The organism is Proteus sp. G2626 (assembly GCF_009915985.1).
GTDB classification, from domain to species: Bacteria; Pseudomonadota; Gammaproteobacteria; order Enterobacterales; family Enterobacteriaceae; genus Proteus; species Proteus vulgaris.
In genome coordinates, this window is the sequence record NZ_JAABNH010000001.1 from 1 (window position 1) to 57,671 (window position 57,671).

The 57,671-nt window shown below is 38.5% G+C and carries 52 protein-coding genes (1 of these 52 running past the window's edge); 33 read left to right on the forward strand and 19 right to left on the reverse strand.

All coding sequences use genetic code 11. From position 1 onward, the window contains the following. Positions 1 to 143 precede the first annotated feature (143 nt). Complete coding sequence (locus tag GWJ05_RS00005) at positions 144 to 803, reverse strand: GntR family transcriptional regulator (protein ID WP_036933188.1); 660 nt, start codon at positions 801 to 803, stop codon at positions 144 to 146. Positions 804 to 1,270: 467 nt separating this feature from the next. On the opposite strand from GWJ05_RS00005, the gene GWJ05_RS00010 reads away from it, so the two are divergent. The 7 genes from GWJ05_RS00010 (at position 1,271) to GWJ05_RS00040 (ending at position 8,816) form a co-directional block, all read left to right on the forward strand. Then, entirely contained in the window at positions 1,271 to 2,521 is a 1,251-nt protein-coding gene (locus GWJ05_RS00010; RefSeq protein ID WP_036933187.1) for an NRAMP family divalent metal transporter, read from the forward strand. 13 nt (positions 2,522 to 2,534) lie between these two features. Continuing rightward, a complete protein-coding gene (locus GWJ05_RS00015; protein WP_161680865.1) occupies positions 2,535 to 3,320 on the forward strand; it encodes a LamB/YcsF family protein in 786 nt (261 codons plus the stop codon). Between the two features lie 2 nt (positions 3,321 to 3,322). Further along, positions 3,323 to 4,129 carry a putative hydro-lyase gene (locus tag GWJ05_RS00020; protein ID WP_161680867.1) on the forward strand — a complete coding sequence of 269 codons (807 nt, stop codon included), beginning with the start codon at positions 3,323 to 3,325 and terminating at the stop codon, positions 4,127 to 4,129. Between the two features lie 14 nt (positions 4,130 to 4,143). Further along, positions 4,144 to 5,721 (forward strand): urea amidolyase family protein, encoded by a 1,578-nt coding sequence (locus GWJ05_RS00025; RefSeq protein ID WP_103004983.1) that lies wholly within the window; start codon positions 4,144 to 4,146, stop codon positions 5,719 to 5,721. A gap of 16 nt (positions 5,722 to 5,737) precedes the next feature. Continuing rightward, the gene (locus tag GWJ05_RS00030) at positions 5,738 to 7,483 is read left to right on the forward strand and encodes an acetyl/propionyl/methylcrotonyl-CoA carboxylase subunit alpha (RefSeq protein ID WP_087802870.1); all 1,746 of its coding nucleotides are present in this window, start codon (positions 5,738 to 5,740) and stop codon (positions 7,481 to 7,483) included. Between the two features lie 202 nt (positions 7,484 to 7,685). Next, positions 7,686 to 8,483 carry a sulfite exporter TauE/SafE family protein gene (locus GWJ05_RS00035; RefSeq protein ID WP_103004985.1) on the forward strand — a complete coding sequence of 266 codons (798 nt, stop codon included), beginning with the start codon at positions 7,686 to 7,688 and terminating at the stop codon, positions 8,481 to 8,483. Positions 8,484 to 8,585: 102 nt separating this feature from the next. After that, entirely contained in the window at positions 8,586 to 8,816 is a 231-nt protein-coding gene (locus tag GWJ05_RS00040) for a hypothetical protein (protein WP_036933178.1), read from the forward strand. 37 nt (positions 8,817 to 8,853) lie between these two features. Here GWJ05_RS00040 and GWJ05_RS00045 read toward each other — a convergent pair whose 3' ends face one another. Next, a complete protein-coding gene (locus GWJ05_RS00045; RefSeq protein ID WP_036933177.1) occupies positions 8,854 to 9,294 on the reverse strand; it encodes a PACE efflux transporter in 441 nt (146 codons plus the stop codon). Positions 9,295 to 9,404: 110 nt separating this feature from the next. Here GWJ05_RS00045 and GWJ05_RS00050 point away from each other — a divergent pair, with 110 nt between their 5' ends. Then, positions 9,405 to 10,307 (forward strand): LysR family transcriptional regulator, encoded by a 903-nt coding sequence (locus GWJ05_RS00050; protein ID WP_036933176.1) that lies wholly within the window; start codon positions 9,405 to 9,407, stop codon positions 10,305 to 10,307. On the opposite strand, the gene narL is transcribed toward GWJ05_RS00050, so the two are convergent. Together narL and narX are read right to left on the reverse strand one after the other, a co-directional pair. Next, positions 10,304 to 10,957 (reverse strand): two-component system response regulator NarL, encoded by a 654-nt coding sequence (gene narL / locus GWJ05_RS00055; RefSeq protein WP_082239485.1) that lies wholly within the window; start codon positions 10,955 to 10,957, stop codon positions 10,304 to 10,306. The two genes, GWJ05_RS00050 and narL, sit on opposite strands and share 4 nt — an antisense overlap. Positions 10,958 to 10,982: 25 nt before the next feature. Next, a complete protein-coding gene (gene narX / locus GWJ05_RS00060; RefSeq protein ID WP_036933173.1) occupies positions 10,983 to 12,788 on the reverse strand; it encodes a nitrate/nitrite two-component system sensor histidine kinase NarX in 1,806 nt (601 codons plus the stop codon). 297 nt (positions 12,789 to 13,085) lie between these two features. Between narX and GWJ05_RS00065 the strand changes: the two genes are divergently transcribed. The 11 genes from GWJ05_RS00065 (at position 13,086) to GWJ05_RS00115 (ending at position 25,381) form a co-directional block, all read left to right on the forward strand. Beyond that, a complete protein-coding gene (locus tag GWJ05_RS00065; RefSeq protein ID WP_087802876.1) occupies positions 13,086 to 14,480 on the forward strand; it encodes a NarK family nitrate/nitrite MFS transporter in 1,395 nt (464 codons plus the stop codon). A gap of 52 nt (positions 14,481 to 14,532) precedes the next feature. After that, complete coding sequence (locus GWJ05_RS00070) at positions 14,533 to 18,294, forward strand: nitrate reductase subunit alpha (protein ID WP_036933171.1); 3,762 nt, start codon at positions 14,533 to 14,535, stop codon at positions 18,292 to 18,294. Continuing rightward, positions 18,294 to 19,847 (forward strand): nitrate reductase subunit beta, encoded by a 1,554-nt coding sequence (gene narH / locus GWJ05_RS00075; RefSeq protein ID WP_036933170.1) that lies wholly within the window; start codon positions 18,294 to 18,296, stop codon positions 19,845 to 19,847. Before GWJ05_RS00070 ends, narH begins: the two co-directional genes overlap by 1 nt. After that, entirely contained in the window at positions 19,847 to 20,572 is a 726-nt protein-coding gene (narJ, locus tag GWJ05_RS00080) for a nitrate reductase molybdenum cofactor assembly chaperone (RefSeq protein WP_036938705.1), read from the forward strand. Before narH ends, narJ begins: the two co-directional genes overlap by 1 nt. Next, a complete protein-coding gene (narI, locus tag GWJ05_RS00085; RefSeq protein WP_036933169.1) occupies positions 20,569 to 21,246 on the forward strand; it encodes a respiratory nitrate reductase subunit gamma in 678 nt (225 codons plus the stop codon). The genes narJ and narI overlap by 4 nt, the downstream gene beginning before the upstream one ends. A gap of 377 nt (positions 21,247 to 21,623) precedes the next feature. Next, positions 21,624 to 22,247, forward strand: coding sequence for an isochorismate family cysteine hydrolase YcaC (gene ycaC, locus GWJ05_RS00090; protein ID WP_036933168.1), 624 nt, complete (start codon positions 21,624 to 21,626; stop codon positions 22,245 to 22,247). 121 nt (positions 22,248 to 22,368) lie between these two features. Continuing rightward, entirely contained in the window at positions 22,369 to 23,565 is a 1,197-nt protein-coding gene (locus tag GWJ05_RS00095) for a lactate oxidase (protein WP_036933167.1), read from the forward strand. A gap of 132 nt (positions 23,566 to 23,697) precedes the next feature. Beyond that, complete coding sequence (locus GWJ05_RS00100) at positions 23,698 to 23,994, forward strand: hypothetical protein (RefSeq protein WP_036933165.1); 297 nt, start codon at positions 23,698 to 23,700, stop codon at positions 23,992 to 23,994. 114 nt (positions 23,995 to 24,108) lie between these two features. Then, entirely contained in the window at positions 24,109 to 24,270 is a 162-nt protein-coding gene (locus GWJ05_RS00105) for a hypothetical protein (protein ID WP_158482368.1), read from the forward strand. Beyond that, entirely contained in the window at positions 24,254 to 24,664 is a 411-nt protein-coding gene (locus tag GWJ05_RS00110) for a hypothetical protein (protein ID WP_052038413.1), read from the forward strand. The genes GWJ05_RS00105 and GWJ05_RS00110 overlap by 17 nt, the downstream gene beginning before the upstream one ends. Before the next feature lie 132 nt (positions 24,665 to 24,796). Beyond that, positions 24,797 to 25,381, forward strand: a complete 585-nt coding sequence (locus tag GWJ05_RS00115; RefSeq protein WP_161680869.1) for a tetratricopeptide repeat protein — start codon at positions 24,797 to 24,799, stop codon at positions 25,379 to 25,381. A gap of 81 nt (positions 25,382 to 25,462) precedes the next feature. On the opposite strand, the gene eptB is transcribed toward GWJ05_RS00115, so the two are convergent. Continuing rightward, positions 25,463 to 27,154 carry a kdo(2)-lipid A phosphoethanolamine 7''-transferase gene (gene eptB / locus GWJ05_RS00120; protein ID WP_036933164.1) on the reverse strand — a complete coding sequence of 564 codons (1,692 nt, stop codon included), beginning with the start codon at positions 27,152 to 27,154 and terminating at the stop codon, positions 25,463 to 25,465. 532 nt (positions 27,155 to 27,686) lie between these two features. Between eptB and fdhF the strand changes: the two genes are divergently transcribed. From fdhF to GWJ05_RS00140, 4 genes are all read left to right on the forward strand, one after another. Continuing rightward, positions 27,687 to 29,831 (forward strand): formate dehydrogenase subunit alpha, encoded by a 2,145-nt coding sequence (gene fdhF / locus GWJ05_RS00125; protein ID WP_082239423.1) that lies wholly within the window; start codon positions 27,687 to 27,689, stop codon positions 29,829 to 29,831. Positions 29,832 to 30,129: 298 nt separating this feature from the next. After that, entirely contained in the window at positions 30,130 to 31,707 is a 1,578-nt protein-coding gene (locus GWJ05_RS00130) for a PTS transporter subunit EIIC (protein WP_161680871.1), read from the forward strand. Between the two features lie 14 nt (positions 31,708 to 31,721). Then, complete coding sequence (locus tag GWJ05_RS00135) at positions 31,722 to 33,083, forward strand: 6-phospho-alpha-glucosidase (protein WP_036933161.1); 1,362 nt, start codon at positions 31,722 to 31,724, stop codon at positions 33,081 to 33,083. A gap of 109 nt (positions 33,084 to 33,192) precedes the next feature. Then, on the forward strand, positions 33,193 to 33,969 hold the full coding sequence (locus tag GWJ05_RS00140) for a MurR/RpiR family transcriptional regulator (protein WP_036933160.1): 777 nt from the start codon (positions 33,193 to 33,195) through the stop codon (positions 33,967 to 33,969). Positions 33,970 to 33,991: 22 nt separating this feature from the next. On the opposite strand, the gene GWJ05_RS00145 is transcribed toward GWJ05_RS00140, so the two are convergent. Beyond that, complete coding sequence (locus GWJ05_RS00145; protein WP_087802886.1) at positions 33,992 to 34,879, reverse strand: 2OG-Fe dioxygenase family protein; 888 nt, start codon at positions 34,877 to 34,879, stop codon at positions 33,992 to 33,994. Positions 34,880 to 35,058: 179 nt separating this feature from the next. Next, positions 35,059 to 36,672: a sigma 54-interacting transcriptional regulator gene (locus GWJ05_RS00150; protein ID WP_052038411.1), complete on the reverse strand. Its 1,614-nt coding sequence runs from the start codon at positions 36,670 to 36,672 to the stop codon at positions 35,059 to 35,061. Between the two features lie 403 nt (positions 36,673 to 37,075). On the opposite strand from GWJ05_RS00150, the gene hydN reads away from it, so the two are divergent. The 5 genes from hydN to GWJ05_RS00175 all read left to right on the forward strand — a co-directional run bounded on the left by hydN (position 37,076) and on the right by GWJ05_RS00175 (position 39,153). Then, positions 37,076 to 37,633 carry an electron transport protein HydN gene (hydN, locus tag GWJ05_RS00155; protein ID WP_036933158.1) on the forward strand — a complete coding sequence of 186 codons (558 nt, stop codon included), beginning with the start codon at positions 37,076 to 37,078 and terminating at the stop codon, positions 37,631 to 37,633. Between the two features lie 72 nt (positions 37,634 to 37,705). Then, complete coding sequence (gene hypA / locus GWJ05_RS00160) at positions 37,706 to 38,047, forward strand: hydrogenase maturation nickel metallochaperone HypA (protein ID WP_036933157.1); 342 nt, start codon at positions 37,706 to 37,708, stop codon at positions 38,045 to 38,047. Between the two features lie 8 nt (positions 38,048 to 38,055). Continuing rightward, positions 38,056 to 38,346 carry a hydrogenase maturation factor HybG gene (hybG, locus tag GWJ05_RS00165; protein ID WP_036933156.1) on the forward strand — a complete coding sequence of 97 codons (291 nt, stop codon included), beginning with the start codon at positions 38,056 to 38,058 and terminating at the stop codon, positions 38,344 to 38,346. Between the two features lie 131 nt (positions 38,347 to 38,477). Continuing rightward, on the forward strand, positions 38,478 to 38,792 hold the full coding sequence (gene sugE, locus GWJ05_RS00170) for a quaternary ammonium compound efflux SMR transporter SugE (RefSeq protein ID WP_036933155.1): 315 nt from the start codon (positions 38,478 to 38,480) through the stop codon (positions 38,790 to 38,792). Positions 38,793 to 39,015: 223 nt separating this feature from the next. Next, entirely contained in the window at positions 39,016 to 39,153 is a 138-nt protein-coding gene (locus GWJ05_RS00175; RefSeq protein WP_231135619.1) for a helix-turn-helix domain-containing protein, read from the forward strand. 175 nt (positions 39,154 to 39,328) lie between these two features. On the opposite strand, the gene frdD is transcribed toward GWJ05_RS00175, so the two are convergent. From frdD to frdA, 4 genes are read right to left on the reverse strand one after another with little or no spacing between them, the layout of a single operon-like run. Beyond that, positions 39,329 to 39,688 (reverse strand): fumarate reductase subunit FrdD, encoded by a 360-nt coding sequence (gene frdD, locus GWJ05_RS00180; RefSeq protein WP_023583699.1) that lies wholly within the window; start codon positions 39,686 to 39,688, stop codon positions 39,329 to 39,331. 14 nt (positions 39,689 to 39,702) lie between these two features. Further along, a complete protein-coding gene (gene frdC / locus GWJ05_RS00185; protein WP_036933153.1) occupies positions 39,703 to 40,095 on the reverse strand; it encodes a fumarate reductase subunit FrdC in 393 nt (130 codons plus the stop codon). 14 nt (positions 40,096 to 40,109) lie between these two features. Continuing rightward, positions 40,110 to 40,847, reverse strand: coding sequence for a succinate dehydrogenase/fumarate reductase iron-sulfur subunit (locus tag GWJ05_RS00190; protein ID WP_036933152.1), 738 nt, complete (start codon positions 40,845 to 40,847; stop codon positions 40,110 to 40,112). Then, complete coding sequence (gene frdA, locus GWJ05_RS00195; protein WP_036933150.1) at positions 40,840 to 42,636, reverse strand: fumarate reductase (quinol) flavoprotein subunit; 1,797 nt, start codon at positions 42,634 to 42,636, stop codon at positions 40,840 to 40,842. The genes GWJ05_RS00190 and frdA overlap by 8 nt, the downstream gene beginning before the upstream one ends. A 932-nt stretch (positions 42,637 to 43,568) precedes the next feature. Between frdA and epmA the strand changes: the two genes are divergently transcribed. Then, a complete protein-coding gene (gene epmA, locus GWJ05_RS00200) occupies positions 43,569 to 44,546 on the forward strand; it encodes an elongation factor P--(R)-beta-lysine ligase (protein WP_036933149.1) in 978 nt (325 codons plus the stop codon). Positions 44,547 to 44,589: 43 nt separating this feature from the next. Here the strand turns inward: epmA and GWJ05_RS00205 are convergent, their stop codons facing one another. From GWJ05_RS00205 to glpT, 6 genes are all read right to left on the reverse strand, one after another. Further along, entirely contained in the window at positions 44,590 to 45,003 is a 414-nt protein-coding gene (locus tag GWJ05_RS00205) for a hypothetical protein (RefSeq protein ID WP_036933148.1), read from the reverse strand. Further along, on the reverse strand, positions 45,000 to 45,542 hold the full coding sequence (locus GWJ05_RS00210) for a LemA family protein (RefSeq protein WP_036933147.1): 543 nt from the start codon (positions 45,540 to 45,542) through the stop codon (positions 45,000 to 45,002). Before GWJ05_RS00210 ends, GWJ05_RS00205 begins: the two co-directional genes overlap by 4 nt. A gap of 9 nt (positions 45,543 to 45,551) precedes the next feature. After that, positions 45,552 to 46,622 (reverse strand): hypothetical protein, encoded by a 1,071-nt coding sequence (locus GWJ05_RS00215; protein WP_087802892.1) that lies wholly within the window; start codon positions 46,620 to 46,622, stop codon positions 45,552 to 45,554. Between the two features lie 36 nt (positions 46,623 to 46,658). Then, positions 46,659 to 47,216: a LemA family protein gene (locus GWJ05_RS00220; protein ID WP_036933144.1), complete on the reverse strand. Its 558-nt coding sequence runs from the start codon at positions 47,214 to 47,216 to the stop codon at positions 46,659 to 46,661. A gap of 287 nt (positions 47,217 to 47,503) precedes the next feature. After that, positions 47,504 to 48,583, reverse strand: coding sequence for a glycerophosphodiester phosphodiesterase (gene glpQ, locus GWJ05_RS00225; protein WP_036933143.1), 1,080 nt, complete (start codon positions 48,581 to 48,583; stop codon positions 47,504 to 47,506). Between the two features lie 135 nt (positions 48,584 to 48,718). Then, on the reverse strand, positions 48,719 to 50,071 hold the full coding sequence (gene glpT, locus GWJ05_RS00230) for a glycerol-3-phosphate transporter (RefSeq protein ID WP_036933142.1): 1,353 nt from the start codon (positions 50,069 to 50,071) through the stop codon (positions 48,719 to 48,721). A gap of 380 nt (positions 50,072 to 50,451) precedes the next feature. On the opposite strand from glpT, the gene glpA reads away from it, so the two are divergent. Genes glpA through glpC form a run of 3 tightly spaced genes read left to right on the forward strand, consistent with a single transcriptional unit; the run spans position 50,452 to position 54,597 of the window. Further along, positions 50,452 to 52,110, forward strand: coding sequence for an anaerobic glycerol-3-phosphate dehydrogenase subunit A (gene glpA, locus GWJ05_RS00235; RefSeq protein WP_180978775.1), 1,659 nt, complete (start codon positions 50,452 to 50,454; stop codon positions 52,108 to 52,110). Next, positions 52,100 to 53,407: a glycerol-3-phosphate dehydrogenase subunit GlpB gene (glpB, locus tag GWJ05_RS00240; protein WP_036933141.1), complete on the forward strand. Its 1,308-nt coding sequence runs from the start codon at positions 52,100 to 52,102 to the stop codon at positions 53,405 to 53,407. Before glpA ends, glpB begins: the two co-directional genes overlap by 11 nt. Continuing rightward, a complete protein-coding gene (gene glpC / locus GWJ05_RS00245) occupies positions 53,404 to 54,597 on the forward strand; it encodes an anaerobic glycerol-3-phosphate dehydrogenase subunit GlpC (protein WP_036933140.1) in 1,194 nt (397 codons plus the stop codon). The genes glpB and glpC overlap by 4 nt, the downstream gene beginning before the upstream one ends. Positions 54,598 to 55,252: 655 nt before the next feature. Here the strand turns inward: glpC and GWJ05_RS00250 are convergent. Continuing rightward, positions 55,253 to 56,356, reverse strand: a complete 1,104-nt coding sequence (locus GWJ05_RS00250; RefSeq protein WP_036933139.1) for a glycerol dehydrogenase — start codon at positions 56,354 to 56,356, stop codon at positions 55,253 to 55,255. Between the two features lie 271 nt (positions 56,357 to 56,627). Here GWJ05_RS00250 and GWJ05_RS00255 point away from each other — a divergent pair, with 271 nt between their 5' ends. Continuing rightward, on the forward strand, positions 56,628 to 57,119 hold the full coding sequence (locus GWJ05_RS00255; protein WP_036933137.1) for a hypothetical protein: 492 nt from the start codon (positions 56,628 to 56,630) through the stop codon (positions 57,117 to 57,119). A gap of 51 nt (positions 57,120 to 57,170) precedes the next feature. On the opposite strand, the gene GWJ05_RS00260 is transcribed toward GWJ05_RS00255, so the two are convergent. Then, positions 57,171 to 57,671 carry the 3' portion of a 7-cyano-7-deazaguanine/7-aminomethyl-7-deazaguanine transporter gene (locus GWJ05_RS00260; RefSeq protein WP_036933136.1) on the reverse strand. 174 nt of this gene lie beyond the right edge of the window, so only the last 501 of its 675 coding nucleotides appear in the window; its start codon lies off the right edge, out of view; it ends in the stop codon at positions 57,171 to 57,173.

Consider the following 57,671-nt stretch of genomic DNA (forward strand, 5'->3'; position numbering starts at 1 on the left):
GGGAACTGCCAGGCATTAAATAAGACGAGAAAGCCAACCCACTGGGTTGGCTTTTTTGCGTTTGTACTTTTAAATAGAACAAATGATGAGAAAATTAAATGCCCCCGATATAGGGCATTTTTATTTCTATTATTAATGAATAATTAACAAAAATTATGACGAGAGAATGCTGCTAGTACCGTTCTTTCTGAAATTTCTAAATAGTCTTCCATTGCTATTGCTGCTTCTTGTGCTTTTCCATCCATTAAAAGCATTAAAATTTGTTCATTCTTCTCAATATAAGGTGCATGTAGCAATTGAGGATCATTTAATAAACCGAATGCTAAGCGCAATTCTGCTAAAATAAGTTGGTACTGTTTAAATAATCTGGGGCTATCAGAAAGCTCAACGATAGCGGTATGAAAATGCATATTACAGGTTCCTACACTGTTCCAATCTTGTTGTTTTTGAAACTTTTTTGCTTGATTAACATTATCTTGCATTTTAATAATGGCAGGGTGCATAGGATAAGAATGTCGTAACGCATCACACTCAATTAACCGTCTTACACGATAAATATCCATAATCGAGGCCATATCTGGCACTGAAACAAAAACACCACGATTAGGTTTATAAGTTAAAAGCCCTTCTTGAGTTAGAACACGAAAAACCTCTCTTAAAGTATTACGAGATATCTCTAGCGTTTCACTTAATGCGGTTTCTGAAAGCCTTTCGCCAGGAGGTAATTCTCCGATAGTGATCTTTTGCCGAATAATATTGGCGACTTTTTGAGAAAGAATTTGTGGTGATGTTTTTTTCTGCATTATCTTCTGCTATTAGCTTAATAGAAACATCTATTCTATCAGTGAGCTTTACAATATATAACCTCTATTGTCGCGGTATGTTGCCCTTATCACCCTCTACGTTGTTACTTTCTGTTTCTTTTTATTAACAAAATTGAATTTTTGTTCGTCAATTTTTAGTACTCAAATTTATTTTTCTTCATTTAAACGCACTATTTTTGTGCATCTTTTCTTTTTATGCCTCATTCTCGTGCATTTTTAATACGAATAAACTATCACCAATTGTCAAGAAAATGTTAAAAATGCGATCTTCTTTACACTTTTATCATCTCATATTTAAATCTATTTGCTTATTTATTCATCTATTATTATTAATTGTTCAACAATCTAATATCAGATGATTAACAATTACGTGTTCATGCTCAACAATGGCATGTAAATTGCCTTAGTAATAATAATTAAAATAATGATGATAAAGGGGGTAGCTTATGGCTACACAAGATTCTGCAAATACAGCTCCAACTTCGTTTATAAAAAATAGACGTTCTTCACTGATTGCCGCTATTTTTTTAATGGCAACCTCGGCAATAGGTCCCGGCTTTATTACACAAACTGCAACTTTTACAGCGACAATGGGGGCTGCATTTGCATTTGGGATCTTAGCGTCGATCGTGATTGATTTTATTGTGCAACAAAGCATTTGGCGAGTGATCACGGTAACCAATATGCGCGCTTCAGATATTGCCAACAAAGCTATTCCAGGTAGTGGTTATTTGTTAGCAATCTTAGTTATCTTCGGTGGCTTGGTTTTTAACGTCGGTAATATAGCAGGCGCAGGATTAGGGCTTAATGCTATGGTTGGGCTAGATCCTAAATGGGGAGGGATCTTAAGTGCATTACTTGCGATCTATATTTTCTCTTCGCGTAAAGCCAGTAATTTTATTGACCGTATGATTATTGTTCTTGGCCTTGTCATGATCTTACTGACTGTTTTTGTCATGTTTGCTTCTAATCCGCCTCTTGGTGAAGCATTAAAACAAACGGTTTTACCTGATTCTATTAACTTTGCCACAATTACCACTATTGTTGGCGGGACAGTAGGAGGGTATATCTGTTATGCCGGTGCTCATCGTCTTCTTGATAAAGGAACAACGGGGATTGAGAACATTGAAGCGGTATCGAGTGCCGCAACGAAAGGTATCTTAGTTGTTGGATTGATGCGCTACATTTTATTCCTTGCTATTTTGGGTGTTGTAGCTAGTGGCGTAACATTAGATATTTCTAGTCATGCTGCAAATCCTGCTTCTCAAGCATTTCAGCATGCTGCGGGTTTAACCGGATTACGTATCTTTGGTCTTATTTTATGGGCCGCGGCTCTTACTAGTGTTATTGGTGCTGCTTACACTTCTATGTCATTTATTACAGTGTTTAAAAAAGAGATCACAGAGCGCCAACGTAATATCGCAACTATTATCTTTATTGCTGTTTCATTAGCTATTTACATGATGATGGGAACAGCCCCTGCGGCTTTATTAGTCTTTGCAGGTGGTTTTAATGGTTTGATTTTACCTATTGGTATGACGCTGTTTATTTTTGTTGCATGGCGTCGTCAAGACTTAATGAATGGCTATAAATATCCAGCATGGCTGTTATGGTCAGGCATTTTAGTCTGTTTGCTGACTTGGTATATGGGCATCATGTCAGTAGGTGCGATTTTCAACTACCTCAAGATTGTTTAAAGGAATAATAACAATGATAAATGCCATCGATTTAAACAGTGATTTAGGTGAAAGCTTCGGTCAATGGAGCATGGGCAATGATGATTCGGTACTCGAAATAGTCAGTAGTGCCAATATTGCCTGTGGTTTTCATGCGGGATCCCCTGAGGGAATTCTGAAAACATTAAAAGCGGCAAAACTGCATAGTGTCGCGATTGGTGCACATGTTGCCTATCCTGATTTAGTAGGTTTTGGCCGTCGTAATATGGATATCGCTAGTGATGAATTAACCGCTGATGTGATTTATCAAATAGGCGCTTTGCAAGGATTAGCTAAAGCTGTTGGTATGAACGTGACTTATGTTAAACCGCATGGTGCGCTTTATAACACAATAGCTCATGATAAACGCCAAGCAATTGCGGTTATTGAGGCTATTCTTGCGATTGACCCTCAACTTACCTTAGTTGCTTTAGCGGGATCATCTTTGATTACCCTTGCAAAAGAAAAAGGGCTTCGTGTAATAGCGGAAGCATTTGCAGACAGAGCTTATCACGCTGATGGTACGCTGGTTTCTCGTAAAAAAGAGGGCGCTGTTTTACATGATCCGAAACGTGTTGCACAACGTATGTTGCAACTTGTACAAGAAGGGGGAATTGAGTCTATAGAAGGTATTTTTACTGCTATAGAAGCAGATTCTATTTGTGTTCATGGTGATAGTCCTGATGCAGTCAATTTAGCTAAAAGCGTAAAAGAAACTTTGCTAAATCATGGCGTTGCAATTAAACCATTTGCGCCTGATTTACTGAAAAGTGAGAGCTAAATATGACAAACTTAATGAAAGCAACGGCTGATGCAATCACCAAAGCACAAGAGGCTCGATTAGCCATTCGTCATGGCTTATCGATACCAACAGCAGGAATGGCGAGAGGAATGACACAAGCTAATATGATTAGTTTGCCTCGTGATTGGGCATTTGACTTCTTACTTTATGCTCAGCGTAATCCTAAAAGTTGTCCGATATTAGATGTTTGTGAATCAGGTAGTTATCGTACTGTTTTAGCGAAAGGTGCCGATCTGCGTACTGACATTCCTCTTTACCGTGTTTGGGAAAATGGCAAATTAGCGGATGAAATTACGGATGCTACTGAAATTTGGGCACAACATCCCGATCTTGTTACGTTTCTTATTGGTTGTAGTTTTACTTTCGAAACGCCCATGTTAGAAGCGGGGATTGAAATTCGTCATATCACAGATAACAGCAATGTCCCGATGTATAAAACGAATCGCTTGTGTCGTCCAGCAGGGCGATTAGAAGGTGAATTAGTGGTTTCAATGCGTCCTATTCCGGCTGATAGAGTTGCTGATGCGGTAATGATCAGTGGTCGATTTCCTTCGGTACATGGTGCACCGGTACATATAGGTTCACCTGAAATGCTTGGTATTAAAGATATCATGTCGCCAGATTTTGGTGCACCAGTGAGAATTGAACAAGGTGAGATCCCTGTATTTTGGGCTTGTGGTGTAACACCTCAAGCCACGGTAATGCGCTCGGGTGTTCCCTTTGCATTAAGTCATGCACCAGGACATATGTTTATTACTGATGTGCCTGATGTAGCTTATCACGTATAAGGGAGGAAGATGCTTTGCGCTTTTTACCTGTTAATTTATCGCATTTATTAGTTGAGCTATCTTCTTTAAAAGAGACTCTCGCATTGTATGAATCCGTTAAACAAGCGGATATTGCAGCTATTCAAGACATTGTACCCGCGGCGAAAACACTCTTAATTCACTTTACGCCATGGCTAATCACGGCTGAAGAACTTGTGTTTCAACTTCGACAATTAGAAGTCAAAGTGGTATCAGCACATCAAGCGCAATCATTAACTATCCCTGTTCATTATCAAGGTGAGGATCTTAATGAGGTCGCTGAATTATTAGGGATCGCTACCAGTGAAGTGATCCGTAGACATACAGAACAAACCTATCAAGTTGCATTCACTGGTTTTGCACCGGGGTTTGCCTATTTGATTGCAGATGAAACCCAACTTTATGTGCCTCGTCGTAAAACACCGCGTACGCGAATTCCTGCCGGATCAGTAGGATTAGCCGGTGAATTTAGTGGTGTATATCCACAACAAAGCCCCGGAGGTTGGCAGTTAATCGGAACTACGGAAATAAAAATGTGGGATCTTTCCCGCGAACAGCCTGCCTTTTTATTACCGGGAAATGAAGTGCATTTTGTTGATGCACAAAAATCACCGATAACCGTTTCACTACCGGAGAAAAAAGCCATAGTCGCTTCCCCGCTCTCATTAAATGATAAAGGGCTATATGTTATTTCAGCAGGGTTACAGACATTATTTCAAGATGAAGGGCGTATTGGTGCTGCATCAATGGGAGTATCTGCTTCAGGTGCACTTGATAAACCCGCTTTACATGCGGCTAATCGTTTAGTGGGTAATCCCACAACTTTTGTTGCACTCGAGATAACCCAAGGTGGACTGACACTTAAAGCACGACAAGATTGTGTTATTGCCTTAACTGGAGCGAATTGTTCTATTTTACTAAAATCTGAGTCAGGTGAGAGTGAATATCCATCGAACTATCAACCTATTGATGTTCGTCGTGGTGATGAAATTATTTTAGGTATACCAACAACTGGGGTGCGTAGCTATCTTGCTGTGAGAGGGGGATTTGAATTACCTAAAGTTTTAGGCAGTCAGTCTTTTGATACCTTAGCGCAAATTGGCCCTCATGCTCTACAAGAAGGAGATGTACTTCACCTTAATAATGAAAGTGCATCAAACAGTATTATTGTGGAGGAACAACCGACATTAACTCTACCAAAAGAAGGGGATATCGTTACACTCGATGTTGTTTTAGGGCCTCGTACGGACTGGTTTACCGCAGATGCAATAAAGACGCTGACCTCTCAATTATGGCAGGTCACACCACAATCTAATCGTATTGGCTTACGTTTATTGGGCGAAACACCTCTTGTGCGTGAGGAACAACAAGAATTATCGAGTGAAGGCACCTGCATTGGTGCAATACAAGTTCCGATTAATGGGCAACCTGTTTTGTTTCTTAACGATCACCCATTAACAGGAGGATATCCTGTTATTGGCGCTGTTGCTGAATATCACTTACCACTCGCAGGGCAGATCCCTGTTAACGCTAAAATTCGTTTTAATCCAATTACCGAATTTCAAGAATATTGATAGGAGAATGCCACTCATGACAACAATTAACCAAAAACAACGAGTGAAGCATAGAGTACTTATTGCAAACCGAGGTGAAATTGCAGTTCGTATTATTCGAGCTTGTCAGGACTATGGTGCGACTTCCATCGCTATTTACGCCAATGATGATATTGATGCACTACACGTTCGTCTTGCTGATGAAGCTTATGGACTTAATGGCAACTTACCGAAAGAAAGCTATTTAGATATCGATAAAATTATTGATATCGCACGTAAAAATAAAGTGACTATGATCCACCCAGGCTATGGTTTTCTTTCAGAGCGTGCGGATTTTGCAGCTGCGGTACAAGAAGCCGGATTTATTTGGGTTGGGCCAAATCCTGAAACGATTGAGGTACTTGGCGATAAAGTGAAAGCGCGTAAGATTGCGCAATCAGTTGGTGCTCCTCTTGTTAATGGTACTGCGGATCCCGTTAATGATGCTAAAGAAGTATTAGATTTTGCCAAGCAATATGGTTTACCTGTTGCCATCAAAGCCGCTTTTGGTGGTGGTGGGCGAGGCTTAAAAATTGCCCATAAAATGGAAGAAATTGAAGAACTTTACCATTCCGCAGTACGGGAAGCAGTGACCGCATTTGGCCGTGGCGAATGTTATGTTGAACAATTCTTAGATAAACCTCGTCATATTGAAGCGCAAATTATTGCCGATAAACTAGGCAATGTTGTGGTTGTCGGGACACGAGATTGTTCACTACAACGTCGTAATCAAAAGCTTATTGAAGAAGCGCCTGCACCTTATTTGACAGACGAACAACGTGAACGTATTCACCTGTCGGCTAAAGATATTTGTGCTAAAGCAGGTTATGTGGGTGCAGGTACAGTTGAGTTTTTATTAAGTGCAAATGGCACTATCTCATTTTTAGAAGTGAATACACGCTTACAAGTGGAGCATCCTGTTACAGAAGAAACGGCGGGTATCGATTTAGTGATCGAGCAGTTACGTATTGCTGAAGGTTTACCGCTAAGTATTGATAAAACGCCTGTTCCTCGGGGTCACTCTTTTGAATTTAGGATCAATGCAGAAGATCCCGCCAAAGGTTTTTTACCTACACCAGGCTTAATTACGCATTTTTCTCAGCCTTCAGGTCCAGGTGTGCGAGTTGATAGTGGTGTTACTGACAATAATCAGGTTTCACGCCAATTCGATTCTATGATGGCAAAATTGATAGTGACAGGTGCAACTCGCGAACAAGCTATTGCACGGGCTCGTCGAGCATTATCCGAATTTAAAATTGAAGGGGTAGCAAGTGTATTGCCTTTCCATTGTGAAATGATGGAGCATGCCGATTTTACTGAAGATTTCAAAGTGCATACCCGTTGGATTGAAACAGATTTTCAGGCAAAAAATACCCATTTCCCTCGTAGCACACCTGCAAAAAATGAAGAGCTTGTTCGTACTTTTATTGAAATTGATGGTCGTCGTCATGAACTGGCTTTACCTGCTCAATTACTTTCGCTCTCTGTGGCAATACCAACAGCTATTAAAGCTAGTCATGAAAAAGAAGAGAATGAAAAAGCTGTGATAGCGCCAATCTCTGGCGTATTACATAGCTGGATCTTATCTGATGGTGATAAAGTTAAAGAAGGCGATGTCATCGCTATTATGGAAGCAATGAAAATGGAAGTTCAGGTGGTTGCATCTCGTGGCGGGGTATTATTACAAAAAGCTAAAACAGGTGATTATTTTTCTGCTGAAACTATTTTAGCTGAAATAAATTAGATGTATTAAAAATTAATATATTGATTAATAAGGGTAATATTAATCTTTAGACGTCGCCCTTTAATATGAGTAAATTTCGTATTAAGGGGCTTTTTTATAATAATTTTATTTATATATCTATTTGTTATATCTAATTCCTTTTGGTTATAAGTTATTTTGCCTATAATCTAGGCTCGCTAAATTATCAGCAAAAGGAAATAAGATGTTACTCGTCTCACAACTGCTTATTGGCGCTGCAATAGGGTTAGTTATTACAACGACTGGTGTTGGAGGAGGTGTTATTTTATTGCCTGTCCTGATTTATCTTTTTGGCATGAATGCATTAGCGGCAGTGGCAACGGCTAATTTGCTATCGATGTTAATGAAACTTTCGTCTTCTTATATTCATTTTCGGTTAGGTAATATTCCATTAAAACCCGCACTATTAATCTTAGGGATAATGTTTCCAGCAACATTTTTAGCGAGTTATGGTGTGACATGGTTGGGATCACAACCTCAATATTACGATCGTGTTGAATCAGCGATTAATATTTTAATGATCGTTGCTATCGTATTTTCATTGATCTTATTTTTACAGCGAATGATAAGAAGGTCAGCAATTTCAGATCCTCTAATTGTTTTGCCACCACCTTCTACAGTGACTTTTTCTTCCTTATTTGTACCAGGAATGAGTGCGGGGTTTGTGCTTGGAGCAACGGGAGTGGGAGGGGGATTAGTGGTATTGCCTGTATTAATGCGGTTTGCACAAATGGGGATTAAAGAGGCGATAGGTACTTCTATTTTTATCACGACCATTCTTTCTGGTGGTTCAGCTATCGCTTATAGTGCTGGTGGTTATACCGACGTACATACCGCTCTTATCCTCTGTTTAGGTTCATTGCTTTCTATTCCGCTAGCACGCTATCTTTTAGTGTATTTATCAGAGCGTTTCTTTCAATACATAACACTATCATTTATTCTGATCAGCATCATTATGATGAGTTGGAAGTTAATAAATTAACTTAATGTAATATCGAGTGAGTCAATTTTTCTCTTATCACCTTTCGTTAGACTAAACTAGTCTATCATCATTAGATTAACGACTAAGAGTAAGTACAACGAGATGAACATTAAAATAGGTGATGAATTTTTAGTTTATATGGCGCTAGGTGAAGAGAGCTATATGAAAGAGTATTACCGTGTGATTGAAATTGACTCAACGCTTTCTCAAGTGACGGGTAAATTGTTAAGAAGAACAACGGCTGATGATAAAAATATTGGTTTAGGTCGCTGTGAGTTAGAAGGCGGTATTGAGCAATTTGCCTTAGAAGATATCTATCCTGTTAAAGAGTGAACCATCATAGGATCACTCTTCTCAATGCGTTTATCGCCTAGGCTGTGGGAACATTCTCAGGTAATGCTGATTTAGGTAAACCAAACACTTTGTCGAATACCCAGTTATAAGTGAAGGTATAACAAGGGATGATGAGGATGAGCGCAAAATCCATCGCTAACGCTTGCCATAACGAAACATTAAGCCACCAGGCAATTAATGGAATTAAATAGACCACCAGTGTTAGCTGAAATCCAATCGCATGGACAAGACGGCGCCTAAAAGTTCGAATTCTTGAAACTTGTCGACTCTCCCAAAATTCAAACATGCAGTTATAAATAAAATTCCAACTCACCGCGATTGTTGTTATCACAAGCGCTAATGGGCCTGTTACCGCTGTAGAGCTATCAGCTAAAAGGGCAAGTCCGACGGATGAAATAACCCACCCAAAAATCTCATAAGCTGTTACGTAGACAATTTTTCGTTTGATACCTTGCATTGCTCTCTCTTTTTCTGTGGATTAGAGTTGTTAAGCATCGTAAGATAAATCAGCAAGAATGACAGAAAAAGTCAGCTAGTATCAATTTAACTGAAATATCAGGAGTGAACATGCAGTTTTCAAGTGAACATATTGCGATATTTTTAGCCGTGATGGATAAAGGTTCTTTTTCTGCAGCTGCACGTTCATTAAAACGCGTTCCCTCTGCGGTTAGCATGGCGATAGCCAATATGGAAGCTGAATTAGGTTATGCACTTTTTGAGCGTTCATCACGAGAGCCTCAGCCGACCGAAAAAGCGAAGGCACTTGAGCCTCATGCCAGAATGATCGCAGAACAATTAAAATTATTACAAGTGCATGCACAAGAGCTTTCGATGGATCTCGAAAGTGTCTTAAATATTGGTGTTGCGGCTGATATTAATCCTGATTATCTATTACCTGCGTTATCAGAATTAACGCAACGTTATCCATTACTTAATGTGAATGTGATAACCGCGGCACAAGATGACATTATTGAGATGTTACATGCACATAAAATTCAATTGAGCCTAGTTTATGGTGGCTTGTATGTGAATGGTGATGAGCAGTTTCAATATCTTGGCTCTGAGTCATTAGTGGCAACGATATCCGCGAGCCATATTGCGCTAGCACATCCTTCAGGCGTATTTATTGAGGATTTAGTAAATGTTCGCCAAATAATGATAGCTAGCCATACCAAAGAGCTTAGAGATGAGCGCTCATTAGTCGCGACAAATTATTGGCAAACCGATAGTTTTCAAATGGCATTAGGTATGGTTGAAGCCGGAATGGGATGGGGTAATTTACCGTATTCGCTAATTTATACACAATTGCAGAAAGGTAAATTAAAACAGCTTCAGTTTAAAAACACGAAAAATGAATTGCGATTACCTATTCATGCCATGTGGTTAAAAGGAGAGTCACTACAAAAAGGGGCGAAAGAGTTAGTTGAGCTGATGAGTACTCATCAGCCCATTGTACCTAATTTTGATTAATCGACCCGTTGTTGATGAACCCAAACAGCAACTTCAACACGAGATTTTAGCTTCATCTTTTTCAGTAAATGTTTAACGTGTACTTTGACCGTGCTCTCCGTAATATCGAGTTTACGTGCGATCATTTTATTAGATAGCCCCTGCGCTATTAGTTTTAAAATATCGCGTTCGCGTGGGGTGAGTTGCTCAATATCACGCTCACCTTCAGAGCGATCTTCACGTAATGATTCCGCTAAAATAGGCGTTAATGCAGGGCTGACAACCATTTTTCCAGCTGCCGCCTGTTTTAGTGCTGCTAACAATTCTTCAGGCTCCATATCTTTTAAAAGATAGCCATCAGCACCACGTTTTAACGCAGTCACTAAATCATCGCTGTAGTTTGATACACTAAACACGACGATCCTTCCTGATAATGACTTTAATCGCAATTGATCAAGGGTTTCAAAACCATTCATTCCTGGCATATTCAGATCTAATAATATTAAGTCAGGATCTAATTCTTCAGCTAACTTTACACCTTGAATACCATCACCCGCTTCCCCAACGACAGTTAATGTTGTATCAAGACTTAAGAGTTGCTTTACGCCATTGCGTAGCATTGGGTGATCATCAATGAGTAAAATTGTCGCTTTTTCTGTGGGTGAGCCCATGTTATTCATTACGACTTGCTCCATGTTAGACAGGGTCTTTATGAGTAGTGATTAATGGAAATTTAACAAACACTTGAGTACCGCCCTGTTCACGTACTTTTATAGTATAAGAACCATTTAGGCTATTTGCGCGTTCGCGCATAATAATAAGGCCATAATGATTTAATTTTTCAGGGTTAGGACTAATTCCTTCACCATTATCGTTAATTTTTAGTTCAATAATGCCATTATCAAGAGACAATGAGACTTCAGCCCAGTTGGCATTGGCATGTTGTAATATATTATTCAATGCTTCACGCACAATTTGAACTACATGAATACTTTGATGTGAATTTACGCACTTTGCGGGTAATTGATAGTCAAAATTAATAGTAAATCCAAGTCGCTGATTAAATTCATTCAACGTACTTTCTAATGCGGCCAATAATCCAGGTTCAGTGAGTTTTAAACGAAATGTAGTTAACAATTCTCTTAGTTGGCGATAAGCAACATTAAGCTCTTCTCGCATCTCTTTAAGTAATTTTTGGCAATTATCTGGTAAGGTTTCTGACTGCATTTGCAAATAGCTGACTTGCATTTTTAAACATGAAAGTGATTGTGCGATGGAGTCATGCAATTCACGGGCAATTGCAGAGCGCTCATCCATGAGTAAAAGCTGTTGCTGTTGCTCATTTTGTTGTTCCATTGCCAACATGGCGGAGATTTGTTTTGTCAGCAATAACATTAAATTATTCTGTTCATCTGTCAGGGCGGTATGTTCTGGTAACTGCATAACAAATAACCCATAACGATGGATCTGATCTGCTAATTCCCAATGTAATAGTTCACGGCTTAGTGGAATAGTGGCTGAAACGGTTTCATCACAGCGCTCACATTGTTGGTCTGGGCAATGTTCAGGACGTGAGTGTGGCTCTAAACTGATCTCATTAAATAATGTGTGATGATTATCCTCATACAAACGTATCTGCAAATAGGTATCAGGAATAATTTGTTGAAGTTCAAATAGTATCTGTCTTAATCGAGCACAAAGTGGTGCCGGGGAATGTAATTGCTGGCTTGAATGATAAAGATAAGAGAGCACTTTATTTTTTTGTTGTAAATCATGTGTTTTTTCAATCACTCTTTTCTCTAATTCACTATAGAGCGTTGAAAGCTCTTCTGACATAGTATTAAGTGCGATACCTAATGTCGCAATCTCATCATGATGATCGCGCTGGTGGAAGCGTGCTGAGAAATTACCATGACCAATTGAATTCGCCATTTCCATTAATTGTTGCCAAGGATGCAATAAACGACGACGGAAATGCCAGACGGAGCCAAATAATAGTAATAGTGTGAGTGCGGTAAATATAAGTTGAGTGTAAGCCACCAGCCTTATTTTTTGTTCTGTTAGCTGATCTATGCTTAATACTAATTTATCTAATTGAGAAACAAAAAAGGCGACCTCTTGTTTTGCATCATCTCGTTGGTGAGCATAGAGCAAAGTTGGCTTTAAGGTTTCTTTCCAATAAGTATTTAACTGAGCATATTGTGATTGTAATGATGCGTTGCTCAGGACTTGAAGTAACTCATCGCTGTCTAAATCAGTTTCTAACTCATGAAGGTAATAACGGTGTTGCTCATCCAGAGGTAACGCAGATAACAAGCGATAACTTTGCATACGCAAAGATCCTGATTTATTAATCGCGTGCGCGTTGCCTTGTACACTTAAAATAATATGGTTAGAAATTGCCATGCCTACCACACCTAGTAGGGTGAAAAGTAACATCAATATTGCGATTTGATTAATAATTGAAAAACGGTAGTGCCATTGGATTTTATGCGTGGTCATTGTTGTTTTTCCAAATTTATTCAGTCGCTATCTTGCCTTAAAAAAGTATCAAATGTCATATACTACTAAAGTATTACCTCTAAATAGCCGACGGGGGTAATTTCTCCGCTAAATTATCATGTTTTTCATTTAACATTATAATTTAAAATGAAAAAGTAGGGTTAATCCTATTAATACTTAGGTGTAAATAGTTACTTTAGCTTAAAAAACAAACAAATGTTTGCTTGATACAGATCATGACTTATTAACAATTCTAATCGTAAAAAGGTGTCAATTTAACCGTTAACCGAGGTTGTTATGGCACTCACTCAACACCCAGAAAAAATAAGAAAAGGGGTGATCGAAGATTGGCATCCTGAAGATAAAGTTTTTTGGGAAAAGACTGGTCAAAAGGTCGCTTCACGTAATTTATGGATTTCTGTTCCTTGTTTACTTTTATCATTCTGCGTCTGGATGCTTTTTAGTGCCGTTGCAGTCAATTTAAACAAAGTAGGTTTTAACTTTACCACAGATCAGCTGTTTATGCTGACGGCGCTTCCTTCTGTTTCTGGTGCTATTTTACGTGTTCCTTATTCATTTGTTATTCCTATCTTTGGTGGGCGTCGATGGACTGCAATCAGTACCGTCTTTTTGATCATTCCTTGTATTTGGCTTGGCTTTGCCGTACAGGACACCACAACGTCTTACTCAACCTTTATTGTCATTTCATTATTATGTGGTTTTGCTGGGGCAAACTTTGCGTCGAGTATGGCAAACATCAGCTTTTTCTTCCCTAAAGCCCGTCAAGGTGGTGCGTTAGGATTAAATGGTGGATTAGGTAATCTGGGTGTGAGCGTTATGCAGTTAGTCGCACCTTTAGTGATAGGTGTTGGCGTTTTTGCAATGTTTAGTGGTCCAGGCGTTGTGCAATCTGATGGTTCACGTTTATGGTTAGAAAATGCCGCGTGGATTTGGGTTCCTTTCTTGCTTATTCTGACAGTTGCCGCATGGTTTGGTATGAATGACCTTGCTGCGAATAAAGCGTCTTTAAGCCAGCAATTACCTGTTTTAAAACGCGGTCATCTCTGGTTATTAAGTATTTTATACCTGTGTTCTTTTGGTTCTTTTATCGGTTTTTCAGCGGGTTTTGCGATGTTATCTAAAACCCAATTCCCAGATATCGTTATTTTGCATTATGCCTTCTTTGGGCCTTTATTAGGTGCTTTAGCTCGCCCTGTAGGCGGTACATTGTCAGATAAATTTGGGGGCATTCGAGTCACGCTGATTAACTTTATCATTATGGCGATATTCTCGGCTCTACTCTTCTTAACACTACCTGAAAATGGAACTGGTGGCTCATTTATCGCTTTCTATGGTGTCTTTATGGTGCTGTTTTTGACCGCGGGTTTAGGTAGTGGTTCTACATTCCAAATGATTGCCGTGGTGTTTAGAAAAATCACCGTTGATCGTATGAAAGCACAAGGTGCTTCCGATGAAGCTGCTCAAAAAGAAGCGGTGACAGAAAGTGCCGCTGCGCTTGGTTTTATCTCTGCAATTGGTGCAATTGGTGGCTTCTTTATTCCTAAAGCCTTCGGTACATCACTGGCTATGACTGGCTCACCTGCCGGAGCCATGAAAATCTTTGTTCTATTTTATATCGCCTGCGTCTTGATCACTTGGTTGGTCTATGGACGTAAACACAATAAACAATAATGACGAATTATACGCAATGTGAGAGCGCTCGCGCGCATTGGGAGAGTATCTGATGAGTAAGTTTCTCGATAGATTCCGCTATTTTAAACAGCTTGGCGATACCTTTTCAAAGGATCATGGCCAAGAATTAAATGTTAATCGTGACTGGGAAGATGGTTATCGCAGTCGTTGGCAACATGACAAAATTGTCCGTTCCACTCATGGTGTTAACTGTACAGGTTCATGTAGCTGGAAAATTTATGTCAAAAATGGGTTAGTTACATGGGAAACCCAACAAACGGATTACCCACGTACACGTCCGGATTTACCAGATCATGAGCCTCGTGGTTGCCCTCGTGGTGCAAGCTACTCATGGTATTTATACAGCGCAAACCGCGTTAAATATCCCATGGTGCGTAAACGCTTAATTAAATTATGGCGTGAAGCGAAAGCACAACACTGTGATCCTGTCGATGCTTGGGCTTCAATCATTAGCTCGCCAGAAAAAACTAAAAGCTATAAACAAGCGCGTGGTCGTGGTGGTTTTGTTCGCTCGTCATGGTCAGAAGTGAATGAAATCATTGCTGCTTCTAACGTGTTTACAGCAAAAGAGTTTGGCCCTGATCGTATTATCGGATTCTCGCCAATTCCGGCTATGTCGATGGTCTCATATGCTGCGGGTGCGCGTTATTTATCTCTGATTGGTGGCGCATGCTTAAGCTTCTACGATTGGTATTGCGATTTACCACCTGCATCGCCAATGACTTGGGGTGAGCAAACCGACGTTCCTGAATCAGCAGACTGGTATAACTCTTCTTACCTGATTGCATGGGGTTCTAACGTACCGCAAACACGTACTCCAGATGCCCACTTCTTTACAGAAGTTCGTTATAAAGGGACTAAAACCGTTGCGGTAACACCTGATTACGCTGAAATCGCGAAACTCTGTGATCAATGGCTAAATCCAAAACAGGGTACTGACAGCGCAATGGCAATGGCGATGGGACACGTTATTCTTAACGAATTCCACGTTAAACGCCAAACTGAATACTTTAGTAACTACGTGCGCACTTACACTGACATGCCAATGTTGGTGATGTTAGATAAACACGACTCAGGCAAGCTAGTTGCAGGTCGTATGTTGCGTGCTTCTGATTTAGTGAACAATCTGGATCAAGAGAAAAATCCAGAGTGGAAAACTGTTGCTATTGATGAAAAAACACAGCAATTGGTTGCTCCTCAAGGTTCGATGGGCTTTCGTTGGGAAGGTGCTGCTAAATGGAATCTTGAGCCTAAAGATGGTAAGAGTGGCGAAGAAGTCACGTTACAACTGGGGCTTTTAGAGAACCACGATGATGTTGTTGACGTTGCATTTCCTTATTTTGGTGGCATCAAAAGTGAATACTTTGAAGGTGTTGCCCTTGATGATGTGCTCGTTCATAAACTGCCTGCTAAGCGTATTACACTGGCGAATGGCGAAGAAAAATACGTTACAACCGTCTATGACTTGCTATTAGCAAACTACGGTATTGATCGTGGTTTAAATGATGAGAACTGCGCATCAAATTACGATGAAATAAAAGCGTACTCACCAGCATGGGCTGAAAAAGTCACGGGTGTAAGCCGTCAAGACATCACCCGTATTGCGCGTGAATTTGCGGATAACGCAGAAAAAACACATGGTCGTTCTATGGTGATTGTGGGAGCTGGTATTAACCACTGGTATCACATGGATATGACCTATCGTGGCATTATTAATATGCTGATTTTCTGTGGTTGTGTTGGTCAAAGTGGTGGGGGTTGGGCACATTATGTTGGACAAGAAAAATTACGTCCACAAACAGGTTGGTTGCCTTTAGCATTTGGTCTTGATTGGCAACGCCCACCTCGTCATATGAACAGTACATCGTTCTTTTATAATCACTCAAGTCAGTGGCGTTACGAAACCGTATCACCGACAGAGCTATTATCACCATTAGCGGATAAATCACGCTTTAGTGGTAGTTTGGTTGATATGAACGTGCGTTCAGAACGTATGGGATGGTTACCATCGGCGCCTCAATTAAATTTAAACCCTCTGTCTATTGCGAAAAAAGCCCAAGAGGCAGGCGTTAGTGCCGCTGATTACACCGTTAATGCATTGAAATCAGGTGAAATCCGTTTTGCTTCAGAGCAACCGGATAATCCACAAAACTTCCCACGTAATTTATTTATCTGGCGTTCTAACTTATTAGGTTCTGCGGGTAAAGGGCATGAATATTTACTGAAATACTTGCTGGGAACTGAAAACGGTTTACAAGGTAAAGACTTAGGTGAGCAAGGCCAAGTTAAGCCACAAGAAGTGGAATGGCAAGATAAAGGCGGTGAAGGTAAAGTTGATTTAGTGGTGACTTTAGACTTCCGTATGTCAAGTACCTGTCTCTTCTCCGATATCGTTTTACCAACCGCTACATGGTATGAGAAAGATGATATGAATACTTCGGATATGCATCCATTTATTCATCCATTAACTGCTGCGGTTGATCCTGCTTGGGAATCTAAAACAGACTGGGAAATCTATAAAGGTATCGCCAAAAGCTTCTCTAAATTGTGTGTTGGCCATTTAGGGGTTGAAACCGATTTAGTGACATTGCCTATTCAGCATGACTCCGCTGCTGAAATGGCTCAGCCTTTTGATGTGAAAGATTGGAAAAAAGGTGAATGTGACCTTATTCCGGGTAAAACAGCCCCACACCTTATTCCTGTTGAACGTGATTATCCAAATACTTATGCTCGCTTTACCTCACTTGGCCCTTTGATGGATAAATTGGGTAATGGCGGTAAAGGGATCAGTTGGAATACACAAGCAGAAGTCGATTTCCTGAAAAAACTTAATCGAGTTCGTCACGATGGCGCAGCAAAAGGGCGTCCAGCGATTGAAACGGCGATTGATGCAGCCGAAGTTATTCTTTCTTTAGCACCTGAAACTAACGGTCAAGTGGCTGTAAAAGCGTGGGATGCATTAAGTAAAGTGACAGGACGCGATCACACTCATTTAGCCAAAGTGAAAGAAGACGAGAAAATTCGTTTTCGCGATATTGTTGCTCAGCCTCGTAAGATTATCTCAAGCCCAACATGGTCTGGTCTTGAAGATGAACATGTCTCTTATAACGCCTGTTATACCAACGTTCACGAGATGATCCCTTGGCGTACATTAAGTGGTCGCCAGCAGTTGTATCAAGATCACGAGTGGATGCGTGCTTACGGTGAAAGCTTAGTGGTTTACCGTCCACCCATTGATACCAAGGCGATTGATGCGGTTAAAGGTAAAAAACCAAATGGTTTCCCTGAGAAAGCGCTGAACTTCCTAACTCCTCACCAAAAATGGGGTATTCACTCAACCTATAGCGATAACTTACTCATGTTAACGCTAGGTCGTGGTGGCCCCGTAGTGTGGCTGAGTGAAGATGATGCCAAAGAGATGGGTATTAGTGATAACGATTGGGTTGAAGCATACAACAGTAATGGTGCGTTAACGGCAAGAGCGATTGTCAGCCAACGTATTCCTGATGGCATGATTTATATGTATCACGCACAAGAGCGTCAAATAAACCTACCAGGCTCTGAAGTGACTGGAATGCGTGGTGGTATTCACAATTCTGTGACGCGTGTTTGCCCTAAACCAACACATATGATTGGTGGATACGCTCAATTAGCTTATAGCTTTAACTACTACGGTACGGTTGGCTCTAACCGTGATGAGTTTGTTGTGGTGCGTAAAATGAAACAGATTGATTGGCTTGATGGTGAAGGTGATGCTTATCAACAAACCCTGAATGGACAGGAGAAGGCATAATGAAAATTCGTTCACAAGTCGGTATGGTACTCAACCTCGACAAATGTATCGGTTGCCATACCTGTTCAGTAACCTGTAAAAACGTATGGACTAGCCGTGAAGGTGTTGAATACGCATGGTTCAATAACGTTGAAACCAAACCGGGTACAGGGTATCCACAAAATTGGGAAGACCAAGAAAAGTGGAAAGGTGGTTGGATCAAAAATATCAAAGGTCAATTAGTACCAAGAATGGGTAACCGTGTTGGTCTATTATCTAAAATTTTTGCCAACCCAGATGTGCCTGCATTGGACGATTACTATGAGCCATTTGATTATGACTACGAGCATTTAAAAAATGCACCAGAAGGCTCATTACCAACAGCACGTCCACGTTCGCTGATCACCGGTCAGCGTATGACTAAAATCGAGAGAGGCCCGAACTGGGAGGACGATTTAGGCGGTGAATTTAGCAAACGTGCAGCGGATAAAAACTTTGCAAATATGCAAAAAGAGATGTATGGACAGTTTGAAAATACATTTATGATGTATTTACCACGTTTATGTGAACACTGCTTAAATCCTGCTTGTGTGGCGACCTGCCCAAGTGGGGCGATTTATAAACGTGCTGAAGACGGTATTGTGCTTATCGACCAAGATAAATGCCGTGGATGGCGCATGTGTTTAACCGGATGTCCATACAAAAAAATCTACTTCAACTGGAAAAGCGGTAAGTCTGAAAAATGTATTTTCTGCTACCCACGTATTGAAGCCGGCCAGCCAACCCTGTGTTCAGAAACTTGTGTAGGTCGTATTCGTTATCTGGGTGTCATGCTGTATGACGCAGATAAAATCTCACAAGCTGCTAGTGCAGATAATGAAAAAGATTTATACCAAAGCCAGTTAGATATCTTCTTAGATCCCTTCGATCCTGAAGTGATTGCAGCAGCAGAAGAGCAAGGTATTCCATTAAGTGTAATTGATGCCGCACAGCGTTCACCTGTGTATAAAATGGCGGTGGATTGGAAGCTGGCATTACCATTGCATCCGGAATATCGCACCTTACCCATGGTTTGGTATGTACCACCTTTGTCGCCAATTCAATCTGCTGCTGATGCGGGTGTGTTACCGCATACAGGTGTTTTACCTGATGTAGAAAGTTTACGTATTCCAGTTCAGTATTTAGCTAACTTACTGACAGCTGGGGATACAGCACCTGTATTATTAGCATTAAAACGTATGCTCGCGATGCGTCATTACAAACGAGCTGAAACTGTAGAAGGAAAAACCGATCTTAGTGCATTAGAGCAAGTAGGGTTGACCGAAGCACAAGCACAAGAGATGTACCGTTATCTTGCTATTGCAAATTATGAAGATCGCTTTGTTATCCCATCAAGTCATCGTGAATTAGCAAGAGAAGCGTTCCCTGAACGTAGTGGTTGTGGTTTTAGCTTTGGCGATGGTTGTCATGGTAGTGATAGCAAATTTAACCTGTTTAATAGTCATCGCATTGATGCGATTGATATCACATCAAAAACACCTCAAGACGAACGCCGTTCAGAGGAGAAAATATGATGATCTCTCTGAAAGTGATTTCTCATCTTTTAGATTATCCCACACAAGAATTATGGGATAACCGTGGCGAACTTATCGATGCATTACAAGAAGCCGATGAGCTTCCTGTGACTCAAGTTGCAAAATTAATGGCATTTATTCACGCTTTAACGCAACAAGAGTTGTTAGATGCACAAGCCAATTACAGTGAGCTTTTTGATAGAGGTCGAGCACGGTCACTGTTGTTATTTGAACATGTTCATGGCGAATCTCGCGATCGTGGGCAGGCAATGGTTGATTTGCTAAATCAATATCAACAAGCGGGGATCACATTAAGTAGTCGTGAACTCCCTGACTATTTGCCGACTTACCTTGAGTATTTGACACTTTTACCTACAACAGAGTGTATTGAAGGGCTAAACAACATTGCCCCTATTTTGGCATTGTTAGGTGAGCGTTTAAAACAACGAGGCAGTGATTATCACGCTCTTTTTGATGTGTTGCTTTGCCTCTCACAAAGTGGATTAGAAGCATCACAACTAACAGCTCAAGTAGAAAAAGAGCCTTTAGATGATACACCTGCGGCGTTAGATGCGGTGTGGGAAGAAGAACAAGTGACGTTCCTTGGAGAAGGTACGCAATGTGGCAGTAGCAATATTAGTCAACATCAGCGTCGTTTTGCACAAGAAACGGCAGTTCAATATCTCAATGTGGGGAATTCGTTGGATACGGGAGCACAAAAATGAATTACATCAATATGTTATTTTTTGATATCTATCCCTATATTGCTGGTGCTGTATTTATTATCGGCAGCTGGTTACGTTACGACTATGGTCAATACACTTGGCGTGCTGGCTCTAGTCAGATGCTAGACAAGAAAAATATGCGATTAGCTTCTAACTTATTCCACGTTGGGATCATCGGTATTTTTGCCGGGCATTTTTTAGGTATGTTAACGCCACACTGGATGTATGAATCATTCTTGCCTATTGAATATAAACAAATTATGGCGATGGTGGGGGGGGGTACTTGTGGTGTGTTAATGCTAGTGGGCGGTGTGATGTTATTAAAACGCCGTTTAACTAATCCACGCGTAAGGGCCACATCTTCATTTGGTGACATCATGATTTTAACACTTCTGGTTATTCAAGTTGCGTTGGGTCTACTCACTATCCCATTCTCAGCCCAACATATGGATGGTAGTGAAATGATGAAGCTGGTGGCATGGGCACAATCTATTGTGACATTCCATGGTGGTGCTTCAGCAAATCTTGACGGTGTTGCATGGGTATTTAAGTTACATATCTTCTTGGGAATGACGATTTTCTTATTGTTCCCATTCTGCCGATTAGTTCATATTTGGAGCGTGCCAATTGAGTATTTAACCCGCCGCTATCAAATTGTTCGTAATCGTCATTAATGAATGTTCCATCTCCTGATAGTAAGTTAGAGACCTTTTAATTGCGCTTATCTCACCCCCGCCCGCGGGGGTTTTTTTCTCTTTTTCCTGCCGTAAAACATCAACAAATTTTTTGAATAGTTAAAGCAATAATCTTTAGATTCATTAAAAAAAGATTGCACTTATAATTATTTTCAACGAAACGAATGAATTTATCTTAAAAATAAAAAGTTAATTAAATATCGTGATATTTAATTAACTTTTAAGTTTCTGACATCAATTCTTTATTACTGATAAATAAACTTAAATAGAAATTCAAATGGTTCGGAGTATTGTCATATAAATTAGGTGCTATGATTTAATTGAGTCTTACCTCTATTATCCTATCGGAGATTATTATGAGCTTTAAATATCATCGTATTGATAAAAATAATGCTGCTGTTTTGTTGGTAGACCATCAAGCTGGATTACTCTCTTTAGTGAGAGATATAGAGCCAGATAAATTCAATAATAATGTATTAGCATTAGCCAATGCCGCTAAATACTTTAATTTACCTACCATTCTGACGACTTCCTTTGAAAATGGCCCTAATGGCCCTCTAATGCCTCAACTCGTTGAGATGTTCCCGGATGCTCCTTATATCGCCCGCCCAGGTCAAATCAACGCATGGGATAATGAAGATTTCGTAAAAGCAGTTAAAGCGACAGGTAAAAAACAACTGATTATTGCCGGTGTGGTTACTGAAGTGTGTGTCGCATTCCCTGCATTATCAGCACTTGAAGAAGGTTTTGAAGTGTTTGTTGTCACCGATGCTTCAGGCACTTTCAATGCGATTGCTCGTGACTCTGCGTGGGATAGAATGTCAAAAGCAGGAGCACAATTAATTAACTGGTTTGGTTTAGCTTGTGAGTTACACCGTGATTGGCGTAATGATGTTGAAGGATTAGGTGCGCTATTTGCTAACCATATTCCAGACTATCGTAATCTTATGACAAGCTATAATACTTTAACAAAAAAATAAGCGGTTAATTTAAGTTTTACCTAAAAATAAGGCTTATATTCTTTTTCGATAAAGTTAATTTAATAGAAGTTCATATTTATTAATTTATGAATATAAGCCTTTAATCCAAATGGAACAAAAAATGAAAAGCAAAATATTAAAAACCACTGCTATTGCGATGGCATTAAGTGTGGGTGTTGCACAGGCAGCTGAATATAAAGCAAGTAATGCAGAAGGTCCAATAAAAATAGTTAACTTAAAAGCGATGGAAGCACAAGTCCAAGCAAATATGGAAAAAGGCGCTTTTGGTTATATTCGTGGTGGCGCTGAAGACGAAAATAATTTGCGTTCAAATACGACCGCATTTGATAAAAAATATATTATGCCTCGTTCATTACAAGGTATCGAATTTTCTGACTTAGATTTAAAAACAGAATTTTTGGGTATTAAATTAGATACGCCTATTATTCAGGCACCGATGGCAGCTCAAGGGCTTGCACATCAACAAGGCGAAGTTGCCACAGCAAGAGGTATGGCGAAAGCCGGTTCGGTTTTCTCGTTAAGTACTTATGGGAATAAAACTATCAAGGAAGTGGCTGATGCTCAACCAGGTTATCCGTTCTTCTTCCAGCTCTATATGAGCAAAAATGATGCCTTTAACGAGTATATTTTATCTCAAGCAAAACAGTATGGCGCTAAAGGTATCATTATGACTATCGACTCTTCAGTGGGTGGTTATCGTGAAGATGACGTGAAAAATAATTTCCAATTCCCATTAGGTTTTGCCAACTTAGAAGCATTCGCAAAAATCAGTGATGACAAATCGAAAACAGGTAAAGGTGCGGGTATCAGTGAAATTTATGCACAAGCTAAACAAGCCTTCACACCCGCAGATATTCAGTATGTGAAAAAAATGTCTGGTTTGCCTGTGATTGTAAAAGGGATTGAATCACCTGAAGATGCAGATACTGCCATTAAAGCAGGTGCAGATGCTATTTGGGTTTCTAACCACGGTGGACGTCAATTAGACAGTGCGCCAGCCACTATTGATGTATTACCAGCAATAGCAAAAGTGGTAAATAAACGTGTTCCTATCGTGTTTGATAGTGGTGTACGTCGTGGCTCACATGTCTTTAAAGCATTAGCCAGTGGTGCAGATGTTGTCGCTGTTGGTCGTCCAATTCTTTATGGATTAAATTTAGGTGGTGCTGAAGGTGTTAATTCAGTTATCCAACATTTAAATAAAGAATTAAAAATTAATATGATGTTAGGTGGGGCGAAAACAGTAAAAGATATTCAAGCCACTCAACTTTATACTGATGCTAGTTTTAATCAATAATTAAAATATAGTTTATAAAATTTAAAACCGCACTTAATTTAAATATTAAGTGCGGTTTTATTTTTATATAAAAATAAATCTATAAATTATAGTGTCATTTTTTATATCACTATTTTTATAATGGATTATTAAATGGATAATAATGTTGGAAAGGATTTTGGTCTTATAGAAAGAAATGAAATAATAGGAAAAAACTATACAATTAGAGAAATAATTACTGTAAAGATAGCACCATCACATACTGTATATACAGATATAAATAACCAATCAAAAAAATCAAAGTTTGGACATGCTTGGATTGAATTTAAAGGAGAGTCAATTGGTTGGGGAATGGGGGGATCTAAAATGGAAGGTGGTTCAGATAATTTAACATTTCATGATTCTAAAGGGTATGATCCCAATAAAGTGACAAGCGCTACATTACCTTAATATACCAATGAAATTATTGGTAGAATTAATAATGCAATATCAAAGATGAAGTCAGGTGATTATACCCATTTTGAGAGTAACTATAATCTATTTAATAATAATTGTATTGATTTTGTGAACTATATATTAGCGTTAACTGAAAATGGAGAACACAACCCAGATTATATTCTACAATTAATCGGTGATACACCAGATAAAATTATTGAAAAAATGCAAGAATATATTGATGAGCAGAAAGAAACTGAAACACCATTAGTTATTGGCATTAACAGATAATGGGATCTTCACATTACCTGATGATGAAGGTGTTTATTTCGATCATAATAATGATGGAGTAAATGAATCAACAGGTTGGATAGATGGTAATAGTGCATTTCTTGTATTTGATAAAAATGAAAATGGCGTTATAGATAATGGTAATGAATTATTTGGTAATAACACTTTTAATATATTAGGCGACTATGCAAAACACGGGTTTGATGCATTATCTCAGTATGATAACAATCAAGATAATAGAATTGATAATAATGATGTAATCTGGTCTTCTTTAAATTTATGGATAGATAAGAATATTAATGGAAAAACTGATATTGATGAATTATTTAACATAGAGTGTTTAGGTATAGAATCGATAGATTTAAATTATAAGAAAAAATGGTGTTATAGATGAAAGTGGTAATCAAATTTTATTAACTAGCACTGTTACATGGAGTAATGGATATCATACTGAAATTTCAGATATTGTATTTAACACTCATATTACTTCCCAACAAAACAATATCTTATCTAATAATGGTGACTTATGGCTATAAAAAAGAGATGGAATAAAATTATTTTTTTTATTATAACACTTATATTTAGTGGAAAAATAATAGCTGATATTCTCGTTCCTGAAAAAGTGTATTCACATGAGCCCGATTTTCTAGCATCGTCCAACATAAAAATGCCAAATACAAAAGATGAATTTTATAGTTTAATAAAACTTGCTGATGATGGTAATAGTGAAGCTAATTGGATGGTTTCAGTTATTTATCAGCAAAGTGGTAATAATGTTGAAGCTGAAAAATATTACCAACGCTCTATTGATCGACAAGATGATTACATGGGGCCATCAGCTGTAAATTTAGGTTATATGTATGATAAAAACAATAATATTAAAAAGGCAATGGAATTATTTCATCAAGCAGGTGATGCAGGTTATTATGGCGGTTATCAAGCAGTAGGTACTGAGTGTTTTTTAGGGCGTGATATACCGTTAGATTTTGAAAAAGCAAGATTTTATTATAAGAAGGCTGCAGAATTAGGATGTTATGAATGTCAATATTATATTGACAACTGGGATGGAGTTGTAAAGCTAAAAATGAAAGATTTAAAAATAGAAAAATAAAACAATATATATACTTATGATAATAAAAACCCCATGCTTGATATTGAGCATGGGGTTTTGTCTATTGGTTATTACGAAAATTTAATTTTGGGTTGATGGCATATCACCAAAACAGAGGTTATTTTGATTATTAATACCGCCATCTGGAGAGGAATAACCCAAGCAACCTAGCATCGAATCAAAAATATTATGATGATAGAACGTGCGCTCTGCATCTTGATTACGTTTTAGGTTATCAAATAATTGCTTATTTTCAGGCTCTGCTAAATAGCTATCTGACATCCAAACTAAGAAAGGCACTTTAAATTGTTCTGGTGGTGCAATTTCTTTTGGTGTTCCGTGTAAACCACCTTTCTCTGAAATAGATTCACCATGGTCGGAGGTATAAAACACAATGGCTTTTTTATCGCGTAATGTATCGAGTATGCCATCAATAAAATAGTCGGTATAAAGAATAGAGTTGTCATAAGCATTCACTAACTGCTCTTTGGTACACTCATCATCCACATTTAAACATTCAGGTTGATACTTTTTGAATGATTCTGGGTAACGCTGTGAATACATAAAGTGAGAGCCTTTAGTATGTAAAATCACTAAATGATTTCCCTTTGGATGCTGAGAAACCGTATTCGCCGTTTCAGCAATTAATAAGGTGTCATCAAGCTCTTTACCAAAGTTGCTATTTTTGGCTGTCATCATCTCTTTCATTGCGTAGTTATTTAAATCAAGTTTATTGTAAAACCACAACTCGCTTTGCATTGAGAACAACTCTGATGACATACCTAATTGGCTTAATACTGAAAAAATATTGTTCTCTTTTAATGTCCGCTGGTCGTTACTTTCTGTTCCGTTTTCTCGTACAAACATACATTTTAATGAAAGCTTTGTTGCGGTATCACAAGAAATACCTTTAAAGGCGACAAGGTTTTTTTCTTGGCTTAATAGCGGATTGGTTTGACGCTCATATCCTAATAAACCCATATGATCCCATCTTGCTGTTTCACCAATAATAAAGACGACATACACATCTTCATTAGCTTTTGAGGGCTGATAAGTGAAGTGATCGGCAGGATCAAAAATATTTTGGCTATTAAAGGTATCGTCATACTGCGTTATTGCATATTGGAATAATGGAATGATCCAGTTAGTGGGCAAATACGCATAACTTAAACCACCACTATAACTTGGTAAATCTAAGTTATTTTTGATTTCATAGGCTTTTTGCCTTGAATCGAGTGTTTTCAAATAGGCAAAAACAGCCAGCGCGATCACAAGCATTTTGGCCGTGTTTTTTATCCAGATTTTTTTCTTTTGTTGAGTCGTGAGATTTTTTTCTGGTTTCTTACATAGCCAAATAAGCGCTAAAGGTAAAATAGATAAGCCAATAATCCAAATAATCACATTTGGGCTGACCAGCTCTTTAGATAAATCGGTATCTGTGGTGAGTGTTGAAATGATAATACCGTATCCAATGACGACGTCATAAAAAGAAATATAGTAACTAGCACAGACACTGACGACGAGAATAAAAGAGGCAACTATTTTAAAAAAGAGAGAGCCGAAAAAAGAAATAAGTCGTAATAAGAAGAAGGTAAAAGCAATATTAACGGCAATTTCACCTAGAATATATAATGCATCAATGAGGGGGTTGTTTGTATTCTGTGTGCCGTATCGGCCAATGTAAACGGAAAGATTAAGAAAAAAACCAAGGTAGACTGCTAAAAAAAGGGCAATATTTTCTTTCGAAAACCTTAAAAACTTTAATTTTTGCATGTTCAATTATTATCAAAATGTATGGTGTAGAGGTCTTTATGACCGCGAAGTTGTTTTCAGGTTCAGTATTATGTGCTTTTTTTTATTGAAGTTTAAAAATTTTTTATTTGAATGACATTAATATCAAAATTATTAATTTTAAATAGTTTTAGTAGATAGAAATATTGGTAGAGATATTAGGAGATTGTCATCATTATATACGGTAAGACCTTGATAAAGGCAGATAAGAAGGCGTATTTGCTCAATTGTTATTTCTTATCAAATGAAAGATGTTCTTTCGCTATAAGTTCTTATGTATAACGTATATTGATGGAAACGAAAGTCGACATAAATATCGTCATTAGTGTCGAGCACTTCCTATTGTTTTAGTTTTCATTGTTTTCTTGCTCACTCAATGGTTTTTATTTTTCTTTATTTTTCATTGTCTTGAAGAAAAGTGAAAAAGCGTGCTTATTTGGCACACTCTCTGCATAGAGATAGAGGAGAGGATCAGGTAATAACCTGAACATTGATGAACACAGGAGCAATGTTGATGAAAAAAGTCATCACGGTCTGTCCGTATTGCGCCTCAGGATGCAAAATCTACCTGAAGGTGGAAAACGGTAAAATCATTGGCGCTGAAGGAGCCAATGGTTTAACAAACCAAGGTGAGCTGTGTCTGAAAGGGTATTATGGATGGGATTTTATCCATGATACTAAGATACTGACTCCACGTCTTAAAACACCAATGATCCGTCGTGAAAGAGGCGGAAAATTAGAATCAGTTTCTTGGGAAGAAGCGATTGAGTTTGCGAGTAGCAAACTGCTTGCTATCAAAGAGAAATACGGTGCTAAATCTATTATGACAACCGGTTCATCACGAGGTCCGGGTAACGAAGCTAACTTCGTTATGCAGAAATTTGCTCGTGCGGTTATCGGAAATAATAATATAGACTGCTGTGCTCGTGTCTGACACGGCCCTTCGGTTGCAGGTCTGCAGCGTTCGGTCGGTAATGGTGCTATGAGCAACTCAATCGTCGAGATTGAGGATACCAAATGTCTATTTGTCTTCGGTTATAACGCCGCAGACTCGCATCCTATTGTTGCTCGCCGTATTGTTAAGGCGAAAGAAAAGGGTGCCAAAATTATTGTATGTGACCCTCGTTACATCGAAACAGCACGTTTAGCCGATTTACACTTAGGCTTAAAAAATGGTTCTAACATTGCGCTATTAAATGCGATTGCACATGTGATTATTGAAGAAGGATTGCATGATAAATCCTTTATTGAAAATCACACTGAGCAATTTGAAGAATATTGCAAATTAGTTGAAAGCTACACACCTGAATCCGTTGAAGAAACGACAGGTTTAAGTGCTCAAATTATTCGTGAAGCTGCGCGTATGTACGCAAAAGCAGAAACAGCAACAATTCTTTGGGGAATGGGTGTTACTCAGTTCTACCAAGGCGTTGAAACTGTTCGTTCACTGACTAGCTTGGCATTATTAACCGGTAATTTAGGTAAAAAATATGTCGGTGTTGGCCCTGTTCGTGGTCAAAATAACGTACAAGGTGCGTGTGATATGGGTGCATTACCTAACACACTGCCGGGCTATCAATACGTTACTGACGAAAAAGCGCGTGAGAAATTTGCTAAATTCTGGGGCATTGAATCAATGCCTGATGAAGTGGGCTATGCGTTAAGTGAAGTGCCTCATAATATCGATCACGGCTTATTAAAAGCTCACTATGTAATGGGTGAAGATCCACTGCAAACTGAGCCTGATTTAGCAACAATCCGTAGAACGTTTGAAAAACTGGATCTACTGATAGTACAAGATATCTTTATGACCAAAACAGCGTCTATTGCTGACGTTATTTTCCCTGCAACATCATGGGGTGAGCATGAAGGTGTTTATACTGCAGCAGACCGTGGTTTCCAACGTTTCTATAAAGCGGTTGAACCTGTTGGTGATGTGAAAACAGACTGGCAAATCATCAGTCTGATGGCAACAGCAATGGGCTATCCAATGCATTACAACAATACCAAAGAAATTTGGGATGAGTTGCGTGAGTTATGCCCAATTTATTATGGTGCGACTTACGAAAAAATGGCGGATTTGGCTTATATTCAATGGCCTTGCCCAACAGAAGATAGCCCAGGTACACAATATCTGTACGAAGGTGGTAACTTTGATACCCCTAACGGTAAAGGTCAATTCTTTACCTGTGAGTGGGCACCACCAATTGACAAACTGTCTGATGAATTCCCAATGGTACTGGCAACAGTCCGTGAGGTTGGGCACTACTCTTGCCGTTCAATGACAGGTAACTGTAAAGCATTGGCAGCATTAGCAGATGAGCCAGGTTATGTTCAGTTAAATACTGAAGATGCCAAACAACTGGGTATTAAAGATCAAGAGTTAGTTTGGATACGCTCTCGTCAAGGTAAAGTAATTACGCGTGCTGCAGTCAGTGATAGACCGAATAAAGGCGCGGTATATATGACTTACCAATGGTGGATTGGTGCTTGTAACGAACTGGTTGCGGAAAACTTAAGCCCAATTACTAAAACACCTGAGTATAAATATTGTGCAGTATGTGTTGAGCCAATCAAGGAGCAGGCTCAGGCAGAACACTATGTGAAAACGGAATATAGCAATATTAAACGTCGTTTAAGAGAAGCTGCCGAGGGTTAATTTTATCTGATTAATATTGTTTTTCTGCCTTAAGACCGAGTTTATTGATTTTGTGTCAGTAAGCTCGGTTTTTTTATGATTTTTTATTGTCATCAGATCTTTTTTCTACAGCTTATCGTTAAAAACCTCTTTTTATCTGTCTGAATATTCACCATGCGTTGGCTCACAATAAAAAAAGTAACATGTTACTTTTAACGTAATCCGTTTCTAAATCAAGTGGATAAATTGCTTTTTATTTAAGGCCAGCGCAGGATGCTGTCATGGAAATGAGTGTAAGAAAACAACAACGAGATACTGTATGAAAAAACTCATTAATGCCCTACAAGCGTTTGGTAAATCCTTATATGGACCCGTCTTGATATTACCTATTGTTGGTTTATATATCGCTTTAGGTAACGTCTTTGGCAATGGCAATCTTGCGGAATATATTCCGTTTTTAAATCACCCGGTTATTCAAAGCATTGGACAATTACTCGCAAAATCATCAGTTGCTATTTTAGTCAATTTAGCGTTGATTTTTGCTGTGGGTATTCCTGTCGGCTTAGCAAAAAAAGATAAAGGCTATGCAGGGTTAATTGGTTTAGTGGTGTTTGTTATTTTTACAAATGCTATGAATATTACCCTAACACTGCAAGGGAAGTTGGTTAGCACAGAAGAGATGCGAGCTGCAGGTCAAGGCATGGTATTAGGTGTTCAAGTCCTTGAGATGGGGGTATTTGCTGGTATTTTAACAGGAGCAATATCTGGATGGCTTTATAATCGTTATTCAGGTCGTCAATTTAACGGCATTATGGCTATTTACTCTGGTCACTGTTTTGTCGCCATTATTGCTATTCCCTTCACTATTGCATTGGCTGTTTTAATGTGTGAAATCTGGCCTTTTGCTCAGGCTGGTATTACTAAAATGGCACTCGTTATTCATGACTCTGGTGCTTTTGGTGCGCTGATTTATGGATTCTTAGAACGTATTCTTATCCCAACGGGATTGCACCATTTAGTCTATACCCCATTCTTGTATACCGAATTAGGCGGTGTTGCTGATGTTTGTGGCACAACTTACCAAGGTGCAAGAAATATCTATTTTGCTGAAATGGCGTGCCCTGAAGTAAAACAACTCAGTAGCACTGTGATTTGGGATGCGCGTGGTATCGCTAAAATGTTCGGTTTAACAGCAGCAGCGGCTGCCATGATCTCTGTGGCCAAAAAAGAGAAAAAGCAGATGGCAAAGGCGATTTTAATTCCTGCGGCTGCAACTTCTTTCTTGTTAGGGGTGACAGAGCCTCTTGAGTTTTCCTTCCTCTTTGTTGCTCCTGTTCTGTTTTTAGTTCACGCCGTATTAACGGGTATTGGCATGATGTTGTTCTACCTATTAGGTGTGCATGCGATTGGTGCAAATGGGGTCATTGATTTCATTTTATATAACTTGCCGTTAGGTACTGAAAAATCAAATTGGCCTATGTATATCGTGGTGGGTTTGATTATGTCAGTTCTCTACTTCGTTATCTTTAGGACCTTGATTTTAAAACTCAATCTTAAAACTCCTGGTCGTGAAGATGATGATGAAGAAACTCGTTTATACAGCAAAGAAGACTATAAGAAAAAAGCAGAAACAGTCACTAACTCTGAAAGAATACCTGAAACTATTAATGAGTTAGGTGAAGAGATTATTGAAGGGCTAGGTGGGCGTGACAATATTGAAGTGGTTGATAATTGTTATACCCGCTTAAGAGTTATTGTTAAAAATGTCGATGTAATTCATGAAGATATTTTGAAAAAAACAGGTGCTAAAGGCGTTGTGCGCCACGGTAATAATGTCCAAGTTGTTTATGGATTACATGTAAAAAAAATGCGTGAAGCGGTCGAAGCCGCACTTTAATAGGAGAAAGAAAGATGACTAAATCACCCTTTATCTTAAGTATTGCAGGCGGCGGAAGCACCTATACACCGGGAATTGTAAAAAGTTTAATGGTACGTTTAGAGGATTTTCCACTGAGTGAAATTCGTTTATACGACATTGATAAAGAGCGCCAGGATACCATTGCCCCAGTCGTTGAAAAAGTGATCCGTGATCATAGTGATACCATTAAATTTACAGTGACAACGGATGCAAAAGCCGCGTTTGATGGTGCTCATTTCGTGTTTGCTCAAATGCGTGTGGGTCAATATAAAATGCGTGAACAGGATGAAAAGATCCCATTACGTCATGGTGTTGTAGGGCAAGAAACCTGTGGGCCTGGCGGACTTGCTTACGGTTTACGCACCATTTTACCTATGGTTGAGCTAATTGATTTAGTTGAGGAGTATGCTTCACCTAAAGCATGGATTGTAAACTATTCAAACCCAGCCGCGATCGTTGCTGAAGGTGTACGTCGTTTACGCCCTAATGCTCGTGTATTGAATATCTGTGATATGCCTGTTGCAGCGATGCGTAATATGGCAGCCGTATTAAACGTTGATCGCCATGATTTAGATGTGGACTACTTTGGTCTAAATCACTTTGGTTGGTTCACTTCTGTGCGCGTAAAAGGTGAAGAAAAACTGCCTGAATTACGTGAACATATCGCTAAATTCGGTCTTTTAACCGAAGATGCAGCTCAAACTGATCCACAACACTCAGATCCATCATGGGTGAAAACATGGCGTCATATTCAGCCATTAATGGAAGCATTCCCTGAATATATTCCAAACCCATATTTGCAGTATTACTTGATGCCAAATTATATCGTTGAGCATCAAGATCCAGATTACACCCGTGCAAATGAAGTAATGGATGGTCGTGAAAAACGCTTGTTTGAAGCAGCGCGTGAATACAAAGAGACCGGTATTTTACCTGATGCATTCCATGTCGGTGTTCATGGTGCCTTTATTGTTGATGTTGCTTGCTCTTTAGCTTTTGATTTACGTCAGCGCCACTTGGTGATTGTTGAAAATAAAGGTGCGATTGCTGATTTACCTTATGATGCGATGGTCGAAGTACCGGCTTATATCACGTCTCACGGCCCTGAACCTATTCGTGTTGGTGACATTCCGCGTTTCCATCGTACTTTGTTAGAGCAACAATTGGCATCAGAACAATTATTGGTGGAAGCAACACTTGAAGGTAGCTATGAAAAAGCATTAGAGGCGTTCACACTGAATAAAACAGTGCCAAGTGTGATCCACGCGAAGAAGATCCTTGATGATATGATCGAAGCAAATCGAGAATATTGGCCTGAATTACATAAAGTTTATGTAAATGGTAAGCGTGTTTGATCTCAACACTTGCTGTTAATGAGTAATTGAATAAAAATGCTGTTCTATCACCAGAACAGCATTTTCCTTTTATGTTGGTAAGGACGATGTATCAATTAAGGTAACCGGTATGTCGGCACGATTATCATCTTTACTCTCAAGAGCAACAGAATTAACACGCGCAGAATATCGTATTCTCTCTTATTTAATTGATAACCCAACACAAGTTGGAAAACTTACGATCAGAGCGCTAGCACAAGCCAATTTTGTTTCGACAACGACCATTATGCGACTTTGCCAGAAATTAGGTTTTTCTGGTTATAGTGAGTTGGTTTATTACTGCAAACAATTGTTATCCACGGCTGAAAAATCTCATCAATTGAAAAGTGATGAAAACGAGGTAACAGAGCCTCTTTTTGATCAGTTTTTGGCGAATTATTTAAAAACCTTCACGTTAATTTCAGATGAGAAAAGACACGCTTTTGTTGATTTAATTAATAGCAAGAATTCATTTTTTATTTATGGGGCAGGGTTTTCTCATATATTTTCAGAATATATCAGTAAGCGATTACAGCTGATTGGTAAGGATGCATTTCTCTCAGGATTGAGCGACAGTAAGAATATCTTTATTAATAATGCTTCACGCTATACCGTTTTTATTGCGATATCTCGTAGTGGAGAGACTGAACAAGTGGTTGAAAAGGCGAGAATAGCAAAAAGTATTGGTATGAAGATTGTTGCATTTACTCGCGCAAGTGCCAATCCATTGGCTGAACTTGCTGATATTCATTTTCCCATTTATGACGATGCAGTGAATTATCATTGTGATACTATCGAAAGCTCGTCCTTTGAATCAAACCTTGTCTTGATTATTGATTTGTTACTTAGCCGAACTCAACGGTTTTAATTTATGTAATAACGATTTATGACTAAGCAACTGACTGATTTAAATAAAGCGTTAAGGGTAAATCAGGGTGTGCATTCATTGAGTCGAATTTATGCGATGGGTGAGAATCAATCGTTGGATAACGAGATAATAAAACCATAAAATCTTGGTAAGCCTGATTTTTATTGTCATGAGTAAAAATAGGTGTACCACTATGATTTAATTCATTATCTGCAATTAATAGAACATCAAGATATTGCGCATTATTGTGTTCATAAAGCACATTTTCAGGGTTAATTTCTTGCCAAGGTGTTCCTATGGCTTCTTGTGGTGAATGAACACGTAAAGCACCAGTATTATCCTTCACATTATGCTTATTCATCATAACAATCATGGTGTGGTCAACTCCATCCTTATGCACTCCTTCAATTGAAAGTTCGCTTAAAGAGTCCGGTTGAGCAATTAATCTTAAATGAAAAACAGTTGATATTGATTTTGGCGATTGTTGATCTGTTAAGTGACGAGGAGTAAATGTATTACCTTGAATTAATAACATCTTTAATTTTAATAAGGCTTGATAGGCGGTATTGCTCTGCCAGCGATCATCGAGTGCTCTAAAATGCCTTTGTGCACCACTGTCTTCACGAATAAAGCCATCTTCTTCAGTGAGAACAAAAGGTTGATACTCTAATCTGGAGATTGTTTCTAAGTCATTATCAAAAAGGTAGCGACCTGTTCTGGAATAACGAAAAGAAAGAGTAGGATCTTGAGCTAAATAATCACCATATTCCATCAGTGTATTAATATCTTTCTCTTCAGCACCTAATTGTTTTATTAAATCGATAACTAAAATTTGGGGAATAAAGAGATATTTATTATTTTTATATTCTTTTTTCATTTCACTAATTTTATTTATAAGCAGGCTATTCATATATAATATGCTCCATTGATGGTTTATATTATTAATAATTAATTAGAGGGATAAATAATAAAGTATAATCAACTAGATTATAGATAGAGATTAATAAGTTTCAAATATATGAAAAAAGAGAGAGTGTAATTAATTTATTACACTCTCTCTTAATAATTTTAAAAGGAATTATTTCTGAATTAAAGTATTTCTGGAATTGAAATACCTAAGCGTTGCATGCGCGATAGTAGCGTTGTTCGTTTTAATCCTAATTTTAAAGCCGCACCTCTGGCTCCTGCAACAACGCCATTGGTTTCTCTTAATGCTTGAATGATCCTTTCTCGCTCCTCATCATCACTTTCTGGTGCATTAGTCTGCATGCGCCTTTCAATGGATGAAGGTTGAGTTAGTGCCTGTTTCAAACGAGAGGGCTTACTAATATGAAGCTCTTTTAATTGAAGGTTTAATGTTGAACCTCTGGTTAAAATAACAGCTCGTTCAATAATATTTTCTAGTTCACGGACATTACCAGGCCATGGATAAAGCGTTAGTTGTTCCAATGCGTTAGCAGGAATACAATCTATTTTTCTATCCATTCTCCGCGCAATTTTTTGTGTAAAATGTTTAACCAAAAGTGGAATATCTTCTGGTCGTTCTCTTAGTGGTGGAATAATAATAGGAAAAACATTAAGACGATAATAAAGATCTTCTCTAAATTCACCTTCATCTGTTAATTCATGAAGATCTTTATTGGTTGCTGCAATCAACCTAACATCAACAGGAATAACTTTATTACCACCTAATCTTTCTATCTCTCGCTCTTGAAGAACGCGAAGCAGTTTAGGTTGTAATTCAATTGGCATATCACCAATTTCATCAAGAAATAGCGTGCTTTTATCCGCCATTTCAAATCGACCAATATGCGTATTGGTTGCGCCAGTAAATGCACCTTTATCATGACCAAAAAGATCACTTTCTAATAGACCAGAAGGCACAGCAGCACAATTCATTTTTATCATCGATTTATCTTTTCGCTGACTAAGTCGATGAATAGCGCGTGCAATTAATTCTTTACCTGTTCCTGTTTCACCTAAAATAAGCACAGTACTATCACTTTGTGCGACTAATTCAATTTGTTCGAGCACATTATGCATAGCATCGCTTTGGTAAATAATCTCACTAAAGCATCCATTTTTATCTATTTGCTCATTAAGCCAAATATTCTCATTCTTTAAACTGTCTTTTAGATGCGTTATTTCTTCATATGCGGCTGCGTTTTCAATAGCGATACCAATACGGGCTGCAATTTGTTGTAGCAATTGGCAAGTATCGTCGGTAAAAACATGACTGATTTCATGTGCTAAAATTAATAAACCAAGCGGTTTATGATTAAAAGCCAGTGGCAATAACAAAGCCGTCTGCATATTTTGCTTAACTAGACGCTTAATCAAAACATCCTCTTGATCTTCTTTATTAATATCAATTAAGACGGGTTTATTTTGATTAATAATTTCTTCTGCTTTGTTATTCGCGCTACTAAACTTACGTTGTTGGCGGATGACTGATTTTCCAGTCTGATAACGGCTAGAATAAAGAATACCCTCATGACTATTATGTGATGAGGTACGGCATAACATTAGACTAATGTGGTTTAGTCCAAAAAAACGATGTATTTCTTTAGAGACTTCAGAAATAAGACCATCCATGTCTAAATGAGCTAATACAGAATTTGTAATATCAACCAATATTCGATATTGGTTGCGCTCATTACGAAGGCTCTCCATAGTTTCAGCGTTGTTACTGCTTAATTTCATGACACCACCGATTGCCCTAAAAAATTAGCTATATTGTAGTAGGTTTATAATAAATTTATATCAATGACTGAATCATTTTTGATCCAACCCGCTATTTTTGTATCTGCAATGAAACTTAAAAATATAAACTCATTAAATGGATATATAATTAATTATATAGCGCTTTCATTTATCGTCAAAAATGTCGAATAATTTGACGAAGTGACTTATTTATTAATCAATAATCATTTTTATTTAAAAATTATTTAATTGAAAAATAAGGAATAGTTATATCAAAAATATATTGGCATGAACCGTGCTAGACTCATTCTATAAATACCTAATTATGACTCTTAATTAGAATAACTCGTTGCATTTATCGCCATATATAACGGCTATATATAACAAAGATCAGGAGAATATGATGAACCGTTTCATCATTGCAGACCCTAAAAAATGTATTGGTTGCCATACTTGTGAGGTAGCTTGTGTGGTTTCACATCAGCAAGCCGAGCAAGATAACTTAGCCATTGAGCAGATTAGTGAGCAAAATTTTCAACCGCGAATTCATGTGGTTAAAGGATTCTCAATTAGTACAGCAGTTGTCTGTCACCAATGTGAAGATGCCCCTTGTGCAAATGTGTGCCCGAATGGTGCCATTATTCATAATAAAGATTATTACTATGTCGATCAGGATAAATGTATCGGCTGTAAAACCTGTGTGTTGGCTTGCCCTTATGGCACTATGGAGGTGGTTTCACGTCCAGTCATGCGCAAATTAACTGCGCTTAATACTATTGATGCATTTAAGGCTGAAGCTAATAAATGTGATTTATGCCATCACCGAGAAGCGGGGCCTGCATGTATTGAAGTTTGTCCAACGCATGCTTTAGTGTGCATTGATAGAGATGCACTTGAAGACATGGTGAAAGAGCGTCGTCGTAAAGCAGCTTTTGAAACCGGTGCTGAATTGTTGTTCTAAGATCAATAATAAAGCAACTATGTGCTGATACTATAGTTGCTATTATTTATCCTGCTTCAATAAGGTATCGACATGCATGAAATCACACTTTGCCAAAGTGCATTTGAGATAATAGATTCTCAGGCAAAATTAAATAATGCAAAAAAAGTAAAAAGTGTATGGATGGAAATTGGCGCATTATCTTGTGTTGAAGTGAGTGCGCTTGAGTTTTGTTTTGATATTGTTTGTAGAGACACTATTGCACAAGGCTGTGAATTACATATAGAAGTTATTCCTGCAAAAGCGTGGTGCTGGGATTGCCATCAAGTCGTGACAGTTTCAACATTTAACGCAGGGTGCCCTTCTTGTGGTAGCCAAAATTTGCGTGTTGAGAATGATGATGCAATGCGAATAAAGCAAATAGAGATCGAATAGGGGTTGTTATGTGTCTTGGTATTCCAGGTCAGGTTGTTGAAGTAGGAAAAACAATCACTGAAAATGCAATGGTCGATGTTTGTGGTGTAAAACGTGAAGTGAATATTGCACTAGTCTGTGAGGGAGAGCCTCATACGATGATTGGAAAGTGGGTATTAGTGCATGTAGGCTTTGCCATGAGTATCGTCAATGAAGAAGAAGCAAAAGAGACGCTGGATGCCTTGATGGCAATGGGAGAAGTGGAGGATGATGTCTCTGCTTTTCTTTATGGTGAAGAGGGCGCACCTAAAAAAAATTGAGTTAATTTTATGCTATTGCATGATTAATTTCTTTTTCTTATACTTAAACTTCATCTTTTTAAAAGCTGGGACGACCCAGCTTTTTGTCTTTGTATTCAGGGGACGACCCCAATTTATCTATAGGGGACGTTATGTCTTGGGTTATTCTTTTTGTTGCGGGTTTATTGGAAATCGTTTGGGCCGTTGGCCTTAAATACACACACGGTTTTACACGCTTAACACCGAGTATTATCACTATTAGCGCTATGATTGTGAGCATGGGAATGTTGTCTTATGCCATGAAAGGCTTACCTGCGGGCACGGCTTATGCGATTTGGACGGGTATTGGTGCAGTGGGTACCGCAATCTTTGGTATTTTGGTCTTTGGTGAGTCCGCGAATATCTATCGTTTACTCAGTTTAGCTATGATTATTTTCGGTATTATTGGGCTGAAATTAGCGAGTTGATTGTAATCAGTTTTTTAAAAGCCCCCAATGTGGTGTTTAGCTTTGGGGGAAGTTAGCGGTTTTGATTTTTTTCCTAATCAATTTTGTAGGATATTTTTAGCTTCCCTTATTTCCTTTTTGCAGAATAAAAAATGTAATCACCTAACTTTTTTGTTTCTGATTTTTTGATCTAAGTGTTTCAATGAGTGGTGCGGAAATTAAAACCTTACGTGCTAAATTTGGAATGTCACAAGCCGTTCTTGCGCGAGCTTTAGGTATGTCGAAAGAGAGTGTTTCTAAGTGGGAGCGAGGTAAAAAAAACCTAGTGGACCCGCACAGAGGATGTTGTGTATTTTGGAACGCCAAGGCCCTGAGATTTTAATAGTTTGATGAAGAGATAACAATTGGTTGTCTAATCCTTTCTTATTTATGAATTTTGTTTACTGTGAACTATAAATCCAACAAAAAGAATAAATATTGACGGTTAACCAGTAGCGAAATATTTCCACAAAAAAAGCCACTCAATTGAGTGGCTTTTTATCTTACGTATTAATCAATTATAGTGTAAATACACCAATGATAGCGAGAACACTGATAATAGCAGCACCACCATAAAATACCCATTTGCTTGCAGGTACATGCACTTTAAAATCATGCAAAGTATGGTGAATACGGTGTAATGCACACCAAACTGGCAGAATGATCATCAATAGTAAGAACAGACGGCCAATGATGCTTTGGCTAAATGCCATAATACGTTCATAAGTAAATGCTTCTGGCGCAATACCCATAGGGATTAGGATACCGAGCAGGATGATGATTGCTGGAGAAACAATCGCACTCCACATACCACCTGCACCAAACAATCCCCAGAAAATAGGTTCATCAGAGCGCTTAGGAAGTTGATTCTGATTCATTATTTCCTCCTGGGTTACATTAACGCCACTGCCAGAATAGCGGCAGTAACAACGATAGTGACAGCCCAAAAACCACGAACAATAGGTTCTTGAGGCATTTTTTCATCTTTAACAACGATAACCACAGCTTTTGGTGCAAGTTTAAACCAAGTTGCAGTGTGGAATACTGTCGCAATAAGAGTCACAATATTAATCAGCATTACAATTGGATTGCTCAGGAATCCAACGAAACCTGCCCAACTTTCTGGTCCATTTTTCAGTGCGAATACACCAAACAGTACAACCAGACTGAACCAAAGTTGTGGAAGACAAGTACCTTCACGGGTGATATAGAAACGATAGAAACCGAGTTTCGTCCACCAGTTTGGTTGCATACCACGAACATAAGGCTTACGTTTTGTTGTCATGTCTTGTTTCCTCCTTAACGTGGTTTCAGCATCGCAATGACAAAGTCTTGCGCACTGGCTGCTTTACCTTGCTGAATAGCGGCAGCAGGATCCACATGTTTTGGACAGACTTCAGAACAGTAGCCAACAAAGGTACAAGACCAGACACCGTTCTCACCATTTAATTGAGGCATACGCTCTTTTGCCCCATGGTCGCGACTATCTGTGTTGTAACGTTGAGCTAATGTAATCGCGGCTGGACCAATAAACTCTGGGTTTAAACCAAACTGAGGGCAGGCTGCATAGCAAAGACCACAGTTAATACAACCAGAGAACTGGTGGTATTTCGCCATTTGAGCCGGAGTCTGTTTATTTGGACCTTCTGAAGGCTTACGATCATTACCGATGATATAAGGTTTAATCGCTTCTAAGCTTTCGATAAAGTGAGTCATATCGACAACTAAGTCACGCTCAACAGGGAAGTTACCTAAAGCTTCAACTCTTACACCATCTGGATATTCACGAATAAAGGTTTTACAAGCTAGTTTAGGCACTTTATTAACCATCATGCCGCAAGAGCCACAAATTGCCATACGGCAAGACCAGCGGTAAGAAAGATCAGGCGCTAAATTATCTTTGATATAACCCAGTGCATCCAATAATGAGGTTTGCTCATCATAAGGAACATCGTAAGTGACGAAATGAGGCGCTTCATCCGTTTCAGGGTTATAGCGCATGACTTCCATCTTAACGTGCTTCATGTCATCAGCCATTCGCTTTCTCCTTGTTCTGCTTGTCTTGTGCAGTCGCTTCACCACCATAGACACGTTTAGCAGGAGCAGATTTCGTGATCTTCACATCGCTATATTCTAAACGAGGTGCCCCTTCTGGGTTATAGAACGCCAGAGTATGTTTCAGGAAGTTCACGTCATCACGCTCAGTACAACCTTCGTCAAGACGTTGGTGTGCACCACGAGACTCTTTACGATTGATTGCAGAATGAGCCATACATTCAGCGACATCTAAACCAAAGCCAAGCTCAATTTTGTACAGTAAATCTGTATTAAAGACGCTACTAGTGTCTTTAATTTCAACACGTTTAAAGCGTTCTTTTAATTCAGCTAGTTTATCAACAGTTTTTTGCATTAATTCAGGTGTACGATAGATACCGCAACCTTCTTCCATTGATTCACCCATTTCATCGCGAATTTGTGACCAGCTTTCAGAACCTTTTTGATTCATCAGCTTTTTCAGGCCATCTTCAATGTCACGAGTACGAGCATCTAATGCTGATGCATTAGCAGGTGCCGCTTCTTGAGCACAACGAACCGCTTCTTCACCAGCAAGACGACCAAATACAACCAGTTCTGCTAGTGAGTTAGAACCTAAACGGTTAGCGCCGTGTAAGCCAACAGATGAACATTCACCTACTGCAAACAGACCTTTAATACGAGTTTCTGTTTGTTGGTTGGTTTCGATACCACCCATAGTGTAGTGAGCAGTAGGACGAACTGGAATTGGTTCATTAACTGGGTCAACACCCACATACGCTTTTGCCAGTTCACAAATAAATGGCAGACGTTCATGGAGTTTTTTCGCACCCAGATGACGTAAGTCCAGATGAACCACATCACCACGGTGAGTTTTAATGGTACGGCCTGCACGCCACTCATGCCAGAATGCTTGAGAGACTTTATCGCGAGGACCTAATTCCATGTATTTATTTTCTGGTTTACCTAATGGTGTTTCTGGTCCTAAACCGTAATCTTGCAGATAACGATAACCATCTTTATTGACCAGAATACCGCCTTCACCACGACAACCTTCAGTCATCAGGATACCTGAGCCAGGTAAGCCTGTTGGGTGATATTGAACAAATTCCATATCACGCAATGGAACGCCATGACGTAAAGCGATACCCATACCATCACCGGTAACAATACCGCCATTGGTATTGAAACGATAAACACGTCCAGCCCCCCCTGTTGCCATAATGACGGCATTGGCACGAATTTGAACTTTCGTCCCTTCCATCATATTGATAGCAACAACACCACGAGCGTGACCTTCATCAACGAGGATATCGAGAACAAAATGCTCGTCGAAACGTTGAATTTGTGGGTATTTTAAGGATGTTTGGAATAAGGTATGTAACATATGGAAGCCGGTTTTATCGGCCGCGAACCAGGTCCGTTCGATCTTCATCCCACCAAAACGTCGGACGTTGACTGACCCGTCTTCTTTACGGCTCCAAGGACAGCCCCAGAGTTCTAGTTGAGTCATCTCTGTTGGACAATGCTCAACGAAGTAATCAACGACATCCTGTTCACACAACCAGTCACCGCCTGAAACGGTATCATTGAAGTGGAAATCATAGGAGTCGTGAGCCTGAGTCACTGCTGCTGATCCGCCTTCTGCTGCCACAGTGTGGCTACGCATTGGGTAAACTTTTGAGATCAGAGCAATTTTCAGTTGAGGATTCGCTTCCGCGGCAGCTATTGCTGCTCGTAAGCCTGCGCCCCCGGCTCCGATTATCGCTATATCGGCATTAAAGGTTTGCACTGCGCTTCTCCATTGTTCAAGTGAAAATTGGAATAATTGTCTAGAATTCAATTCACTGACATTATTAATTTGTAATGCTATTTTTTTAAGCTATCCGTAACGAAATTGTTTCACTGCCTTGTGACTGCGCTTGATAACATCTTTATTATCATTGACTGTAGTTTTAGTATAACGAAATGTAAGCCACCGAAATTTGATATGAATGATGGTTTTCCCGTATTTCACAAAAAAAGTGTGATCCACACCAAGAATTCTGGGTTTTGATAATAAGAGCCCAGAGAAACTTGAGGATAAAATAAAATATATATTTTTAAATTGAAAATTATAAATAGTAATGAATAACTGGTTTTGAAAGTATAGATAACTTTAATTGAAAATGACAATGATTTTTTGTTATCTGTTGATTTTAAAGGATAAATATTTTTCCTTTCCATTTGGTTAATTTAATTTAATTAAAGCTCATTCTAAAAATTAAAATATTTTTTTTACTATTTATCTAAAACAAATCGGTTTGTCTTGTTAATTGTTAATAAAATATTAATAATATTTCTAAAGGTTTTTAATACTCGTCAAAATATACAAATTTAAATAAAAAGTTAATGTTGAAGTTAAGATGAGAGTGACGATTTAAATATAAGTATTGTGTTAGTTTATTGTTACTCGCAATTGAGAAAAAGAATTATTACAATTTACTTTTATTATAAGATAATCGCTAAAGAGTTGTATCTATCGTATTGGGTTGGTGTTTATTTCGACAATAAAAGTGCCTTAAAGTAGATATTTTGTAGAATAACATTTAATTACCTTATGTATTTTTACTTAGAAAGGCGGAAAATAATGAATAAGCATACCTCTTTATCAGGGAGAAATTTGTCTGTTGAGGAGGATGCGAGTAAACTGCACGCTTTGTTTTCTGTTGGAGTTTTTCATTCATGAGTGAAATCGCGGATTGGCAGCCAAGCGCCTCAATCGCCAACTTACTGAAAAAGGCGAAAATAGTCAGTAATATTAGGCGTTTTTTCGCTGATCGTGGTGTGTTAGAAGTTGAGACACCTATGATGAGTCAGGCTACCGTTACCGATGTTCATCTTTACCCATTTGAAACCCACTTTGTCGGGCCAGGTGCTTCACAAGGGCTTAAGCTTTATTTGATGACTAGCCCTGAATACCATATGAAGCGCTTATTAGCTGCGAACAGTGGGCCTATTTATCAAATGGGGCGTTGCTTCCGTAATGAGGAAGCCGGTAGATATCATAATCCGGAATTTACGATGCTAGAGTGGTATCGCCCTTGTTTTGATATGTACCGGTTGATGAATGAAGTCGATGATCTACTGCAAGAAGTCTTAGATTGTGAAGCATCCGAATCACTCTCTTACCAGCAAGCATTCTTGCGTTATCTTGATATCGACCCTTTATCGGTAGATAAAGAAAAATTACGCGAAGTTGCTGCAAAACTGGATTTATCAAATATCGCAGATACTGAAGAAGATAAAGATACACTGCTTCAGTTACTATTTGTCTCTGGGGTTGAACCTCATATCGGTTTAGAAAAGCCCACCTTTATCTATCATTTCCCTGCATCCCAAGCATCATTAGCTGAAATTAGTTCTGAAGATCATCGTGTAGCAGAACGTTTTGAAGTCTATTTTAAAGGTGTTGAATTAGCGAATGGATTTCGTGAGTTGACTGATGCGCAAGAACAACGCCATCGCTTTGAACGTGATAATCGTCAGCGAATAGCAATGGGATTACCAGAGCAACCCATTGATGAGCGTTTTTTAGCCGCTCTTGAAGCGGGATTACCAGAGTGTTCTGGTGTGGCTTTAGGAGTTGATCGCCTCATTATGCTGGCGCTTGGTGTAGAGCGTATTAGCGATGTGATTGCATTTCCTGTTTACAGAGCATAAATGTGATATCGATAGTACAATAAAAGAGAGCCTAGACTCTCTTTTATTTTTTTGATTTTCGGTTTTGTCTTCGTTTTTCTTCTGTTTCAAGGGCTTTTTCTTGAAACTTTGCAAACTTATTCCCTGTTACGTCTTTCATATAGCGATAATTAATAAACCAATACGTAATACAAGAAAATAAAATAACCCACCAGATTAAGAGTAATTTTAATGCAGAATGAATTCCTAGTATTAAATTAAAACTAATTAAAACTATTAAGCTGACAAATATCGAGCTAAATAACCCTCCCGCAATTTGTGGCATATATTTTTTTAAAGGAGTGATACTTATTAATGGCAAAATAATAGCCATAGAAAACAGCACTCCAAATGTGGCAAACATAATAATTGATATAGGTTCATCAAAGCTCAGAAACCAATCTGTTATGCCAAAAAAAGAAAAAGGAATTTCTATCATAAAGTTACCTCTCTACTAGGATAGAAAAGAGGGATATCTTTAAAATTAAAAATCAGTTTAAAGAATACATTAGGAAAAATATGTATTTCAGTATTATAGAGCGTGACAGATTGATTAAAGAATTCACGCCTATCTGCAATACATTCTTCTAATTCTTTAGCTTGTGTTTGTAATAAGTATAAATTTTTTTCACTGATAAGTTCAGGATAATTTTCAGCAATAATGAGTGATTTTTTTATTTGAGGTAATAACTGATTCGCTAAATTAACTTTTTGATCTAATACATCTGCATGTAAATAGTGATCTCTATTTTCAGCTAATCTTTCAAATAAGATTTTTTCATGGCCCATTGCTTTTTGTGTAATCACTATCAGCATGGGGATCAAGTCAACTTGTTTTTTTAATAAAACATCAATATTTGCAAAGGCTTTATAGCAATTGTTTTTGAGCATCACCATGTTGTTATAAATCATCACTAATTGGCGTATTAAAAAATAAACCAAGGTGAGAATAAAAATGATGAAAATAAGCCATTCCATATTAATCAATTACCAAGAAAAAGTGTTATTAAAATAAAGTGTTAGTATGCCGTTTTGGTAATCCATGGGTATTACTAAAATGGAGAAGATAACAAAAAGAGCAATAATAACGATGATGGTAGAGTTACGACGAAAAGGGCGCGCTTTGTTCCAACGCGCAACATAATCTTGTGGTGATAAACCTAGCAGGTAATGTGGTTCTTTACGTGTGATAACCACTTCGCCATTGATAGATTCTGCATTACCAATTAATAAATATGTTGTGTCTGATCCTAAGATGTACTCTTTAAAACGTTTATTATTGTATTCAAGATCTTGATGAGGCTCGATACCAAGATGCACTAAGGGGTTATCAGCTGCGAGAACTTGAATTGATCCGGTATCATCAGTCATCGTGAAATTGTTGATCTTTTTTTCACAGAATGACTGATGATAACTTTTCTTGCCTTCTTTATCTTTGGATACGTCATATTCATAATAGAAGTAACCATAACACTCTTTTTTACCGAGGCGGCTTATTAATTTTTTTCCCGCAGTTATCTTGCCTTCTATCTCAACAAGTCCAATGGCTAAAGAGCGAATTTTAGATGTCGCTAGAATTTTTTGAAAACGTAAAAAACGCTTTTCAGGTGTTCTTTTGACAACTTGATAAACGAACATTAAAACGAAACTTAAAAAGAACAATCTATGGTCAATAAAAAAGCCAAAGCTTAAGCAGAGCAGTAAAAGGCTAATAAATATGGTGTTAACCAGTGCCGAAAACTTAGACTCACCTTCCATTTGTAATTGATGATAATTTTTTATCGCCTTTTCACCAATATTTCCAATATGATTTGAAATACCATAGGAAAATATCAAAATAACAACAAATGCAATACAGGAGATGAGATTAACAATGGAGTCTTCACCGCTAGGATAAAGGCCATTTTCTCGCGAAAAAAACAGATAATTTCCAGTAGCAAAAGCGATCCCTAAAAAGGGAACAATACCTAAGTTATTCTTCTTTTTTTGGGTGCGTTTGCTACGTAAAAAATAGATTAATGCGCCTACAGCACAGCCGATAAAAAAATAAATTAACACTGTAACCTATCCTTAATGCGGTTATTTAAATTGCTGTCATTTAAAATGAATGCCTTCAAACTTCATTTCTTCTTTTGGTATTTCTAGCAATTGCATGTGTTCAAAGCGGAAAAGGCCAGCAATTAAGCTATCAGGAAACATTTCTATTGCAGTATTGTAGTTGGTGGTTGCATCATTAAAGCCTTCACGACGTTGAGCAATTTTATTTTCTACATCACTAACACCAGTTTGAAGTAATGCTAATTGTTCACCTGAAATTAATGTAGGATAATTTTCAGCAAGGGCAATCATGCCGCGCAATGCGGTATTCATCTCATTTGATGCGCTGATTTTTTCATTAATATTTTGCGCTTTAAAGTAGCGTTGTCTTGCGTCGCTTAATGCAATAAATACACTTTTTTCATGCTCCATGGCTTTTTCAGCCACAGCCATTAATTGAGGAATTTGGTCTGCTCGCTGTTTTAAAATAACGTCGATATTCGCAAATTGATTACTGACTTGATTGCGCATCGCAATAAGACGATTATAAATTGAAATACCCCAACTAATAAAAAGAACGATAAGAACAAGTAAAATAATAGCCATTATTGTCATTGTGATCCCTTTTTCTGAATATTTAATAAATGATGATAGCTAAATTAAAAAGTGATTATAGTTTTTAATTAAATTATTAGAGCAACTTAGAGAAAGATGAAGAAATATACAATCAGAAAGGGTGCAAATAGCCTACTCTTTCACAATAAAGAATAGGATACTCGTCATACTTCAAGTTGTAGCGTTGTTGACTGCGTTTACTCGTACTAGTCGCATACTAATGTATGCGACTAGTATCCGCTTAGCTACACCTTGAATTATTTAGGGCGTAAATAAAATGCGATGGGTTATTTAGCTTGTTTTTGTAAGAATTTAACTCCTAAATCAGGGAAGTCAGTAAAGACACCTTCCGCTCCAGCTTGGTTATAGATAATGTCGTAAAGCTGATCACCATCTTTTGCGTATTTAGGTAGTTTATCAATACGTACTGTAAACGGATGAATGGTGAGTTTATTAGCGTGAGCATCTGCCGCCATACCCGTTAAAGTGATATTTTCTGGTGTTGAATTATCTTCCACTAACATATGGTAATCCGGTCCAATTCCATCTGCATAAGTGGCAATCTCTTTCATTGCACCTGGCTTAAACATCCACTCATAGCTGTAATTTGTCCATGTTCCATCAGGCTGTTTCTCATACGTCTCATTCCAGTCAGTATAAGCGATTAGCTGAACAAGTTTTAAATCCATGCCCATTTGGGGCATTAATTCTGTTTTGATGCGTTTTAGATCGTTAGCATCAAAGGATTGTAGATAAACATTGTCAGTTTTTTTCGTATAACCGTACTGTTTAAGTACTTCAAGTACTTTTTTGGTGATATCTTTGCCTTCTTGCTCATGGAACCAAGGGGCTTTAATTTCAGGGTAAATACCAATATCTTGGCCTGTTGATTTGTTTAAGCCTTGGATAAATTCAATTTCTTCTTGGAAAGTATGTACACGGAAATCCGATTTACCCATAGGGAAACGGTTTGGGTAACTTTGGACTTTTTTACCGTCAACAATGTCAAAGCCTTCCGTAAATTTCAGTCCTTTAATTTCTTCAAGTGTAAAGTCAATGGCGTAATAACGACCATCTTTTCTTGCTCTATCAGGATAACGATCAGCCACATCTGTTACACGATCAAGATAGTGGTCATGTAAAACAACTAATTCGTTGTCTTTGGTCATCACCAAGTCTTGCTCTAGATAATCTGCGCCTTGGGCATAAGCTAATGCTTTGGCAGGAAGCGTATGTTCAGGCAAATAACCACTTGCACCACGGTGAGCAATAACAACCTTATCGCTTGCCGCTTGTGCGATTGCACTTAAAGATAGAGTTAAAAGAACGCCTGCAACTAACGGTTTTATTCTAAAAGATGTACTCATAAAGCTGCTCCATTTTAATTCTACGTACAACAAAGTTATGTACAGTTGGCAATAAAAAAGCCACATCAAAACAGTTGATGTGGCTTGGTTTTTAGAGATGAGATTTAACTAATTTCATAAATAATCAGTTAGCGATTATTCGTACTTCTGAAGCATTTCACGTTTGTGTTTGGTTTCAGTAACCATCACGATAAGTAATAATACAACAGACAGTGCACTACCGCCGATCATGACCATAAAGCCGCCATCCCAGCCGAAGTAGTCAACTGTGTAACCTACGATAGCACTCGCCGCAACAGAACCACCTAAGTAACCGAATAGACCGGTAAAGCCAGCTGCTGTACCTGCTGCTTTTTTCGGTGCAAGCTCAAGTGCATGCAGACCAATCAACATAACAGGGCCATAGATTAAGAAACCGATGATTAACATACACGCCATATCAACATTCGGGTTACCCGCTGGGTTCATCCAGAATACGATAGTTGCGATAGTTACTAAGGTCATGAAGAACACACCTGTCGCACCACGGTTACCTTTGAACACTTTATCTGACATCCAACCACACAGCAGAGTGCCCGGAATACCTGCGTATTCGTATAAGAAGTAAGCCCATGATGATTTATCCATTGCGAAGTGTTTAACTTCACGCAGATAAGTTGGTGACCAGTCCAGCACGCCGTAGCGCAGTAAGTAAACGAACACGTTCGCAATCGCAATCATCCACAGAAGTTTGTTAGGGAACACATACTTCATAAAGATTTCTTTTGCAGTCAGTTCTTGTTCGTCAGTTTCTTTATAATCAGGTGGATAGTCGTTTTTGTACTCCTCAATTGAAGGTAAACCACAAGATTGAGGGGTATCGCGCATTAATGCGAATGCAATCATTGCAACTAAGATTGCTGCAAATGCTGGCATATATAACGCTGCTTTCCAGTCGTTAAACCACGCCATACCTAATAAGAATAGTAATGGAGGCAAACCACCACCGACGTTATGCGCACAGTTCCAAATCGAAACGATACCGCCACGTTCTTTCTGTGACCACCAGTGAACCATGGTACGTCCACAAGGAGGCCAACCCATACCTTGGAACCAACCACAAAGGAACAACAGAACGAACATAACCATAATGCTCGAAGTTGCCCATGGCACAAAGCCCATAACTAGCATCACTAAAGACGCTAAAATAAGACCTGCGGGTAAGAAATAACGAGGGTTAGCACGGTCAGAGAAAGAGCCCATGATAAACTTAGAGAAACCATAAGCAATGGAGATCCCTGATAAAGCAAAACCTAAATCACCTTTAGAGAATCCCTCTTCTACGAGATAAGGCATTGCTAATGCAAAGTTTTTTCTTACTAAATAATAAGCAGCATAACCGAAGAAAATCCCCATAAAGATCTGCCAGCGTAGGCGACGATAGACGGGATCTATCTGCTCTTTTGGCAAACGCGCTTTATGTGGCGCAGGTCTAAACAGACTTAACATATTAGCCTCCGATGGCTTTTATTTTAATATGTTGATATTAAATAATGACAAAACGAACAATGAAGTTATCAAAAAATTTTCTTTAACGAACTTAATAGTAAACTTATACAATCAAATTTACTGTGAGGTATTACTCAGTTGTCGAATAAATTTTCAATATGTGCAATTTTGAGTGATATGTTAACTTTATGAAATACTTTCTGTTAAATAATTTGTGATTAGTATCACAGATGTGGTTTTAATTTCTCACTCATGAGCGTTTCTCTTTCGTTTTTGCTCATTATCAAACATTAACCACACTTTTTGTGTATCTTATACACTATAATTAGCGCTAAAGAATAATTAAGCGTTTGCTGAATGTAATGTGAGAGGGCATCTCTATGATGAGCGGTTCACCAGTGACAGAAACAGATGTCATTATTATTGGCGGGGGAGCAACCGGTGCAGGCATGGCAAGAGACTGCGCGCGCCGTGGGTTACGTTGCGTCCTGCTTGAAAGACACGATATTGCAACCGGTGCAACCGGTCGAAATCATGGATTGTTACACAGTGGTGCGCGTTATGCAGTAACCGATCCTGAATCAGCGCGTGAGTGTATTGAAGAGAATATGATCTTAAAACGGGTTGCTCGTCATTGTGTTGAAAAGACGGATGGCCTTTTTATTACCTTACCTGATGATTCTTTAGAGTTTCAACAGACTTTTATTCAAGCTTGCCAAGCTGCAGGTATTGATGCTCAAGCGATTTCACCCGAAGAAGCTATTCGCTTAGAGCCTTCTGTTAACCCAAATTTAATTGGCGCAGTTAAAGTGCCTGATGGCACCGTTGATCCATTTCGTCTAACTGCAGCAAATATGTTAGATGCTCGCGAACATGGTGCACAAGTACTGACTTACCATGAAGTTGTTGGCCTTATTCGTGAAGGCGATCGTGTTAAAGGTGTCAAAGTTTACGATCATCAAACAAAAAGAATGTATGAAATTCGTGCGCAAATTGTGGCGAATGCTGGTGGTATTTGGGGACAAAAAATTGCTGAATACGGTGAATTAAAAATTCGAATGTTCCCAGCAAAAGGTGCATTACTGATTTTAGGTCATCGTATTAACAATATGGTGATCAACCGTTGTCGTAAACCTGCGGATGCCGATATTTTAGTGCCTGGTGATACTATCTCATTAATTGGTACAACTTCAACGCGTGTGCCTTACGATGAAATCGACAATATGTATGTCACTCCTGAAGAAGTCGATATCCTTATTCGTGAAGGTTCAATGTTAGCGCCTAAATTGGCTCAAACACGAATTCTACGTGCTTACGCAGGTGTCCGGCCTTTAGTGGCTAGTGATGATGATCCTTCTGGTCGTAATGTGAGTCGTGGTATCGTTTTACTCGACCATGCTCAACGCGATGGTTTAGAAGGGTTTATTACTATTACGGGCGGTAAATTAATGACTTACCGTTTAATGGCTGAATGGGCGACAGATAAAATCTGTGAGAAATTAAATATTTCTGCGAAATGTACTACCGCAGAAGAAGCATTACCTGGCTCTCGCCAATCTGCGGAGCAAGCATTACGTAGTGTTGTGTCTCTGCCTGCGCCAATCCGTGGCTCTGCCGTTTATCGCCATGGTGATTTGGCGAATAAATTACTGAGTAATGAACGTATTGATAAAAGCTTAGTGTGCGAATGCGAGGCAGTAACCGCTGCTGAAGTGCGTTACGCGGTTAACTCTTTAACGGTTAATAACTTACTTGATTTACGTCGTCGTACTCGTGTTGGGATGGGGACTTGCCAAGGTGAGCTTTGTGCTTGTCGTGCCGCAGGGTTATTAAACCGTTTACAAGTTACTACCCCTCATGAATCAGAGCAACAGCTTGCTCATTTCCTCAATGAGCGTTGGAAAGGCATTCGACCAATTGCTTGGGGGAATGCGTTACGTGAAAGTGAGTTTACCAGTTGGGTTTATCAAGGTTTATGTGGTTTAGATGCAGATATGATTGAAAAAACAGCTTCAGCGGAGGCAGATAATGAAATTTGACGTCATCATTATAGGTAGCGGGCTGGCGGGATTAACGGCGGGTATTCGTCTTGCCGAAGCTGGTAAGTCTTGTGCAATCATTAGCAATGGCCAAAGTGCACTGCATTTTTCGTCAGGTTCACTGGATTTATTGACGCATCTTCCTGATGGAACATCGGTGACTCACCCCAAAAAAGCACTGGCAACTTTGGCAGAGTTAGCACCTAAACATCCTTATAGCCGTATGGGTGAAATACAGGTTTCAACCTTAATTGAACAAGCTCAAGCATTGTTGGCAAGTACAAATGGCCTTGAATATCAAGGTAGTGGTGATGAAAACCATTATCGTATTACGCCAGTAGGGCATTCTCGTATGAGTTGGATGAGTCCCAAACGAGTCCCCATTCATGGTATTGATAAAGCATTGCCGTGGAAAAAGCTGGCCGTGGTAGGAATTGAAGGTTTCTTAGATTTTCAACCTCAGTTTGCAAGTAATACGCTTAATGAGCAAGGTGTTGAAGCTATTCCTTATCATATCCACTTACCGTTATTAGATAGATTGCGTGATAATCCAAGTGAATTTAGAGCAGTTAATATTGCGCGTTACTTAGATAAACCTGAAAACACACAAGCGTTAGCTGACGAACTGAAAAAGCATGTTGATGACAGTGTTGAAGCGATTATTTTACCTGCATGTATTGGACTTGATGCTGAAGAGCCTGTGACATTACTGCAACAGTTAGTCGGTAAAGCGATTTGTCTATTACCAACATTGCCACCTTCTCTATTAGGAATTCGTCTACATCAAGCATTAAAACTGCGTTTTCAAAAAGCGGGTGGTTTAATCATGCCAGGTGATCGCGCGGAGGAAGTTGACTTAGTGGGTAACACTGTTACAGGCGTTCACACTAGAAATCACACTGATATTCCTATTCGTAGTGAGCATGTGGTGTTAGCAACGGGAAGCTTTTTTAATAATGGCTTAATTGCCGAATTCGATCGTGTTTATGAGCCTTTAATGGAGCTGGATTTGTTAGAGGTATTACCTCGTAATGAGTGGACACAAGAGAATGTCTTTGCGAAACAGCCTTATATGCGCTTTGGTGTTAATACCGATAGCCAATTAAGGCCCATGAAATATGGTGAAGTATTAGACAATGTCTATGCTGTGGGCGCTGTGTTAGGTGGATTTGATCCGCTAAATGAAGGTTGTGGTGCTGGTGTTTCAATGATTAGTGCTCTTTATGCCGCGCAACAAATTTTACAACATCACAAATCAGAACAGACCACATCTGCGGTTGTGGAGGCAGCACAATGAGTTTACAAGATAACAGTTTTGAAGCTTGCATTAAGTGTACAGTTTGTACAACTTACTGCCCTGTTGCAAAAGTGAATCCACTTTATCCTGGTCCTAAACAAGCAGGCCCTGATGGTGAGCGTTTACGCTTAAAAGATCCGATGCTTTATGATGAAGCATTGAAATATTGTACTAACTGTAAGCGTTGTGAAGTCGCATGTCCGTCAGATGTAAAAATTGGTGATATCATTTCGCGCGCGAAACTGAACTACAATACCAAAACACCTAAAATTCGGGATGCTATTTTAAGTCATACGGATTTAATGGGAACACTGTCAACGCCAATGGCGCCGATAGTAAATACTATTACCGGATTAAAACCAGTCCGTAAAATCTTGGATAAAGCGCTTAAAATCGATCATCGTCGTGAATTACCAAAATACTCTTTTGGTACATTTAGAACATGGATGAAAAAACAAGTTGAAGAGCAGGCGCGTTTTAAAGATCAAGTTGCCTTCTTCCATGGTTGTTATGCTAACTATAACCACCCACAATTAGGGAAAGATTTAGTTAAAGTATTTAACAAAATGGATATTGGTGTTCAGTTATTAAAACGTGAAAAATGCTGTGGTGTTGCATTAATTGCGAATGGTTTTGTTAAACAAGCCAAAAAACAAGCCGCCGTGAACCTTGAATCTCTGACAGAAAAAATTGTTGAAAACAACATTCCTGTCGTTGCAACATCATCAACTTGTACCTTCACTATTCGTGATGAGTATGAACACATCCTTGATGTTGATACATCAAAAGTACGTGAAAATATCGAATTAGCGACACGTTATATTTATCGCTTACTAGAAGATGGCCGTGAATTACCACTGAAACACACCCCGTTAAAAGTGGTATATCACACTCCTTGTCATATGGAAAAAATGGGTTGGACGGCATATTCTATTGATTTAATTAAACGTATCCCTGGCGTTGAAGTGATCGTTCTTGACTCTCAATGTTGTGGTATTGCCGGAACTTATGGTTTTAAATCTGAAAACTACGATGTTGCGCAAGGTATTGGGGCTGGCTTATTCCGTCAAATTGAAGAGAGTGGTTGCGATTTAGTCATAACAGACTGTGAAACCTGTAAATGGCAAATAGAGATGTCAACAACGAAAAAATGTGAACACCCTATTAGTTTATTGGCAAGAGCATTATAAGTATTGCCTATTAGATAATAAAAACGTAATTGATTACTAAGATAACAAGCAACTAGGGAATAAAAGAGGATCTTTTATTCCCTTTTTTTATTGAAACGCGAATGTACTAGAAAAAAACAATAAAAAGGAAGTAATCCACCCTTGTTGATAATAGATTATTTTAAAATGATTATGTTTAATGAGAAATATAAATATAGCTGTTTTGATAAAGCCAAATATTTTGTACTTTTTTAAGTGTGATATTTTGCCCATTAGTCAGCAATAACGCTTGCTTTCCCGCCTAATGCATTAGTAGCGACTAATGTTCCTTCAACAATAGGGGCAGAGCTTAAGGCAACATGGGCTACAATATCATGATCGAGATTAGCTATGGCAAGAGTATAAGTATCGAGTAAAACAAGTACACCTTGCTTGCATAATATTTTTTTATGGTTGTCAGTATGGTTTCTGAAAAGACTTTATGAGTTAGATCTAAAGGTGCTTGATAATTGGTTGCGATGGCAATTTTGACTTGGCGATCTACAGTCTGATTTACGAGCTCTTTAATACCATTGGCGAGCATAAGGTTCTTTGAAACTAATACAATATTGACCATAAAGCACTTTTTTTGCCAATGTAAACAGGGAGAATTAAATACTCCCTGTTTACTCAGGTTTTAATAAAGCCATTCCCGACCTAATTGGTCGGCAGTTAAAATAGCGGCGTAAACCTTATCTGAATCAATATCAAATGGCATGTTATAAATTGTCTCTCCTTCTGCACAGCTTAACTCAGCCACTGCCATGATTTTTTCATTCAACTCGTCGCCTGTAGCGTTGATACCTAATTCTTCTAAGGTGACAGGTAAGCCCACTAAAATACAGAAGTCGAGAAATTCTTCTAATTCTTCCAATGGACTGTTTTCTAAAACTAATTGCACTAATGTACCAAAGGCAACTTTTTCGCCATGATACATATGGTGGCACTCTTCTAATGCGGTAAATCCATTATGAATGGCATGAGCGGCAGCAAGACCTGCACTTTCAAAACCAATACCACTTAGGAATGTATTGGCTTCGATAATATTTTCGACGGCTGTTGTGCAAACCCCGCGACTAACAGACAGTTTTGCTTTATAGCCATCTTCTAAAAGCGTGTTATAACAAAGTTCTGCCAAAGCAAGTGCTGCAAGTGTTGATTTACCTCCCGCCATAGTTTGTTTTTGCGCGTTGCTACAGGCTCTCGCTTCAAAATAAGTTGCTAAAGCATCACCCATACCTGCAACTAATAAACGGGCAGGCGCAGAAGCGATAACATTGGTATCCATAACAACCACATCAGGGTTGGTTGGGTAAAACAGGTAACTATCAAAGGCGCCGAGTTCTGTATAAATCACGGAAAGAGCACTGGTTGGGGCATCAGTCGACGCAATGGTAGGCGATATCACGACAGGGAGCTGACATTTATAAGCAACAGCCTTGGCAGTATCGAGTGTTTTACCACCACCAACGCCGATGATCACAAGCGATGCTTGGGCTTTTGCGAGTTCGGATAAACGATTAATTTCGTTATGTGTACATTCACCATTAAACAATTCGAAATGCCCATTAACTTCATACTGAGACATACTGTCTTTAACGGTACTGCCGACTAATTCCATTACAAATTTATCAGCAATGATCAATGCTCTATCACCAAAAGGCTTAGTGTATTTACCGATATGAAATAACGCATCAGGCCCTTGAATATATTTAGCGGGGGATTGAATAATTTTTAACATAATAGACTCCTACTGTTTATTGGTGAAACGAGAGAAAATCTGTATGCAACGTATTAATGATAGATAAAAAATGACTCATTTTTTATTCTCTCAATATCATACTAAATATATTGTGATATTAATTAAGAGTTAGGATGTTATTTAAGATTTTAGTCATGTATATATAAATATGTTGCCGATATTGAGAAATGTTCCTTTTTTCATATAAATTTATTTCTGAGTTGAGGTAAGCTTCATAAACAATTTAACTCATTAAATTTAAAGGACTATTATGATTATTACTTTACAAGGGCATGGCGCACCATTTCTAATGCGAAGCGAGTCTATGTTAATCAGTGGACATAGCAAAGATGGGATAGAATCCATAAAGATGGATCCCAAAATTAAGTCAATGGTTGGTTATACTAAAGTAATAAAGGAACATATTTCTGAATTACACAATACCAATATTTTGTTGAAATTGAGATCGTGCTATAGCGCTAATGGAGGACGATTTTGTAGCGCACAATATTTAGCTGACAAATTAGGTGCAACAGTAGAAGCATACTATGGTAAAACAACGCTACAAGGAGGTGTTGTAGGTAGCCTTACCAATCCAAATACATCTGCGAATAATAAAAAAATATTTCATCCTCACAGCTCTTCTATCGCAAAATCAATTACTTCGATTGGTTATAAAGTAGGGTATAAGTTTGTGGATATGATAATACCTTCTAAAAAGTTAGAGAATATGCCTAGTGTATTCTTTCAACATTCAAAATAAATTTATTTTAACTTCCCCTCATTTAGAACCGTTAAATGAGGGGAAGTTATTTTAATTTATCTCAACGAATTTTCTTTCAGAATTATTTTGTTGGGAAAAAAAGTAACGCAAAATAAAGTTCAGTAATACACCATAGGCCGGCAAGAAAAAAAACATACAAATGGTTAATTTGAATACATAGTCGACTAAGGCAATTTCAACCCAATTTGTCGCCATAAAGGTATCTGTACTGCGATAAAAGGCAATAAAGAAGAATGCGAGTGTGTCGAGTAAATTACCAAAGAACATTGCTGCACTTGGTGCTACCCACCATTTTTGTTGTTGTCTTAAACGATTAAAGACAGACACATCCATGATTTGACCTAACACATAAGCCATAAAGCTTGCTGTTGCGATCCTTGCCACCATGATATTGAAATCACCTAATGAGGTAAAACCCTGCCAACTTCCTTGAAAAAAGAGTGTTGATATCAGGTAAGAAATCGCTAATGCGGGTAGCATCACGGCAGTAATAATGCGTCTGGCAAGGGGGGCACCATAAATACGAACCGT

What these genes read in the sequence shown, in the direction of transcription:
- GWJ05_RS00005 (WP_036933188.1), bottom strand. Translation starts at nt 803, where the DNA reads ATGCAGAAAAAAACATCACCACAAATTCTTTCTCAAAAAGTCGCCAAT.
- GWJ05_RS00010 (WP_036933187.1), top strand. Translation starts at nt 1,271, where the DNA reads ATGGCTACACAAGATTCTGCAAATACAGCTCCAACTTCGTTTATAAAA.
- GWJ05_RS00015 (WP_161680865.1), top strand. Translation starts at nt 2,535, where the DNA reads ATGATAAATGCCATCGATTTAAACAGTGATTTAGGTGAAAGCTTCGGT.
- GWJ05_RS00020 (WP_161680867.1), top strand. Translation starts at nt 3,323, where the DNA reads ATGACAAACTTAATGAAAGCAACGGCTGATGCAATCACCAAAGCACAA.
- GWJ05_RS00030 (WP_087802870.1), top strand. Translation starts at nt 5,738, where the DNA reads ATGACAACAATTAACCAAAAACAACGAGTGAAGCATAGAGTACTTATT.
- GWJ05_RS00035 (WP_103004985.1), top strand. Translation starts at nt 7,686, where the DNA reads ATGTTACTCGTCTCACAACTGCTTATTGGCGCTGCAATAGGGTTAGTT.
- GWJ05_RS00040 (WP_036933178.1), top strand. Translation starts at nt 8,586, where the DNA reads ATGAACATTAAAATAGGTGATGAATTTTTAGTTTATATGGCGCTAGGT.
- GWJ05_RS00045 (WP_036933177.1), bottom strand. Translation starts at nt 9,294, where the DNA reads ATGCAAGGTATCAAACGAAAAATTGTCTACGTAACAGCTTATGAGATT.
- GWJ05_RS00050 (WP_036933176.1), top strand. Translation starts at nt 9,405, where the DNA reads ATGCAGTTTTCAAGTGAACATATTGCGATATTTTTAGCCGTGATGGAT.
- narL (WP_082239485.1), bottom strand. Translation starts at nt 10,957, where the DNA reads ATGGGCTCACCCACAGAAAAAGCGACAATTTTACTCATTGATGATCAC.
- narX (WP_036933173.1), bottom strand. Translation starts at nt 12,788, where the DNA reads ATGACCACGCATAAAATCCAATGGCACTACCGTTTTTCAATTATTAAT.
- GWJ05_RS00065 (WP_087802876.1), top strand. Translation starts at nt 13,086, where the DNA reads ATGGCACTCACTCAACACCCAGAAAAAATAAGAAAAGGGGTGATCGAA.
- GWJ05_RS00070 (WP_036933171.1), top strand. Translation starts at nt 14,533, where the DNA reads ATGAGTAAGTTTCTCGATAGATTCCGCTATTTTAAACAGCTTGGCGAT.
- narH (WP_036933170.1), top strand. Translation starts at nt 18,294, where the DNA reads ATGAAAATTCGTTCACAAGTCGGTATGGTACTCAACCTCGACAAATGT.
- narJ (WP_036938705.1), top strand. Translation starts at nt 19,847, where the DNA reads ATGATCTCTCTGAAAGTGATTTCTCATCTTTTAGATTATCCCACACAA.
- narI (WP_036933169.1), top strand. Translation starts at nt 20,569, where the DNA reads ATGAATTACATCAATATGTTATTTTTTGATATCTATCCCTATATTGCT.
- ycaC (WP_036933168.1), top strand. Translation starts at nt 21,624, where the DNA reads ATGAGCTTTAAATATCATCGTATTGATAAAAATAATGCTGCTGTTTTG.
- GWJ05_RS00095 (WP_036933167.1), top strand. Translation starts at nt 22,369, where the DNA reads ATGAAAAGCAAAATATTAAAAACCACTGCTATTGCGATGGCATTAAGT.
- GWJ05_RS00100 (WP_036933165.1), top strand. Translation starts at nt 23,698, where the DNA reads ATGGATAATAATGTTGGAAAGGATTTTGGTCTTATAGAAAGAAATGAA.
- GWJ05_RS00115 (WP_161680869.1), top strand. Translation starts at nt 24,797, where the DNA reads ATGGCTATAAAAAAGAGATGGAATAAAATTATTTTTTTTATTATAACA.
- eptB (WP_036933164.1), bottom strand. Translation starts at nt 27,154, where the DNA reads ATGCAAAAATTAAAGTTTTTAAGGTTTTCGAAAGAAAATATTGCCCTT.
- GWJ05_RS00130 (WP_161680871.1), top strand. Translation starts at nt 30,130, where the DNA reads ATGAAAAAACTCATTAATGCCCTACAAGCGTTTGGTAAATCCTTATAT.
- GWJ05_RS00135 (WP_036933161.1), top strand. Translation starts at nt 31,722, where the DNA reads ATGACTAAATCACCCTTTATCTTAAGTATTGCAGGCGGCGGAAGCACC.
- GWJ05_RS00140 (WP_036933160.1), top strand. Translation starts at nt 33,193, where the DNA reads ATGTCGGCACGATTATCATCTTTACTCTCAAGAGCAACAGAATTAACA.
- GWJ05_RS00145 (WP_087802886.1), bottom strand. Translation starts at nt 34,879, where the DNA reads ATGAATAGCCTGCTTATAAATAAAATTAGTGAAATGAAAAAAGAATAT.
- GWJ05_RS00150 (WP_052038411.1), bottom strand. Translation starts at nt 36,672, where the DNA reads ATGAAATTAAGCAGTAACAACGCTGAAACTATGGAGAGCCTTCGTAAT.
- hydN (WP_036933158.1), top strand. Translation starts at nt 37,076, where the DNA reads ATGAACCGTTTCATCATTGCAGACCCTAAAAAATGTATTGGTTGCCAT.
- hypA (WP_036933157.1), top strand. Translation starts at nt 37,706, where the DNA reads ATGCATGAAATCACACTTTGCCAAAGTGCATTTGAGATAATAGATTCT.
- hybG (WP_036933156.1), top strand. Translation starts at nt 38,056, where the DNA reads ATGTGTCTTGGTATTCCAGGTCAGGTTGTTGAAGTAGGAAAAACAATC.
- sugE (WP_036933155.1), top strand. Translation starts at nt 38,478, where the DNA reads ATGTCTTGGGTTATTCTTTTTGTTGCGGGTTTATTGGAAATCGTTTGG.
- GWJ05_RS00175 (WP_231135619.1), top strand. Translation starts at nt 39,016, where the DNA reads ATGTCACAAGCCGTTCTTGCGCGAGCTTTAGGTATGTCGAAAGAGAGT.
- frdD (WP_023583699.1), bottom strand. Translation starts at nt 39,688, where the DNA reads ATGAATCAGAATCAACTTCCTAAGCGCTCTGATGAACCTATTTTCTGG.
- frdC (WP_036933153.1), bottom strand. Translation starts at nt 40,095, where the DNA reads ATGACAACAAAACGTAAGCCTTATGTTCGTGGTATGCAACCAAACTGG.
- GWJ05_RS00190 (WP_036933152.1), bottom strand. Translation starts at nt 40,847, where the DNA reads ATGGCTGATGACATGAAGCACGTTAAGATGGAAGTCATGCGCTATAAC.
- epmA (WP_036933149.1), top strand. Translation starts at nt 43,569, where the DNA reads ATGAGTGAAATCGCGGATTGGCAGCCAAGCGCCTCAATCGCCAACTTA.
- GWJ05_RS00205 (WP_036933148.1), bottom strand. Translation starts at nt 45,003, where the DNA reads ATGATAGAAATTCCTTTTTCTTTTTTTGGCATAACAGATTGGTTTCTG.
- GWJ05_RS00210 (WP_036933147.1), bottom strand. Translation starts at nt 45,542, where the DNA reads ATGGAATGGCTTATTTTCATCATTTTTATTCTCACCTTGGTTTATTTT.
- GWJ05_RS00220 (WP_036933144.1), bottom strand. Translation starts at nt 47,216, where the DNA reads ATGACAATAATGGCTATTATTTTACTTGTTCTTATCGTTCTTTTTATT.
- glpQ (WP_036933143.1), bottom strand. Translation starts at nt 48,583, where the DNA reads ATGAGTACATCTTTTAGAATAAAACCGTTAGTTGCAGGCGTTCTTTTA.
- glpT (WP_036933142.1), bottom strand. Translation starts at nt 50,071, where the DNA reads ATGTTAAGTCTGTTTAGACCTGCGCCACATAAAGCGCGTTTGCCAAAA.
- glpA (WP_180978775.1), top strand. Translation starts at nt 50,452, where the DNA reads ATGATGAGCGGTTCACCAGTGACAGAAACAGATGTCATTATTATTGGC.
- glpB (WP_036933141.1), top strand. Translation starts at nt 52,100, where the DNA reads ATGAAATTTGACGTCATCATTATAGGTAGCGGGCTGGCGGGATTAACG.
- glpC (WP_036933140.1), top strand. Translation starts at nt 53,404, where the DNA reads ATGAGTTTACAAGATAACAGTTTTGAAGCTTGCATTAAGTGTACAGTT.
- GWJ05_RS00250 (WP_036933139.1), bottom strand. Translation starts at nt 56,356, where the DNA reads ATGTTAAAAATTATTCAATCCCCCGCTAAATATATTCAAGGGCCTGAT.
- GWJ05_RS00255 (WP_036933137.1), top strand. Translation starts at nt 56,628, where the DNA reads ATGATTATTACTTTACAAGGGCATGGCGCACCATTTCTAATGCGAAGC.